The sequence below is a fragment of the Xanthomarina spongicola genome (assembly GCF_003148645.1).
GTDB lineage: Bacteria > Bacteroidota > Bacteroidia > Flavobacteriales > Flavobacteriaceae > Xanthomarina > Xanthomarina spongicola.
The window spans coordinates 230687-288357 of record NZ_QGGP01000001.1 but is presented as its reverse complement, the minus strand read 5'-3'; the positions used below and the strand labels follow the sequence as shown (position 1 = coordinate 288357).

The following is a 57671-nucleotide window of genomic DNA, read 5'->3' as shown; positions in this document are numbered from 1 at the left end:
TCTAATTTTAATTGTATGTCTGCAAATTTTGTCATGTAAATTATATGCATGTTGTCTTAACCAATAAAACTACAATATTATTTTTACTCTGAATTGTTTAGATTTGGTAAAACTTAGTTAATTTTCAGTGAAAGATTCCATTTTATGAAAGATTTGAAATATTTAGCTGCTTTATCTATTCCAATTATGGCATTTATTGGTGTCTATTTTAAAGGCTCTTTTGTGTTTTTAACTCCAGTTTATGCGTTTATAATCTTACCTACACTTGATTTGTTATTTCCGATGGATACTTCTAATCCAACTCCAGAAGAAGTTACCACAAAACTTAAAAACAAACTGTTCGATTGGTTATTGTACTTAAATCTTCCAGTAGTTTATGGGTTGGTTTTGTTTGCTTTAATAACAGTTTCTACAATTCATTTAGAATTGTTTGAATTTATTGGATTGATTTTTTCCGTTGGTATTGTTTTAGCCGTTAACGGAATCAATGTCGCTCATGAACTTGGCCACAGACAAACAACAAACGAACGCTTTTTAGGCAAAGCTTTACTGCTTCCATCATTTTATATGCACTTTTATATAGAGCATAATTTTGGTCATCACTTACATGCAGCAACTCCTGAAGATCCAGCTACAGCAAAATACAATCAAACAGTTTATTCTTTTTGGTTTACTTCCACATTTAGACAATATTTTAATTCTTGGAAGATTCAGAAAATGCTTTTAAAAAATAATAAGAAACCCTTCTTTTCTGTTAAAAACGACATGCTTTGGTATGGCATTTTTCAACTAAGTTATCTCATACTTATTTTTGTCTTTTTTGGAACAATCGGATTCTTATTTGCTCTTGCTTCTGGAATTGTTGGTTTTATTTTGTTAGAAACTGTTAATTATATTGAACATTATGGTTTATTGCGTTTAAAATTACCTTCAGGAAGATACGAACGTGTTCGTGAAATACATTCTTGGAATTCCAATCATGCTATAGGACGTATCGTACTTTATGAACTGACAAGACATAGCGATCATCATTATAAATCGTCTAAAAAATATCAAATTTTGGACAGTTATGAAGATAGCCCTCAAATGCCATATGGCTATCCAGCTTCAATGGTTATCTCGCTCTTTCCTCCTTTGTGGTTTAATATAATGAATAAGCGTGTTCCACGTGAAATGATTTCTTGACTTGTTTTCAGTTCTGGTTTGCCTTTTGAGAAACTTTAAACTTTAAACTTTGAACTTAAAACTTCAAAAATCTATCTTTGCAACTTCAAACGAAACAAAATGTCAAAACAAGTTAGAGTGCGTTTTGCACCAAGTCCAACAGGACCTTTACATATTGGAGGTGTTAGAACAGCCCTTTTCAACTACCTTTTTGCTAAAAAACACAACGGAACTTTTATCCTAAGAATTGAAGATACAGATCAAAATAGATATGTTGAAGGTGCTGAAAATTACATAGTAGAATCTTTAAATTGGTGTGGAATTTCTTTTGATGAAGGTCCAGGGAAAAATGAAAAATTTGGCCCTTACAGACAAAGCGAGCGTAAGCATATATATAAAGAATATGCTGATAAACTTATTGCTTCTGGAAATGCTTATTATGCTTTTGATACTTCTGAAGCTTTAGATTTTCATAGAAAAGATCATGAAGAAAAAGGTAAAACCTTTATCTATAATTGGCATAACCGTTTGAAGTTAGATAATTCTTTATCACTTTCAGCTGAGGAAACTCAAGAAAAACTTGATGCTGGCGAAGATTATGTGATTCGTTTTAAATCACCTCAAGACGAAACCTTGCATTTAACAGATATTATTCGTGGAAATATTACGATTGATACCAATGTATTAGACGATAAAGTTTTGTTTAAAAGCGATGGCATGCCAACATATCATTTAGCAAATATTGTGGACGACCATTTAATGGAAATCTCACATGTTATTCGTGGTGAAGAATGGTTGCCTTCTTTAGCTTTACATTATCAATTATATAAAGCATTTGGCTGGAAAGCTCCTGAATTTGCGCATTTACCACTTATATTAAAACCTACAGGTAAAGGAAAATTAAGCAAACGTGATGGCGATAAATTAGGTTTTCCTGTATTTCCATTAGCATATAAAGACCATAAAACAGACGAAGTGTCTCGTGGTTATAGAGAAGATGGTTATTTTCCTGAAGCTGTTGTAAACTTTTTAGCCTTTTTGGGATGGAATCCAGGAACTGAACAAGAAATTTTTAGCTTGGAGGAATTGATTCAAGCTTTCGATTTAAGTCGTGTTAACAAAGCTGGAGCACGTTTTGATCCAGATAAAATAAAATGGTTTAACCATCATTATATGCAAGAGCAAGACAACGTTGACCTTGCAGAACAATTTAAATCGCTTTTTACAGAATTAAAAGATATTGATGTTAACTACATTGCTATGGCTATCAATCTCATAAAAGAACGAGCTACTTTTGTAACCGATTTTTGGGATTTAGGTCATTTTTTCTTCGAAACACCTTCAGATTTAGATGAAAAAGCTGTTAAAAAAGCCTGGAAAGAAGATTCTTCAGAATTAATGAAAGAACTCATATCAGTTATTTCTAATGTTGAAGATTATTCTGTAGAAAGCCTTCAAACAGCGATTAAGGGCTGGATTGCTTCAAAAGAAATAGGTTTTGGAAAAGTCATGATGCCTTTGCGTTTAGCATTGGTTGGTGCCTTACAAGGACCAGATGTTTTCGATATTATGTATTTAATTGGGAAAAATGAAAGTATACGACGTATTGAGAATTTGATTCATACGTTATCATAAAAAAAAGCGACCTAATGGTCGCTTTTTTTCTCATATCTTTATTCTATTAAAACGTAATCATAGCTGTAAAAGCAAACATCGATTGGTTTCCTTTAATCTTTTTATCGTTTCCAGTGAGGTCTAAATTACTATCGTTTAATTTATTTAACATATTAGTAAACCCATAAATATATTGAGCTTTTAATCTAAAAAAAGCATATCCAGCCGAAACTCCTATAGCTCCATCCACATTAAAATTAGTAATGTCTTTAATGTCTTTAGCTAATAAGTTATCGTAAGAGTTAATAATATAATTCTCGTACGCTTTGTCTTTCATTTCCATGTCTCCGTTATATTGAATCATAGGTCCAACATCAATGGTTAAAAAGCTTTGTATCAATTTAACATGCATCAATAAAGCAATTTGAGCCGTAAATATTTTATAATCTACAAACTCTTCACTTAAACTAATTGGAAGTGGTCTTGCAGCTATGCCAACATGGTTTTCAGATAATTGAATGGTGTAACTTACATTGTACCATTTATGAGGAATATCAACCGTTGCTGAAGCTCCAGCTTGCCATCCATTGTCTTTCTTTGTGGTAAAATTGTCTGTAATAATATCATATTGTGTAATACCTCCATAGATTCCAAAACCGTTTTGAATTCTATATGTTTTATGTTGTCCAAACGAAACTGTAACAAAACCAATACATATTGCTACTAATAATATAAGTTGTCTTTTTTGCATAATTGTTTTTATGAGATTGTGACAAATATAACTTAAATTAGTAGTCAATTATTTTACAACCTTAAAAAATCCTATTATGTCCATTCTATCTATCCCTATTATAATCCTTTGTTTGTTTATTTTTATCTCTTTGTTTTTTATAGTAAAACAACAAACAGCAGTTATTGTAGAACGTTTTGGAAAATTTCAAAGCATTCGTCAATCTGGCTTACAATTAAAAATTCCTTTAGTTGATAGAATAGCTGGAAGATTGAGTTTAAAAATCCAACAATTAGATGTTATCATTGAAACAAAAACCTTAGATGATGTATTTGTTAGATTAAAAGTATCTGTGCAATATAAAGTTATTAAAGAAAAGGTATATGATGCTTTTTACAAGCTAGATTATCCACACGAACAAATAACCAGTTATGTATTTGATGTGGTTCGAGCTGAAGTTCCAAAAATGAAATTAGACGATGTATTTGTTAAAAAAGATGATATTGCTTTAGCCGTAAAAGCTGAACTAAACGATGCCATGTCTGATTATGGTTTCGATATTATAAAAACGCTTGTTACAGACATAGATCCAGATGCTCAGGTAAAACAAGCCATGAACCGAATTAACGCATCAGAACGTGAAAAAATTGCTGCGCAATTTGAAGGTGATGCTGCCAGAATATTAATTGTTGAAAAAGCAAAAGCTGAAGCTGAAAGTAAACGTTTACAAGGACAAGGAATTGCAGACCAACGACGTGAAATTGCTAGAGGTCTGGAAGAGTCTGTTGACGTCCTGAATCGTGTAGGAATTAATAGTCAAGAAGCATCTGCATTAATTGTGGTAACGCAACATTACGATACCTTACAAGCTATTGGAAGTGAAACAAACACGAATTTAATTTTATTACCAAATTCTCCTCAAGCTGGAAGCAATATGTTAAACGATATGGTTGCAAGTTTTACAGCAAGTAATCAAATTGGGGAAGCCATGAAGAATACCAATAAGAAAAAAGAAGACTAGTTTAATATTACAAACAATACAAAAAACCTCCAATTATAAAAGTTGGAGGTTTTTAATTTTTATTTTCTCTTTTAGCTATTAAATCTTTTAAAAGTGCTAAATATTTTTCCAACTCTACAGTAGATATGTTTGGGTTTTCTATATTAGGAATAGTAATCGGGTTTTCGTCTAAATATTTATAACTAACTGGATACTTCTTCTTAATATAAAGTAATAACTCTGATATTTCTGCTAGTAACTCTTTCACGTTTTTTATATTATTCTTATACTATAAGAACTTAAAAGATAGTGAAAATAGCTAATCTTTCAAAATTATAAGATTTTGAAAATGATGTATTTTAAAATTTAAATGGGTGTCGTTCTTCCCAGTTTTGTTTTGGGTTCATTAGTTTAAAAATATATTTTAATAGCGTATTCATAACCCAATTAGTATGTTTCATATAAATAAACATTTTTTTAGGATGTGCGCCAACCGAACTTTTAATCGCCATAGCTGTTCTTGCATAAACAATTGAAGAAAAATTGTTTTCAATACCAAAAGAAGCCATATCGTAAAGCATGTTAAGATATAACTGATTTGTATATTGATGTTCTTTGTGGTAACCTAAAAAATAGGTTTCTAATTCTGTCTTATTTAAAATTAAACTGTAAAAGCCAATCAGCTTATTATCTAAATAGTAAGCAAAAACTTTAAAATTCTCATCCAGATGTTTTTTATAGCTGTAAAAATGATTCTCTGGTAGTATAAACGTATTAATTTTTGCATTATCTGAAACGTTTTTATAAAGCTTGTGAAGCAATGGGGAATTTTCTTTGATGTCTTCTAAATCTAATTCTCTCTTTTCAATATTTTTAGCTTTTTTTCTGGCTGATTTAAATCTGTCTCGATACTTTTTATTTAAATCGGCTAAATAATCATCAAAATGGTTCCAATGGGTTTTAACTTCCATAATCATGTTGGGCTGAACAGTCACCTTATGAATTTGATTCTCACTAAATAAATCAAATTCTTGATGTACAGCATCATCGAAAAAAAAGTCTTTCAACATTATCATTCGAATTCGCTTTTTATCTTTAATTTTTATCTCTTTTTTAAGTTGAAGGATTGCTTGATAGATTTGAAATAAAAACTCTTTTTGTGAAATACTTTCAATATTAAAATACAAACCATGTTGTCCAGTATGAGTCAAATTACCAGCAACAAGCAAGTTTCCTTTTAAGAGTTTTGAAACCCCGTTTTTAAAATTTTCAACAAAAAAAGAATCTGTTTCATTTCTAAACATATCTTTTAAATATAATTCCACACGCTGAATAATAGCAATACCAACAAGAGTTTCGTCTTTAAAAACTCCAACATAATTCATAGATATATTTTTTGGAGAGGCCTGTTCTAAAGATTTAAAATAAGCCGTTTGTAGAAAAATATCTTCTATAACAAAACCATCCCATTCAAGAGGTAATTGCTTAGAAGAATTAAAGATTTTAAAGTTTATCAAAGTGAAAAATGAAAAAGACTGAAATAAAATCTTTCAGTCTTTAAATAAGTTAAATCATTACAAAATTAGACCCAGCCACAAACAATGCCACCCATAATTGCGAGTGTAACAATCCAATAGCCTGAATTAATAAAAATGTATTTTGCGCTTTTACGCTCAAATAGTGCGTTAGTTCCAATTATTGGTAGAGCAATAAATAAACCTGCAATTGTTCCATGTAACGCTCCATGTTTAAAAGTTCTAAAAGCAGTACCATAATCAGCCATAAAAGCGTTATAAGATGGAAGAGCTGTAGCTGGATCTCCTCCAATCATTCCTAAAGCACCAGTTTGATGAATAGTTAAAAATTGTAGCGAGAATGCTAAAAGAATTGCAAAAAATAAAGCTAAACCAAAAATTTTAGCCATATTTCCACCTTTAATTTTTTCTTCACTCATGCCTGCAGCTTGCATCCATGCGTTTCCAAACACTTTTGGGTTATACCAAATAAACCCAACAACTAAAGCTGAAATTGCAGCAGCAATAATTGCTAAAAAATTAATTTCCATAATTTGAGATTGTTAGTTAGTTTGCTAAAGATACTTAAAATAAACAAAAAAGCCTCAAAATCAATATCTTCAAGGCTTTAATTTGTTTTATATTTTACTTTTAAATCGCTTTAGCTTCAGCTACTAAAAGCTCATTTTTATCGTCTAAAGCTTTCTCAATAAACTCAACAACAGCAGAGTTTTTCTCTTGCCCATTTTTAATTAGAACACTTAAAGCTAACATAGCAGCAATACGTGTTCCAACCTTTTTAACGGCTGTATTAAACAAAGGCTCTAATTCTTCGTAACTAACTTTATTAGCAAGTTCTAATATTTCAGCTTTTACTTTTTGCTGTTTTGCTTCAGGTAGATTGGTGTATTTTTTTCCTAATTGCTGAATAACATCAATAGCTTTTCTCTGTGGAATATTTTGTTTTGGTTGCTGTTGGTTTTGATTCTTATTTTGGGCTGGTTGTTGCTTTGCCCAAGAATCTTTTAACCCAACTGTTTTATTGAAAATAAGTTTTTCTGATGTCGTATCATTATCTACATTAAAATAACCCAAACGTTGGAATTGGAACCTGTCTCCTACTTTGGCATCTGCTAAACTAGGTTCTACATAAGCCTCAACTATTTTTAAGGATTCAGGATTTATAAAGTCCATAAAATCTTTGTCTGGATGTGCATCTGGAGCTTCGTCTAAAAACAATCGATCATACTCTCTAACTTCAGCTTTTATAGCATGAGAAATAGAGACCCAATGCAAAGTACCTTTTACTTTTATGGAAGTATCTTCAGTATATGTACAATGAATTTCTGTAATATGTCCTTGATTATCTTTAACAACGCTTTCGCCTTTAATGATATATGCATTTTTTAAACGCACTTGTTTTCCTAGAGTTAGTCTAAAATATTTATTGCCAGCTTGTTCCTTAAAGTCGTCTTTTTCAATATAAATTTCACGAGAAAAAGGCACTTTTCTAAATCCAGCAGATTCATCTTCTTGATTATTTTCAGCTTCCAGCCATTCTACTTTGTTTTCAGGATAATTGGTGATTACTACCTTAACTGGATCTAAAACAGCCATCACTCTTGGAGCTGTTTTGTTTAAATCTTCGCGAATACAAAATTCTAATAATGCTACATCTATCACATTATCACGCTTTGCAACACCTACGGTTTCTACAAATTTTCTAATGGAATTTGGCGTATAACCTCGACGACGAAGTCCTGAAATAGTAGGCATTCTAGGATCGTCCCAACCTGATACAATCTTCTCCTCTACCAATTTAAGCAACTTACGTTTACTCATAATGGTATAACTTAAGTTTAAACGTGCAAACTCACGTTGTTTTGGAAGCATTGGAAGCGCTTCTGGTTGATATTTATATACTTGGTCCTTGAACCAGTCATAAAGCTCTCTGTGAGGCTTAAATTCAAGCGAACAAAGAGAATGAGAAATCTGTTCTATATAATCGCTTTCGCCATGTGTCCAGTCGTACATAGGATAAATACACCAATCGGTTCCAGTTCTATGATGCGCTTTCTTTAAAATTCTATACATCAAAGGATCACGCATCAACATGTTTGGATGTTGCATGTCTATTTTTGCACGAAGCACGTGAGTCCCTTCATTGAATTCGCCATCCTTCATACGTTGAAATAAATCTAAATTTTCTTCAATACTTCGGTTTCTATATGGACCATCAATTCCTGGTTGTGTAGGTGTTCCTTTTTGTTCAGCCATAGCTTCACTAGATTGCGAATCTACATAGGCTTTACCTTCTTTGATTAACAGAACTGCCCAATCGTATAACTGCTGAAAATAATCTGAAGAATACAGCTCATTAGCCCATTTATAGCCTAACCAAGAAATATCTTCTTTAATAGCATCTACATATTCCTGCTCTTCTTTTGCTGGATTGGTATCGTCGAAACGAAGGTTTACAGGAGCGTTATATTTTTCACCTAAACCAAAACTAATACCAATAGCTTTCGTGTGACCAATGTGTAAATACCCATTTGGTTCTGGTGGAAAACGAAAACGTAAGGCTTCTTTTTTTAAGCCATTAGCTAAATCTTCTTCTATAATATGCTCAATAAAATTGAGTGATTTTGATTCTTCAGACATAAATATTCTCTATTCGAAATATGAAGCACAAAATTAGGTAATTTTAGACTAATTGTAACATCTGAATGGTTTTTCATACCTATAATTAAAACTTAAATCATGCAACATAGAAATTACGAGTGTCCAAAATGCCATAATCGTACTTACGAAATGGATCAAATGCAAGCAACAGGAGGTCTTTTTACAAAACTTTTTAACATACAAAACAAAAAATTTACTTCTGTAACCTGTACAAAATGCACTTATACAGAATTTTTTAAAGCAAAAACAAGCAGCATAACTAATATTTTTGACTTTTTTACAAATTAATAACTTCTATATATTAATTTCTTTTAGAATTTATTTCGAAGTGACGTTCTGAATAGTATTTTTGTGATATGGGAATAATAAAAGTTGAAAATATACGCATTTTTGCACATCATGGCTGTTTAAAAGAGGAAACAGCAATTGGTAGTGATTATCGCGTAGATTTAGAAGTAAAAGCAAATTTACAAACTTCAGCAAAATCTGATAGCTTAAGTGATACAGTAGATTATGTTTTTTTAAATAAAATTGTAAGAGAAGAAATGCAAATTCCTTCTTATCTACTTGAAACAGTTGCTAAGCGTATTTTAGGAAGAATATTTATTGAAGATGGACATATTACCAAAGCCACTGTTAAAGTTAGTAAACTAAACCCTCCTATTGGTGGTGATGTTGAAATGGTTACAATAAAAATGACAGAAAAGCGTAAAAAGTAAGTTCTGAATAGTGTAAAAACTTTATTTTTTTTACATTTGCTGTCTTATTAGGTGTCGTGGCCGAGTGGCTAGGCAGTGGTCTGCAACACCATCTACAGCGGTTCGAATCCGCTCGACACCTCAAAAACCTTTAAACATTGTTTGGAGGTTTTTTTTATTTTAAATTTTTAAGAAAAATTAATTAAAATTTGCACACCATCTACAGCTTGTAAGAATGTTTATTAAAACGACACCTCAAGAAACCTTCAAATTAAGTTGGAGGTTTTTTTATATCTAATTTTTATAAAAATTTATTTAAAGTTAATACACCATCTAAAGCGTGTAAAATATTTTTCACTCGACACCTCAAGAAAGAGTTACTTAACAGTAGCTCTTTTTTTTATGCTAATTTTTAAAAAAATTAATTGAAGTTTATACACCAGCTATAGCGTTTAATAATATTTAAAATCGACACCAAAAAAACCTTCAAGATAAACTTAAAGGTTTTTTATTATAAGTTTTTAAGATAAATCAGTTGTACCAAACAGCGTAACGTTGTCTTCTTAATTCTAAAGCTAATTGTTCTTCCATTTTAAGGGCTTCTGCTCTGGAGCTCATTGGATCTATGTGATTGTAGAGGCTTGGTCTTAAATAGGAACCATATTTTTCAACAATATTCGAGGAAAGTTTGTATCCTTTTTTGTTTCTATATCCAGTTTTATGTTGTTCAAATCTTTCTTTTGGTGTTTTACTTGTAATGCCAACATATAAACATTCTAAAACACCATTAAATTGCGGATTGGCTTCTCTAAATTTTCGGTTTTCTGTAAAAACACGTTTAGATAGTTCTACAACATAAATATGATATTGGACTTTTGGCATTTTATAAAGTAAATAAAAGCTTAACTAATGTATGATAATACTATTTACTTTTTAATAGGATTAATTTGTTCTAGCTTATCTTTAATTAGTTCTTTCTCTTCAGGAAAAAATCCTTGTACTAGTAATAAAATACCAAATCCTAAAATAACTAATGAGACTATTTTTTTAGTTTTAAAAATACGTCTAGGAGTTAATTTGCTTTTAAGGGTTTTTGCAGCTATAATTTTAAGTAAATCTACTAAAAAATAAACTGCTAATATGGTTCCTAGAAATACCCAAAGTTCTTGATTAGTTTCTGTTAAAGAATTACCTATAACTATAAAACCTAGCCAGCCTAAAAGCACACCAACGTTAATAAAATTAAGTAGAAATCCTTTAATAAATAGTTTTCCAAATTTCTTTTTTATTTCGACAGTATGATATTCTCTAACAATATCTCGAAAAGATTTTGAGGTTTTTATAAAAGAAATAAACCCATACACAGCTAGTAGAACACCTCCAAAAATAAGAAAATTTGGGTCGTCTTTTATTTTATCTAAAAGTTTAGTAGTACTATAAAATGCAACAACTATAAAGAATATGTCTGCTATAATAACACCAAAATCGAATATTAAAGCACTTTTTAAACCTTTTGTTGCACTAGTTTCTAATAGCACAAAAAAAACAGGTCCAATAGTGAACGATAATAGTATACCGAAGGGAATTGCTTTAAGAATAGCATCTTGCATACATATGGTGTTTACACAAATTTAGGAAATCTCTATGGATTTAATCCATACGTTTTATATTTCCTCCCATAACTTTACTTTCATCTACAGATTTAGGGTTTCCATAAATATACACATTACCACCAGCTGTTACTTTAGCAGTTACTAAACCACTTGCATGTATACGTGCTTCGCCAGCAGCTGTAACAGTAACATCTGTTGTTTCCGTTTTAAGTTCTTTACCATTATAAACACCACCAGTTTTTATAGATATATTCTGGTTTTTTGAAACTCCAGAAGCTTTTATATTCCCTCCTGATATGGATTTAACATTAGTATATGATACATCTAAACTAACCTCAATAGTTCCACCTTCTTGAGCATTTAAATTTATTTCGAATTGTTTAATTGTATCATTAGAAGAAATAGACGCTCCTTCGTTAACATCTAAAATATCTACTCCAGTATAATGTAAAGTAACTGTTGTATCATCTCCATTATAAAGTGCATCAATACTCATCTTTATTTTTAAAACACCATTTTTATTAACAAAAACCACTTTATCTGTGTTTTTACCAGAAATAATAATTTTGTCTTCGTTTGATGGTACTAAATTAACATCTATTAAATCGTAAACTTTAAGTTCTTTAAATTTACCTACTGTTGTAGTAATTGGACTTTGTGCAAAAAATACAGTTGATACTAATATTAATGCAATTGTTACTATATTTTTCATGTGGATTAATTTTTTATAAAGGTAATATTTAATCTTCGTTTTTACCAATTAAGGTAAAGTCTAAATGCTTTTTAACTAAGTCTGTATCTTTCACTTTTACAATTACTTCGTCGCCAAGTTGATACATGGTTTTAGAATTTTTTCCTATTAAAGCATAATGGTCATCATCAAATACATAATGATCGTCTTTCATGTCTCGAACACTAACCATACCTTCGCATTTATTCTCAATAATTTCAACATAAATTCCCCAATCGGTAACACCTGAAATAACACCTACAAATTCTTCATCTTTATGATCTTGCATAAATCTAATTTGCATGTATTTAATAGAATCTCTTTCTGCTTTTGTAGCTAGATTTTCCATATTACTGGAATGGTTACATTTATCTTCGTAAACTTCTTCGTTAGCCGATTTTTGACCATCTAGATAATGTTGTAACAAACGATGTGCCATAACATCTGGATATCTTCTAATTGGAGAGGTAAAGTGACTGTAATAATCGAAAGCTAAACCATAATGCCCAATATTCTTAGTTGTATATTCAGCTTTACTCATAGTTCTAATAGTTAACGTATCAACTAAATTCTGTTCTTTTTTACCATTTACTTCACTTAATAAATTGTTTAAAGATGAAGCAATACTCTTTCTATCTTTAAAGTTTAATTTATATCCAAAACGACTTACAACATTTTGTAATGCTGCTAATTTACTATCGTCTGGTTCGTCGTGAACGCGATAAATAAAGGTTTTTTTAGGAGATTGTTTTCCTATAAATTCAGCCACTTTTCTATTAGCTAATAACATAAATTCTTCAATTAATTTATTAGCATCTTTACTTGTTTTAAAGAAAACACCAACTGGATTAGCTTGTGCGTCTAAATTGAATTTCACCTCTACTTTATCGAAAGAAATAGCTCCAGAATTCATACGTTTTCTTCGCATGATTTTTGCTAATTCGTCTAACTTAAGAGTAGCTTGTGCAATTTCTGGTGTGGTTTGATATTCTTTTCCTGTAAGAGAAACTTCAGCTGGAATTGTTCTATTTATTTGAGACATCTCGATTGCGCTCGATGTGAGATTTGGATTATTTTCTATAATAGCTTGCGCTTCTTCGTAAGCAAATCTGGCATCACTATAGGTAACGGTTCTTCCAAACCATTCATTTTTAACTTCGCCTTTATCATTCATTTGAAAAACAGCAGAAAAGGTGTATTTTTCTTCAAGTGGTCTTAAAGAACATGCATTGTTAGATAATACTTCTGGAAGCATTGGTACCACACGATCTACTAAATAAACTGAAGTAGCTCTCTCGTAAGCTTCATCGTCTAAAACCGTATCTGGTTGCACATAATGTGAGACATCTGCAATATGAATTCCTATTTCAAATAAGCCATTATCCATGATTTGAAACGATAAGGCATCGTCAAAATCTTTAGCATCTTTAGGATCTATTGTAAAAGTCAAAACATCTCGCATATCGCGACGTTTTGCTATTTCTTCTTTTGTAATTGAGGTATCTAATTTGTTTGCATAATCTTCTACTTCGTGAGGAAACTCGTAAGGCAAACCATATTCGGCTAAAATAGAATGGATTTCTGTATTATGCTCTCCAGGTTTTCCTAAAACTTTTAAAATACGACCATTTGGTGAATCGGAATTTTCAGGCCAATCGTCTAAAGAAACTAGAACTTTATCTCCATCTTCAGCTTTGTTAATTTTATTAATTGGTACAAAAATATCTTTGTACATTTTATTTGAATCAACAACTACAAAAGCGAAATTATTATTTTTACTGAATTGAATTACACCAACATACTCGCTTTTAGCACGCTTGATAATATTTGTAATTTCGCCTTCACGTCTACCACGTTTTAAGCGTTTGTAAGCATAAAACTCGACTTGATCTCCATGAAGCGCTTTGTTCATATTATTTGAAGATATATAAATATCATCTTCAAAATCGTCGCTAATAATATATCCAGTACCTTTTGAAGCCATATCCAGAATTCCTGTGTGATATTCGGTATTAACAATGGCTTTAAATTTACCCCGTTCTACTTCTTCAATTTCTTGTTTTGCTTTAAGTTGTTGAAGTTTTTTAATAATTTGATTGCGACTACTTGCGTCGTTTACACCAAGTTTAGCAGCAATTTGTTTATAGTTGAAGGATTGGTTTCTATCTTTTTTTAAAATACTTAGAATGGTATTTGTAAGGTTGGAAATCTGGTTATGTGAAGGTTTCCTTTTTTTCTTTTTTGTCATTTATTTTGTAATCATTTATTAATCTTAATGAAACTGAATTTTCTCTATTCGGACGAATGTTTTAATATAGGAAGTCTGTTTAATTTACTATGAATTCTTTTAAATCAATTCATTAAGAATACTGCAAAGCTACGTTTTTAATATTAAATACTTTTTTAACTTCAAAAATTTAATAATTAATTAATATTTAATCTTTAAAAACTAGTTATCCACATTTATATATACAATCATATTTTTTCTTTTAAAATTTAAAAAATAAATAATGATTATGATTGCTTGTTAATAAAGGTATAACTTTTTTAAGTTTTATTTTGATGTTATCTTGTTGACGTTCTATTAATATATAGTTAACAATTATTTTATATTTAAGAGCTTCATTTCCATACCTTTTATTAAAACTATTAACAGTTTTTAATAGTTGTTAATAAGTGGTTTTTAATAGTAAATATTCATAACTATTAAATAAATTACTGTTTATAAACTTAAAATTTTGTCTGAAAACTTATCTAAAAATAACAGAGTTATATTTAGGTTATTTCATCTCTATTTTTGATTGAAAAATTTATTGAATAAACAATATTTTAGTTTTAAATAATTATAAACAGTTATTAACAGGTTATGGGTTTTATAAGATGAAGCTATTAACAATTAGATAATCTTATTTACTAAAGGTATAAAAAAAGTAGAGCTATCTAACTACATTTTGTACCTTTACAATAACAAATACACAACTTAAAAAATGAAAATTTCTATTGGTAACGATCACGCTGGGACAGAATACAAATTTGCTATAATAAAACATTTAGAAGCTAAAGGCTATACTGTTATAAATTATGGAACAGACACAAATGATAGTGTGGATTTTCCAGATTTTGTTCATCCAGTAGCTAAGGATGTTAATGATAAAAAAGTAGATTATGGTATTTTAATTTGTGGAAGTGCAAATGGTGTTGCTATGACTGCAAATAAATATCAAAATGTAAGAGCTGGAATTTGTTGGATGAAAGAAATAACAGAACTAACTAGACAACATAATAATGCTAATATTATGTGTATTCCAGCAAGATATACTGCCATTCCACAAGTAATACAAATGGTTGATACCTTTTTAGAAACTTTATTTGAAGGTGGTAGACATCAAAACCGAGTAAATAAAATTCCAGCATCTTGTTAAATGCGTATTATTTAACAAAATAATCCATTTATAGTCTAATAAAGCCATGCTATTAATAGTTACGAAAACCTTTAATGAATTAAGCACACAAGAACTCTACGATGTACTTCAATTAAGAGCTGAAGTTTTTGTAGTAGAACAGGATTGTGTGTATCAAGATGTAGATGGTAAAGACCAGAAAGCTTGGCATGTTTTAGGATATAAAGACAATGTATTAGTAGCTTATACACGTATTTTTAAACCAGGTGATTATTTTAAAGAGTCAAGTATAGGTAGAGTTGTAGTTGCAGAAAAACAAAGACAATTTAAATATGGTTATGAAATTATGGAGGCTTCTATAAAAGCTATAAAAGAAGAGTTTAATGAAACTCTTATTAAAATTTCAGCCCAATGTTACTTAAAAAGGTTTTATAATAATTTAGGTTTTAAAGAAACTGGCGAAGAATACTTAGAAGATGGTATTCCACATATAGCAATGATAAGAAATTAATGTCTTTGATTTGTTTCGCCAACATAAGTAATTAATATTTCCACACGTCTATCGAATTTTGGTTCGCCACCAAGAGGGAATTTTCTACGCATTCCAACAAATTTCATTCGTTTTTTATCAACTCCTTTTTTTGCTAAATAATCGTAAATATATTTAGCTCGAGCCACAGATAAATTACGTTGTTTGGTTTTTCTATCTAAAGCATCTCTACTGTTTTGAGTACAACAAACATGACCTTGAATGGTAAAATAAATATCTTTTCTAGTTACTAAAACATTAGCAATATCTTCCAGAGTTTTTTTAGACTCAGGTAACAACACACTATAACCTGTTTTAAATAAAATATTTTCCAAAAGAATTTTATCTCCAGCTTTTAAATTTTCGTCAAGTATGGATTCTGTTGTATTTTTCTTTTCTGGCTTAACAGTAAGATCTCTTGGAGGATCATATGGTTGCACAATAATTTCAACCTTTCTATTTAATCCTCTTATTTTATTTAAGTCTTGTTCTTTAACAAGTTTTATTAAAATCTCTCCTTTACCATCGACATTTGTAATTATAGATTCGTCGAATTCGTTATTAGAAAAAATGGTTTTAATTGAATTAGCTCTTTCTTGAGATAAGACTAGATTATAAGAGTCGCTACCTCTATCGTCTGTAAATCCATAAATTGATATTTTTTGAATATCTAAACCTTCAATTTCTGAAAGAAACATTAATAATCTATTATGTTCTGTTGGAGGCACTTCAAACTTATCTGTCTCAAAATAAACTTCATGAGTTAATTGAGCTTGTACAGTTGTTAATAAACTGTAAAGAAAGAATGATATAAATAAAAGATGTTTCATAGTAGGTCACATGAAATTACAAGTAAATATAAGTATTTACAAACAATATTTTAAATGATACTAATTTATCTTAAATAACTATTATATTTTGAAGGATTTGAAAGAATTTCTGTGGCTTTTCTAATTTCTGGATTATGAATTTTATAATAATCATATAATCCTTCTCTATAAACATAACGCTTTACAATTTCGTCGGTTAATAAGTATAGAATTTGATCTTTATTTTCTGATATAGCCAATTCTTTCGAATTATTCAAATTAGTTAATAAGGTATTATAGTCTGTTTTTATGTTATCGTCTAGTTCCTCTTTTTTAGCATTTTCAAGTACTTTTTTTAAGGATTTTTCAGTTTCAGTTATAAAAGAAAAATTATTTGTTGATAGGTAATTATTAAAGTTTTTAAAATCTGTATTGGTTAATTCTAATTTATTAACATCTGTTACATTAGGGTTTTTATAGTAATAATCTGTTGCAAAATCAAAGATTAAAAAGTCTTCTATAATAGCATTTGTAATGGCAGAATTTTTAGAAATTTCCAATGATTCGTCTGGAAGAACACCTCCTCCATCGAAAACTGGACGACCATTTTTGGTTTTAAACTCATGGTATTTTTCGCTATCAATTCTAACAGCATTTCCTTTTTCGTCTCTATTCCAGTAATCTAGTGCTTGAATACAACGACCAGAAGGCGTGTAATATCTTGAGATAGTTATTTTTATTTGTGTGCCATAAGTTAGAGGTTTTGGACGTTGTACTAAGCCTTTACCAAAACTACGAGAACCTACAATTACAGCTCTATCTAAATCCTGTAATGAACCAGATACAATTTCGCTGGCAGATGCACTACTTCCATTAATTAAAACCACTAAAGGTATTTCTGTATCAATAGCATCTTTTTGTGTGTAATAGGTTCTGTTGTATTTTTTAACTTTAGATTTAGTTGTAACAACTAGCTGACCTTTTGGGACAAACAAATTAACCACATTTACAGCTTCGTGTAGTAAGCCTCCAAGATTATTTCTAAGATCTAAAATAATACTCTCTGCACCTTGAGCCTTTAAATCTTTAAGCGCATAACCAGTTTGAGTAGATGCTTTGCTATTAAAAGTACTTAAAACAATATAACCTGTTTTAGCATCTATCATAGAAAAATGAGGAACAGCATCAATTTCAACTTCAGTACGTGTAATGGTTGTAATGTTTTCTTTTCCCTGACGCACATATGTAACTTCTACAGCTGTATTTGGAGTCCCTTTAAGTAAGTCTCCTGCATCTTCTTCGTAAGAATCAATTACTATGTCTCCAATTTTAATTATTTCATCACCAGCCTTTAATCCAGCTTTATCTGCTGGATAGTCTTTATAAGGCTCTACTATAACAAGCCTGTCTTGTAAGGTTCTTACTTTAGCTCCAATTCCTGTGTAATCTCCAGTTCTTCTTATACGTTCTGCTTCAACATCTTGTTCGTTATAAAAATTTGTATAAGGATCTAGATCTTTTAACATGCTTTTTATAGCAGTATCCATTAAATCGGCAGGATTGGTTTCATCAACATAATTCATATTAATTTCTTTGAATAATGTTGTAAAAATTTCTATTTGTTTAGCTATTTCAAAGAAATCGTTCTGGAAAGCAGTTCCTGTAAAAAAGATGGTGACAGCTAATACAGGAATGATAATTATTTTTTTTAGTCTGTTTTTCATTCTAAATTATTCTTTTGTACTTTTTTCTATAAATTTTTGTAACAGTTGCTTCATTTTTATCTCCACCTCTGTGTAAGTTGGTTTTTCTTTCCCAATGTACAAAATCATAAACGCATATTGTGTTGTCATGTTGTTAAAAAAAGAGTCTTTTTCTAATCTATAAGCCTCACGCAATAAACGTTTAATTCGGTTTCTATCCACAGCTTTTTTAAAATTTCTTTTAGAAACTGAAACACCAGCTTTAATTTTTACAGCATCAGTAAAAGTGGTTTTTAAATAAACCATTCTTAAAGGATAAGCCGAAACAGATTTTCCTTCAAGAAATAATTGCGAAATAAGTTTTTCGCTTTTAAGTTTTTCTTTATGTGAATAGGTTGTACTCATAATTTACAGATAAAGCAAAAGTAACAATTACCAGCAATCTTCAAGCCATCCTTTTTCTATATGATATAAATCATATTTTATTTTATTGAATTGCAGTAATTTAATAGCTTATAATTAAACGGCTTTAAGTATGGGAAATTTAAATGTTACAAAACTTCAAAACAAAAAAGAACACGCTAATTATATTTATCATTTAATGAATGATATTGAGGCTTTAGATCTCATGCTTCAGCAGGATTTAATTGAAAAAGAACCTATAAGAATAGGAGCAGAGCAAGAGTTTTTTATTGTTAACGATTCCTTTTTTCCTAATAATAATGCGCTTGAAATTCTTGAAGACATTAACGATGATCATTTTACAACCGAAATAGGAAACTTTAATTTAGAGATTAATTTAGATCCTCAGGAACTTAAAACAGATTGTTTTTCTAAACTAGAAGAACAGTTAACAACTCTATTAGATAAAGCAAAGGAATCTGCTAATAAATACAATTCTAAGGTTATATTAACAGGTATGTTGCCAACTTTATCTTTAAAGCATATTACTATAGATAATATGACGCCTATTCAGCGTTATTATGTGCTAAACGAAGCTATTAAAGAATCTAGAAATCAAGATTTTAATATTCATATTAAAGGTGTAGACGAGCTTAATTTTCAACACGATTCTGTTATGCTAGAAGGCTGTAACACAAGTTTTCAAATGCATTTACAGATACATCCAGATAATTTTATAGACAGCTATAATTGGGCTCAGGCTATTTCTGGTCCTGTACTTAGTATTTGTACAAATTCTCCGTTATTATTTGGAAAAGAACTTTGGGCAGAATCTCGAATAGCTTTATTTACTCAAAGTGTAGATACTAGAGCTAATTCTATTATGCTAAATGAAAATCAATCTCGAGTTAGTTTTGGTAACAATTGGGAAACAGGAAGTGTTACAGATGTTTTTAGAGATAATATTTCTAGGTTTAGAAGCTTAGTAACCTCAGAATATATTACAGATAGTGTAGATATGATTGAAAGAGGTGAAATCCCTAAATTAAAGGCATTAAGCCTACATAGTGGAACAGTTTATAAATGGAATCGCGTATGTTATGGCGTTGGTGGAGGCAAACCACATTTAAGAATTGAAAACAGATACATAGCCTCAGGACCAACAGTTACAGATGAAATTGCCAATATGATGTTTTGGGTTGGACTTATGCATGGAAAACCTTCAAAATTTGATAATATTCATGAGAAATGGAATTTTAAAGATGTAAAATCAAACTTTTTTAGTGCAGCTAGATATGGCATGGCAACGCAATTTTTATGGGATGGAAAATACATTTCTAGTCATCAATTAATTTTAGACGAATTATTACCAATGGCATATAGAGGTCTGTATAGTGTTGGAGTAAATCCTGCTGATGTTGAAAAATATTTAACCATTATTGAAAATAGAGTTACATCTCATAATGGTTCGCAATGGCTTATTAAGAATTACAGACATTTAAATAAAGAAAGAACCAAATTTGAATCTGCTCAAGTTTTAACTTCTCAGTTATATGAAAAGCAAGAACTAAATTATCCAATTGGTTCTTGGAGTATGATTAATAAAAATGAGATTCCAGACAATAAAGAAAATCATGTTGTTAAACACGCCATGAGTACAGATATATTTTCGGTTTTTAAAGATGATAGTTTACAGCTTGTAGTAAACATTATGAAATGGAAAAAAATTAGACACATGCCAGTAATTGATGGAGATAAACATATTATTGGGCTCATTACCACTACAGATGTTAAAGGGCTTTCTAACCATTATATAGACAAAGGCGTATCAGTAGAAGATATTATGACCAAAGAGCTTATAACAATTGGTCAATACGAAACTTTAGAAACAGCCAAAATATTGATGATAACCAATCAAATAAATTGCTTACCAGTTATTGAAAAAGGCAAATTAATAGGCTTATTAACTTCAAAAGATTTTTTAGATTAATGGTAAAAGTTATTAGTAAAGCACTTAATAAACAGATTGAAGTAGAACGGATTATTACTAATTTTTCCAGCTCTTTAAATAGGCCAACTATAGTTTTTTTTGCAGGAATTCATGGAAATGAAACAGCTGGTGTTTTTGCTTTAAACGAATTTTTAAAAAGTGATGCACTAGAAAATTTAAAAGGAAATCTATATGCTATAGCAGGAAATTTAGAAGCACTTTCTGTTAATAAGAGATTTATAGAACAAGACTTAAACAGGCTTTGGACTCAAGATAATTTAGAAAATTTAATATCTAATAATAATTTAAAAGCCGAAAACTTAGAGCAACTAGATTTATACAATCTTTTAAAAGAAATAAAAGACAAGCATTCTGGACCTATCTACTTTATAGATTTGCACACCACATCTAGTAAAACATTGCCTTTTATAACTATTAACGATGCGCTTATTAATAGAAAATTTTCGCAACAATTTCCAGTACCTATTGTTTTAGGAATTGAAGAATATTTATCAGGCCCTTTATTAAGTTATATCAATCAATTAGGCTACGTCTCTCTTGGGTTTGAATCTGGTCAACATGACGATGTGGATGCTGTGTTAAATGGGTTGTCTTTTATATATTTAACATTGGTTTTTGCTGAAGTATTAAATAAAAACGATTTGGTAGATTTTGAAATTCATTATAATAGATTAAAACATCAATCTCAAAACAACAATCATGTATTTGAAGTAACTTATTTGCATAAAATTAAACAAAACGACAATTTTAAAATGGTTAATGGTTTTAATAGCTTTCAAAAAATTGCAAAAGGAAAACGATTAGCTATTAGTAACAATAAAGATATTTTTTCTGAATATAATGCAAGAATATTTATGCCATTATATCAATCACAAGGCGAAGAAGGCTTTTTTTTAATTAAAACAATAAAACCAATTTTTTTAAAAATGTCTGAGTTATTAAGAAGATATAAAGGAGATAATTTATTGGTGTTATTACCAGGAATTTCATGGCACGATAGAAAAAAAGGCATCTTATCTGTTAATTTAAAAGTCACCAAATACCTAGCCAAACAAATCTTTCATGTTTTTGGTTTTAGAAGTCAACAATTGGATAAAACACGCATGTTACTTTATAATAGAGAACGTGTTTCTAGAGTAGATTTATATAAAAATGAAACTTGGTTTAAATAGAAATAAAAAAACCACTTGATACCTTTTCAAGTGGTTTTTTTATTTGAATTAAGACTTTAGTCTTGTTTCTCAAATTTATTATTCTCTTTGTTAACATCTGCCATCCATTCTTTTGGGTCTATTTGAACCGATTTAATAGTTTTAGATGCTTCAAAAGTATAGGTTGGGTAAGCCCAAGCCCAATTAGATATGGTTGTAGCCGTTGTTGGCTTTTTTCCACGCATCATACGTAATGGAATGTAATAATCTTCAGTTGTTCCATCTGTATAAGTAACTGTTAAGTCTAAAGGCATTGGCATTAGTCCAATACGTTCTAACATAATAGTTTTATCGCTTACAGCTTTAACACCATAATCAATAGTATTTGTTGTTTGAGCAAAATCTATTAAATACCAATCTAATTCAAAATCTGTAATTTTTTCAGCAGTACGAATAAAATCATTCGGTGTTGGATGTTTAAAAGCAAAATCATTAAAATACTTTTTAATGGTTGCCTTTAAATTGTCTTCGCCAATAACATAGCCTAATTGTGCCATAAAAACTTCACCTTTACTATAAGCTGAAATACCATAGGCTTGATTGTACTCAAAACGGTCTGCTTGCGTTGTAAGTGGTTGTTCTTTTCCAGAAGTAGCTAAATAAAGATAACCTCTATAAGCATTAGTAGTAGGATTATCTTCGTTTGTTCCCATAACTGCATCCATGGCATAATCGCTAATATAACTTGTAAAACCTTCGTCCATCCAGTAGTGTTTAAGCTCGTTAGTTGCCAATAAAAACTGAAACCATGCATGAGCTAATTCGTGAGCTGTAACACCTATTAAACTACCTAATTTACGTTTTCCAGTAATTAAGGTGCACATAGCATATTCCATGCCTCCATCTCCTCCTTGAATTACAGAATATTGCTTGTAAGGATACATACCTATGTTTTCACTAAAATAGTTCATTAGCTCAACTGTTTTAGGCTGTAATTGTTTCCAGTTTTCTAAATACTCTGCTTCTAAATTCTTTTTATATAAAAAATGCAGCATTGGTCCATCTGGCACTTGCATTGTATCATGAATAAATTCTGGATCTGCAGCCCAAGTAAAGTCGTGTACTTTAGGTGCTAAAAAATGCCAAGAAAGCATGTCTCCTTTAGGTTGATTTACTTCTCCAGTTTCATAACCATGACCAATTTCATTTGGGTTTTGTAAATAACCAGAGCCTCCTATTGTATAGTTTTTATCGATGTTAATAGTAACGTCAAAATCTCCCCAAACACCATGAAACTCTCTTCCTATGTAAGGATCTGCATGCCAACCTTCAAAATCGTATTCTGCTAATTTTGGATACCATTGTGTCATAGATAACGCAACACCTTCAGCATTATTTCTACCAGAACGACGAATTTGTACAGGTACTTGCCCATTAAAAACCATATCGAAAGTTACTTTTTCTCCTGGTTGAATAGGTTCGTTTAGCTGTACTTCTAATACTGTTCCAACCACATCGTAATTTAAAATAATGCCATTTTGTTTTAGCGATGTAACTTTTAAATAACCAATTTCTTCTGGTGTTAATTTGCTAATTCTATCTCCAACACGACCATCTGGATCTGCTATATTTTGAGATCTAATATCCATTTCGCTTCCTGGTTGAAAGGCATTAAAGTATAAATGATAATACACACGATTTAACACATCTGGAGAGTTGTTTGTATAAACCAATTGTTGTGTTCCATTGTATCTGTAGTTATTTACATCCATGGTTATATCCATTTTGTAATCTACATGTTGTTGCCAATAACTAGAGTTACTGGTTGTTTTATTTGGCTCTATTTCTTTGGGATTGGCAGTAGAAATAAGAAAGCTTAAACTAAAAAGGAATAAAAAGAATTTTTTCATTTTAAATGAATTAAAAAACCCCATCGTTTTAATGATGAGGTTTTAGAGGTTAAATATATTTATTTAGACATTTGCTGCGCCATGATTAGCGCATTGTATGCATTCATTATTTTTCCAGATTTAGATAAGTCACCAATTGGTTGAATGTTTTCTGAATCTCCTCCAACAACAACTTTAGTAGATAAAGCTAAACCAGAGTCAAGTATTATTTGTTTTACTTGAGCAGCAGATAGTTTTGGATAGTAAGAACGTATTAATGCAACTACACCAGCTACTGCAGGAGCAGCCATTGAAGTACCACCTTTAGTGTCGTATTCATTTTCTGGAGTTGTCGAGTAAATTTTTGCTCCAGGAGCAAAAACATCTACGTTAATTTTTCCGTAGTTAGAAAAACCAGCAACCATATTAGAACCATATTTAGGCTCTAATGCACCAACAGTAATAAAAGTATCAGATACTTCAGGACCACTATTTACTTGATCGTTTGGATAACATTCTTTCTGGTCTAAATCTTGACCTTCGTTTCCTGCAGCATTTACGAATACCACATCGTTTTTACCAGCATAAGCTATAGCATCTCTTACCCAGTCGCTATGTGGTGAGTAGTATTTACCAAAACTTCCGTTAATAACTTTTGCACCATTATCTACAGCGTATCTAATAGCTAATGCAATATCTTTATCGTACTCATCGCCATTAGGAACTGCTCTTAAGCTCATAATTTTTACATTATTTGCTACACCATCTACACCTAATCCATTACCACGTTCTGCAGCAATAATTCCAGCTACGTGAGTTCCATGACTTTCGCCTTTTTCAGAAGGAAGCACGTTACCATTTCCATAACCTACATCAGTAAGGTCGTTTGGATCATCGCCAGTTGTTCTTCCATTGAAGTCTATGTTTATGTTTGCATTTAATTTATCTGTAAAATAATCTACTCCACCTTTTATTGATTTTAAAGCTGTCTCAGTAGAATCGAAACCATTTCCATACATAAAGTTCATAACTCCAACAGCTTTTGTTACTGCTTCATCATCAGATTCAATAGCGTTTACTTCATCTGCAGTATAATCGTCTTTACCTAGATATTCAGAAATCACTTCATTTGCATTTTTTACTTGCTCATAAATTTGATCGTATTGTGCTTTTCTAGCAACAGTTTCTTCATATTCTTTATCGTATTCTGCTTGAGCTCTAGCAAATTCAGGATTAGTTTTGTCTCCACTTGCAAGTATTCTAACATATTCTAATTGCTCGTCGTAGGCATCTCCTAAAAAGTTCCAACCATGAATATCGTCTACATAGCCGTTTTTATCATCGTCTATTCCATTACCTGCAATTTCGTCTTCATTTACCCAAACAACGTCATTTAAATCTTCGTGTTCGATATCGATACCAGAATCAATTACTGCAACAATAACAGTTTGCCCTTTTTTACTTTTTATAATTTCAGCATATGCTTTTTCAACACTCATTCCTGGAATTGTATCTTTTACAAGATCTAAATGTCCCCAAGTGTGTTTTTCATTTTCAGTTAATTCTGATACTTTTAAAGGAACAGAATCAATGTTTTCAACAGGAGTTGAAACAATATCAGCACCACCACCACAACTAGATAAAGCTGTAGCTACAAGAACTGAAAGGAAGAAAGGTTTAATTAATTTCATTTTAATATTAAGTATTATAGTTAAAAATATCATTACAAGTAAAAACATTATTTAGTCGCACGCCTTTTTCAGTATGCTTTACTGTAATAATCTCGTTATGTGCATCGTGCTCCAAAAATAAGTAATAATTATTATCTGCTGCTAAATTCAGGAATTTTTCTTTTTCGTCTAAAGTTAAAAGAGGCCTCGTATCATAGCCCATAACAAAAGGAATTGGTAAATGACCAGCAGTTGGTAATAAATCTGCCATAAAACAAATGGTTTTTCCTTTATAATTTATCATTGGAATCATTTGTTTATCTGTATGTCCATTTGCAAAGAAAATATCGAAACCTAATTCTGAATTTTTTAATAAATCAATTTCAGGAAGTGACGTGAAATTTAGCTGGCCACTTTCTTCCATTGGAAGAATGTTTTCTTTAAGAAAAGAAGCCTTTTCTCTTTTATTTGGCTGTGTTGCCCATTCCCAATGGGCTTGATTGCTCCAAAATTTAGCATTTTTAAAAGCAGGTTCGTAGCCTGTTCTATCTTTATTCCATTGAACACTTCCACCACAATGATCGAAGTGAAGATGTGTCATAAACACATCTGTTATATCATCTCGATGATAACCATATTGTTTTAAGGATTTATCTATGGTATGATTTCCCCAAAGGTAATAGTAGCCAAAAAACTTATCGTTTTGTTTATTACCCATTCCAGTATCTACTAGAATAAGTCTATTACCATCTTCAATAAGTAGGCATCTAGCAGCAATATCAATCATGTTGTTGCTGTCGGCAGGGTTTGTTTTTTGCCATAAAGATTTAGGAACAACACCAAACATGGCTCCTCCATCTAACTTAAAATTTCCAGATTCAATAGGATATAAATTCATAAGGAGTGCAAATTACTAAAACAGGTAATATAAGTGAAAATAATGAGGTATTATTAGATGTTTTTTAACATTTTATAAGCCAAAAAGAACAACTGGTTATGTTTAATCTTGTTTTAAACATGAATTCTAATTAAGAGATTACCAATTAAAGATTTCAATTATTAATTAACTACTTGTTTTAAGCGTTTACCAAAATCAAACAATACTTTAATTTCTTTGATGCTTGCTAATCGTTCTTTGCCAAATACAAGCATGGCATTACCATTAGATTCAACATGGAAATATGGATTGCTCTCAAAAAAATGAACGAGTTCTTCGTTAAAGAATTTTGTTATTGCTTCTTCGTCTTCTCCTAAAAGATAAAAGCGATTAGAGAAATCTACTTGATCTTGAATAGGTATATCTTTAAAACCAGCAAATGCATATATTTTTTCTAAGAAACCTTCTTGGTCTAAGGTAAATTCAGGAATTGTTTTATTTAATGAGATATGAAGCATAGTAGTTCTTACCACTTCCTTGGCAATGAATTCACCTTCAGAAAATTCAATATCAAAAATGGTTATGACATCATTTTTAGTAAATAATTGATTGTTTATATGATTAATTTTTTTTGTTCTGAAAAAGATAAAATTATTTAAGAAAAGTGTGTCTTTTTGTTTTTTATGAAGGTATTTTAAATTGTAATTTTCAGCTAGTTCTTCTATACTTGTTTGACGCCTTGTTAAATTATTTTTAATAATATTTGGTACTGGAAGCAATCGCCTTAATGCAAAAGGATGTTTAGAATCTGTATCATGCATGTCGAGTCCTATAACTTCAAAATGTCCACCTCGTTTTAAGAAAAGATCTCTGTAACTATTTAGGTTCTCCATAACAGTATGGTCAACAAATTCACATAAAGAGAAATCAACAATAACGTCTTGATTTTCTTGAACAGCATCTAATTTATTTTTTAGCTTATAATAATTTAAAAAACTACAAATGTGTTTTACGCTTATATAATAATTTCCATCAGTATCTGTTTCTTGATACATTAAAACATTTGGTTTAAGTATGTTTCTTGCAAATAAGCCAATGCTTTTATTTATAATTATATGGATTATAATAGTAATTAATACTCCAGATAAAATACCTGATATTAAACCTATTTTTAAAGTAACAAAGAGTGTTACAAGAAATATTATTATCTGCTCTTTTCCTATTGAAAATATTTTTTTAATGGATTCTGGTGATGCTAATTTATAACCAGTAAATACTAAAATTGCCATTAAAGCAGGTAATGGAATTCTAGTTAATTGCGAACTAAACAACACAATAAATATAATTAGAAAAATAGCATGGAAAAAATTTGCTGACCGATTACTCCCATTATTATTAACATTAACAGAGCTTCTTGCAATAACAGTTACCACATTTAAACCTCCTAAAAAACCACTACCAATAGTGGCTAGTCCTAATGCTTTAAGATCTCTATTTACGTTAGAACGTCTTTTTTCAGGATCTAATTTATCTACTGCTTTTATGCTCAATAAAGATTCTATACTAGCTATAAGTGTAAGTGCTAAAACACTTGACCAAAAGGAGAATTGTCCTATTTTACCAAAGTTAACAGTTGGTAATTGGGCTATAATTTCCTTAAATTCTGGTATTCCGGAAATCATATAATTTTTTGCAATAGGATTAGACTCATGTACAAATAGTTCAAAATAATAACTAAAAGCAATAGAGAGGATTACTATCCACATTGGAGCAGGAATTAGCTGTAAATACTTATTCCTTATTTTAGGATAAAATACCATAATCAAAAAACTAAAAAAACCTGCAAGGGCTGCTAAAATAAGTCCCTCTTTTTCATAATGAAGCGCATCGTTAATGGTAAATGGAATTTCTAATAAATAATCAATGGTATCTTCTCTTTCTATCCTATGCGCTAACATAATGTGAAATTGTTTACCTAAAATAATAAGACCAATAGCTGCCAACATACCTTGAATTGCAGAAGATGGAAAGAAATCGGATAATTTACCTAGTCTTAAAAATCCTAAAATGGCCACTAATACACCAGAAAAAATAATAGCTGCATAAGCACTTTCAATGCCTAGGGTTGTAATAGCTACTAACAAAACACCAACCAAACCATTTCCAGGACCAGTGATGGTTACATGACTTCCTCCTAAAACAGACACCATAAGCCCTCCAACTACAGCTGCAATAATACCTGCTATTGGAGGCGCATCGCTGGCCATAGCTAATCCTAATCCTAAAGGCAAAGCAATAAGGCTTACTACAAAACCAGAAAAAATATTCTTTGGTAATGTTTTAAGAAAATCGACTATTGTTGGTTTTTTTGGACTCATTGAATAATTAAAACATCTGTTGGGAGTTCTGCTAAAATATGCTCAATATCGTGTGGAAAAATACGATCCCAAATAGTTGTTTTTGAAGGCGCATTCATGACTAAAAGGTCAGCTCTAGATATTTGTGCATAATGTCCAATGGAATACCCTTTTTTTCCAAATATTGGTTGAGATTTAATAGTTACTAAATCAGTATGTTCTTTTGGAATATGCTCTACGATTGATTTAATCCTTGTGGTTTCACGTAGTTTTATACGTTCTTTTAAGATAGTTGCTTTTCTTAACGATTTATCATCTTCAACTTTTATAGCTACTTCATCTTGATTAATTTCTTCAACTATAGTTACCATTTTAGAGCCTAAACAATGAGATATATAAAAAGCAGATTCTATTGCTTGTTCTGTTTTAGGATCTTTTAATCCATTAACAACAATATTTTGACAAGCAATTCTTTCTATAGATGGATTAATTAATAACAGAATAGAACAATTTGATTTTCTTGTTATTTTTCTGGCAATTGATCCTAAATAATAATTTACTAACTTTTCTTTTTTTAGAGCACCTAATATTAGTAGATCAATGTTTTTATTTTGAGATACAGATAAAATAACATCAACAGGATTTCCTGACTTGAAAATAATATCTACTGATAGATTTTGATTTAAAAAAGGAGCTAAAATATTTGTAAACGTATCTTTTTTTTCTGCAGTTTCTTCTCCTACATGGATAAGTATAAGTTTAGAATTAAACATTAAAGAGAGTCTTGAAGCTTCATAAATATTAGCTTTAAGATTTGGTGAGAACGTAACACCTATACCAACAGATTTAAACGGTTTAAAAGACAAATTTTATTATCAAATTTTTAAGGATTTGAAAGATAGTATTTTTTTAAAAAATAATTGCACTAAAACAAAAATGTCTAAATTTAATAGTAGTTTTATCAAAAAATAACCCATGATAGAATTAGGAGGGATTATAATTTTAGGAATACTTGCTCAATGGGTAGCTTGGAAATTAAAAATTCCAGCCATTTTACCATTGATTCTTATAGGATTGTTTGTTGGGCCTATTGCAGCAGAGTTTTTAAGCGAAGATGGTACAAAATGGATTGAACCTAGATGGAATGGTGAAGAAGGACTATTTCCAGGTGGTAGCCTGTTTTACTTTGTGTCTTTAGCTATTAGTATTATTTTATTCGAAGGAGGTTTAACCCTTAAAAAAGGAGAGATAAAAAATGTTGGACCAGTAATTACAAAATTAATTACATTAGGTTCCATAGTTACCTTTTTTGGCGCTGCAATAGCAGCACATTATGTTTTTTATTTAAGCTGGGAAATTTCATTTTTATTTTCAGCTTTAATTATTGTTACTGGGCCAACAGTAATTACGCCTATCTTAAGGAATATTCCACTTAAAAAAGATATTTCTGCTGTATTAAAATGGGAAGGTATTCTTATCGATCCAATTGGAGCTCTTGTTGCTGTTTTGGTATTTGAATTTATTAGTGTGGATGCTGGAGGAGAGTATACAAAAACAGTTTTTATTGAGTTTGGAAAGATTGTTTTATTTGGGACAACTTTTGGATTTACTTTTGCACACGGACTTAATTTAATTATTAATAAAAAATGGGTACCACATTATTTAATGAATGTGTTTGCATTAGCAGCTGTCTTAGGTGTTTTTATTTTAGCTGATGAGTTTGCCCATGAATCTGGTTTATTAGCAGTAGTGGTTATGGGAATGGTTTTAGGCAACTCTAAATCTCCTTATTTAAAAGAATTACTTTATTTTAAAGAGTCTTTAAGTGTTTTGTTAATATCCATACTTTTTATTCTTCTTGCAGCAGATATTAACTTTGAAGATTTACTTTTAATTTACAATTGGAATACAGTTATTCTCTTTGCAGCAGTTGTTTTTGTTATTCGGCCTATAGGTGTGTTTTTAAGTACTCAAGGGTCTAATTTGAAGTTAAAAGAAAAACTTTTTATTAGTTGGGTAGGACCACGAGGTATTGTGGCTGCTGGTATTGCTTCATTATTTGGATTGAAATTAGCTGAAGATGGCGTTCCTGGAGCCGAATACATTACTCCTTTAGTGTTTATGATTGTTTTAGGCACTGTTATCCTTAATGCTACTACAGCCAGAATGTTTGCAAAAATAGTTGGTGTGTTTTTAACCGAGTCTAGAGGAATTTTAATTGTAGGTGCTTCTAAGCTTCCAAGATTATTGGCGCATTATTTAGAAGAAAATGGCAGACATGTCGTTTTAATAGACAGTAACCAAAATAATATAACTAAAGCTAACGAACTTGGCTTAGAAGCAATGAATACTAATATTTATTCTGATAAATTATTAGATAATATCGAGCTTAATGATATGGGTTTTTTAATGGCACTAACAGGTAATACAGATATTAATAAGTATGCCATTAAGCAATTTGGTGATAAGTTTGGCGAAAACGGTTCTTACAGACTGTTAACAGCTACCGAAGTGCTTGAAAATACAGATATTCCAACAGAAGGTATTTTTTCATATTCAGACGATTTTAATTCTTTAACAAACGTAATTAATAAATATCCTTCCATTCAAGAGATTGAATTAAAAAGCAAAGAACATTATTACGATTTAATTGATATTACAAGTAAAGACCAAGACATTATCCCACTATTCATTAAAGATAATGAAGACGACTTGTTTGTTGTAAAAGCTGATAAAGAAGAAACTCTTGAAAACATAGAACCTGGCTGGAAACTGGTTTATATTGGTAAACCTTTTGATGTTGAGAATGTTAAAATAGAAACCAATGGCGCTTAAACAGTTCTAATGTCTAGGCTGTAATATATAATAGAAAAGTTTTAATCGTTCAACTTTAATACAGCCATAAATGCTTGTTGAGGTATCTCAACATTACCAACTTGTCGCATACGTTTTTTACCTTTTTTCTGTTTTTCAAGAAGTTTACGTTTTCTAGAAATATCTCCACCATAACATTTAGCAGTTACATCTTTACGAAGTGCTTTTATGGTTTCACGTGAAATAATTTTTGCTCCAATGGCTGCCTGAATAGGAATATCGAATTGTTGTCTTGGAATTAATTCTTTTAGTTTTTCACACATTTTTTTACCAATATTATGTGCGTTATCTGCATGAATTAATGCCGAAAGCGCATCAACTGGTTGAGAGTTTAAAAGAATATCTACACGTACCAATTTTGATGTTTTCATGCCAATAGGATGATAATCAAAAGAAGCATACCCTTTTGAAACGGTCTTTAATCGATCATAAAAATCAAATACAATTTCTGCAAGTGGCATATCGAAAGTCATTTCAACTCGCTCAGTAGTTAAATACGTTTGATTAGTAATCATGCCTCGTTTTTCAATACATAAAGACATAACATTTCCAACAAAATCGGCTTTTGTTATAATAGTAGCTTTAATATATGGTTCTTCAACACGATCTAAACCAGAAGGATCTGGTAAATCGGTTGGATTGTTTACAATTACTGGAACTTCTGGATGTTTTCTTGTAAAAGCATGGTAACTAACGTTTGGAACTGTTGTAATAACAGTCATATCAAACTCACGTTCTAAACGTTCTTGGATAATTTCCATATGAAGCATTCCAAGAAATCCACAACGGAAACCAAAACCTAAAGCAGCAGAACTCTCAGGTGTAAATACCAAAGAAGCATCATTAAGTTGTAATTTTTCCATAGAGTTTCTTAACTCTTCGTAATCTTCTGTGTCAACTGGATAAATACCAGCAAAAACCATTGGTTTTACATCTTCAAAACCTTCAATGACGTTTGTTGTTGGATTTTTAGCATCAGTTAAGGTGTCTCCTACTTTAACTTCTTTAGCCTCTTTTATTCCAGTAATAACATAACCAACATCTCCAGCTTTAATTTCTTGTCTTGGAAATTGTTTGAGTTTTAAGGTGCCAATTTCATCGGCAAAATAAGTTTTACCAGTTGCAATAAACTTTATGTTTTGTCCTTTTTTTATAGTACCATTAAGAACTCTAAAATAAGTTTCTACACCACGAAATGGGTTGTAAACAGAATCGAAAATTAAAGCCTGTAAAGGTTCATCTGGATTGCCTTTTGGAGCAGGAACTTTTTCTATAATGGCTGCTAATATATTATCTACACCAAAACCAGTTTTGCCACTTGCATGAATAACATCTTCAGGCTTACAACCTAACAAATCAACAATATCGTCGGTTACTTCTTCTGGATTTGCACTAGGCAAATCTACTTTATTAAGTACAGGTATAATTTCTAAATCGTTTTCTAAAGCTAAGTAAAGATTAGATATTGTTTGTGCTTGTATACTTTGAGCAGCGTCAACAATTAACAATGCGCCTTCGCATGCAGCAATAGACCGAGACACTTCGTAACTGAAATCTACGTGACCTGGAGTATCTATTAAATTTAATACATAGTGTTCTCCTTTATACGTATATTCCATTTGTATTGCGTGCGATTTGATAGTAATCCCTCTTTCACGTTCCAAATCCATACTGTCTAGAAGTTGCTCTTTTTTTTCTCGCTCTGTTACTGTACCAGTATAATCCAATAATCTATCTGCCAAGGTGCTTTTACCATGGTCTATATGTGCTATAATACAAAAGTTTCTAATGTGCTTCATAAAATCTAAATCCTAGCTAAAAAACTAATTTGCAAATATAATTGTTTTAAAATAGCTTTAAATGTTAATAACTAACTAAATGAAAATATTTTATTTACGGTAAAACCGTAAAAATAAGTTCAAAACTATTTTTATATTGTAACCCCAAACTGAAAGATGAATTTTAAACAGAATATCTTACATTTATTTTTATTCTTACTACTACCTTTTACAGTATTAAGTCAGGATATATCTATAACTGGAACCGTTAAAGATAAAGATAACAATCCAATTTATTTTGCCAATACTGTTTTGTTGTCTGCAAAAGATTCTACAGCAATTAAAGGAACCTCCACAAACGATAACGGATTTTTTGAAATAAAGAACATTAAGGAAGGTAGTTACAATATAAAAGTAAGTTTTATTGGTTATTCAGATTATTATAAATCTATAGTTACTTCATCTACAGATATAAATCTTGGAGAAATAATTTTAAATGAAAATAACGAAGCTTTAGACGAAGTAAGTATTGTTGTTAATAAACCTATAGTAAAGAAAGAAGCAGACAAATTAGTTTTTGGAGTTGAGAACACGGCTCTTTCTGAAGGAAGCCTATTACAAGTTGTAAAAAGCACTCCAGGTGTTTTGGTTTTAGATGGACAAATAATGGTAAAAGGTTCGTCGCCTTCTGTTTATATAAATAATAGAAAAGTACAATTATCTACTGAAGAATTATTGCAACTCTTAGAAAGCTCTCCTGCAAATGCTATTAAATCTGTTGAGGTTATTACTAACCCTTCGGCTAGTTATGATGCTGAAAGTGGCATTGTTTTAAATATTATTATGACCAAAAACTTGGTAACAGGATACAGAGGAAGTGTTTCTGGAAACTATACTCAAGGCGTTTTTCCTAGATACAACCTTGGAATGATTAATTATTTTAAAACAGATAAAATCAACTTATTTGCTAATTATAGCTATACAAGCGATAAAATAAATAGAGATAACGACGATGGTGTTTATTACTTCGATACTAATAATCAAATTGATGAAGTATGGAAATCTTCAACTAATAGAAATACATGGACCAAGTCTCATAGCTTGAATTTTAACCTCGATTTTCTATTAAACGAGAACAATACATTAAGTGTGTCTTCAAACTTGTTGTGGACACCTTATTTTAAGTATAAACTTGATAATAACACCAATATATATGATGCTAATAATGAATTTCAATCTCGATTTGAAGCAGATAATTTAACTAACGACGATAAATACAATTTAGGATTCGATTTAGATTATCTTCATCAATTTACAAAAAGCAGCTTGGCTTTTAATAGTCATTTTACTATATACGATTACAACAGGTTTCAAGAATCTTCAAGCAACTATTACGACCAGAATAATAATTATATTGGACCTACAGCATTTAATACAGATGCCAATCAAAAAACACAAATAGTTACTGCTCAATTAGATTATAAACTTCCAATTAACGATACATCGAATTTTGATGCTGGATCAAAATATTCAAGCATTCAATCTGAAAGCGATATAACTCGTTATGATTATGATTTTAATACTAATGAAGAGGTTTTAAATACTGCAAATTCAAGTGCTTTTAAATATAACGAAAATATCTTTGCATTATATTCTAACTATGATAAAACTTTCGGGAAGTGGGGCTTAAATGCAGGCTTGCGCATGGAACAAACAGACATAAAAGGCACCTCAATTACTTATAACCAAACCAACAAACAAAGTTATTTAGATTGGTTTCCTACAGCGAGTATTAAATACCAAACAGAAAATGCACTTAGTTTTTACACAACTTATAAACGAAGTATTGTAAGACCAAACTATAGAGATTTAAATCCATTTACCTTTTTCTTAAACGATAATACGTTGGTTGTTGGTAATCCAAATTTAAAACCAACTTATAAAGACCATTATGTAATAGGTTCTTCTGTAACTTATTTTTTAACCTTAGAGGCATATTATATTAATGAAAAGGATTACTTTATCGAACTTCCTCTTCAAGACAATTTATCTAACCAGATAGTTTATGCTCCAGTTAATATAGATAAATCCATAGAGTATGGTTTTGATATTATTTCTTATTTTAATGTTACAGACTCTTGGTTTGTGTATGCTGTAACGTCTTTTTATAACGCACTAGAAGAAAAAAACACAGATAATGGTTTTATAGAAGCAGATAAATGGTCTAACTATAGTGTGCTTAGCAACGACTTCTCGTTTTTAGAAGATAGAAGCCTATCTGTAAACTTAACGTTTATCTACCAATCGGAAGCCTTACAAGGTTTTAGAGATGTTGGAGCAAGATTAGAATCTGAGTTATCTATCTCAAAAACCATCTTAAAGGATAAAGCTGTAATATCATTAAGTGCAGCAGATTTATTCAATTTAGGAGATTTTGAAACAACTACAGAATATTTAAACCAACGAAGTTATAACCACACAGATTTAGATAACAGATTCGTTAAATTTGGATTTAGGTACAAGTTTGGTAATACCATATTACAAACTAACGAACGCCAAAAAGAAGTTAAAGAAAGAGATCGTATTAAAGAAAGAGATTAATTCTTTAATCCTGCCACTCAGCAATAAACAAATTCGTATCGTGTCCGCCACCATTATTTCTGTTGGAAGAGAAAATCAATTTCTTACCATCGTTAGAAAACACTGGAAACGCATCAAATGTATCGCTATGTGTTACTCGCTCTAAGTTTTTACCATCCAAATCAATCATGTATAAATTAAACGGAAAACCACGTTCAGATTCGAAATTCGAAGAGAATAAAATCTTTTCACCAGAAGGATGAAAAAACGGACTCCAATTAGCATTTCCTAAATCTGTTAATTGACGTAAATCGCTACCATCGGCATTACAAATATATAATTCCATTTCTGTTGGTTGCACTAATCCTTCAGCTAACAAATCTTTATATTCTTTAATTTCTTCTTCGGTTTTAGGTCTGGAAGAACGGAAGATAATTTTTGTGCCATCTGGCGAAAAGAATGCACCACCATCATAACCTAATTCAAACGTAATTTGTTTTACATCGCTACCATCTAGATTCATCGTGTACAATTCAATATCTCCACTTCTATCTGAAGTAAATACAATTTTATCTCCTTTTGGCGAAACAGTTGGTTCAGCATCGTATCCAGGCTCATTAGTAAGCTGATTTACAATATTGCCTTTTAAATCTGCCACAAAAATGTCGTACGTATCATAAATTGGCCAAATGTATTTTCCGTTTTTACGTAAAGGTGTTTCAGGACATTCTTCACCACCTAAATGTGTAGAAGCGTAAATAATATGTTTGTTATCGGGTAAGAAATAAGCACAAGTGGTTCTACCTTTTCCAGTACTAACCATTGGAGGCATATTGTCTTTAAATGTTTCATCAACATTCATTAAAAACATTTGGTCGCAACCTACATTCCATTCCTTATTGTTAGATTGAAATACTAATTGTTTGTCATCGAAACTCCAATAAGCTTCTGCATTATCGCCACCAAAGGTGATTTGTTTTAAAGATTTAAAATGAACTTCATCTGAATATATTAAAGTATCCACCCATTTTGTCGCACCAGATTTTGCGTCAGCAGATTGGGTTTTATCGTTTTTACAAGAAAATATTAATGTTACTAATAATAAGCTATAAAAAAATCTTAAATACATAGACATAGATTAAAGTTTAAATAAATGGCATTTATTCCATAATTTTGCCAAAAATAAGATTAATAATATGAAGAAAATATCGTTACTAGTTCTTTTTATATCGTTTTTAGGGTGTAAACAAGAATATAAACATGAAAATAGAATAAAAGAAGATGTTACATTTCTTGCAGACGATAAACTAGAAGGTAGAGAAACAGGAACTAAAGGAGAGCAGGAAGCTGCAGCCTATCTAGTAGAACGTTTTAATGAAATGGGACTACAACCAAAAGGTACAAATGGTTTTTACCAAACTTTTAGCTTTAAGCCTAAAACCGAACCACATGCTGAAGTTAAATATGTAACTATTGCTGAAGATTCTACTATTACAGGAACAAACGTTCTGGCATATATAGATAATCAAGCCGAAAACACCATTATTATAGGAGCACATTACGATCATTTAGGTTTTGGAAGTGATGGTTCGTTACATAGAGGTGAAAAAGAGATTCATAATGGAGCAGACGATAACGCAAGTGGAGTAGCAGTGATGTTAGATTTAGCTGGAAAACTAAAATATGCTAACACGTCTAATAACTATTTGTTTATGGCTTTTTCTGGTGAAGAAATGGGCTTATTAGGTTCTAATTATTTTACTAAAAATGCTACTTTAGATTTAAGTAAAGCCAATTACATGATTAATATGGACATGGTTGGACGTTTAAAGCAAGATAGCACTTTAGCTGTTTATGGCGTTGGAACATCACCACGTTGGAAACAAACACTATCTGCTACAAATCCTGGTTTTAAATTGGTAGAACAAGAATCAGGTGTTGGACCAAGTGACCACACGTCTTTTTATTTACAAGACATTCCTGTGTTACACTTTTTTACTGGTCAACATGATGATTACCACAAACCTGGAGACGATACAGAAAAGCTGAATTATGAAGGTATGGATGCTATTTCAAACTATATTTTTGATATCATAACAGAACTAGATAAAAGTGGAAAGCTAGCTTTTAGAAAAACGAAGAATGAAAGCGAAGAAACACCACGTTTTAAGGTTGGTTTAGGTGTTGTTCCAGATTATTTATTTGATGGTGAAGGTATGCGAGTTGATGGCATAAGCGAAGACAAACCAGCGCAAAAAGCAGGTTTGCAAAAAGGAGATATTGTTGTTAAACTTGGAGATAGTACAATTGTTGACATGATGAGTTATATGAGAGCATTATCTGTTTTCAAGGCTGGAGATTCTACTCAAGTTGTGGTTAAAAGAAACGGAAAAGATATTCAAGCAAACATCAACTTTTAAGATTTGGTAAAAATAGGTAACATAGAACTTCCAGATTTTCCATTGCTTTTAGCTCCAATGGAAGATGTTAGCGATCCTCCTTTTCGCGCTTTGTGCAAGGAACAAGGTGCAGATGTGGTTTACACAGAATTTATTTCTAGTGAAGGCTTGATTCGTGATGCTGCAAAAAGCGTCATGAAACTGGATATCTATGAAAAAGAACGTCCAGTTGGAATTCAAATTTTTGGAGCTAATTTAGAAAGCATGCTTCAAACCATTGATATTGTTGAAAAGTCGAATCCAGACATTATCGATATCAATTTTGGGTGTCCAGTAAAAAAGGTAGTTAGTAAAGGAGCAGGAGCAGGTATTTTAAAAGATGTTTGCTTAATGGAGCAACTAACTGCAGAAATGGTAAAACGCACCAATTTGCCAGTTACAGTAAAAACCCGTTTAGGCTGGGATCACGATTCTATTAGAATTGTTGAGGTAGCCGAAAGACTTCAAGATGTTGGTTGTGCTGCAATTTCAATCCATGGGAGAACTCGAGCACAAATGTATAAAGGTGAAGCCGATTGGAAACCTATTGCAGAAGTAAAAAATAACCCAAGAATGCATATTCCTGTGTTTGGAAATGGAGACGTAGATTCTCCAGAACGTGCTATGGAAATGAGAGACGTATATGGTCTAGATGGCTGTATGATTGGTCGTGCAACTATTGGAAATCCTTGGTTTTTTAAGCAAGTAAAACACTTTTTTAAAACAGGAGAACACTTAAAACCTGTAACGTTAGAAGAACGTGTGGATGCTGCTAGACGTCATCTACAAATGGCAATCGATTGGAAAGGGGAAACCCTTGGTGTGTTTGAAACCAGAAGACATTACACAAATTATTTTAAAGGCATTCCAAACTTTAAGGAATATAGAATGAAAATGGTAACAAGCGACGAATCTAAAGATGTATTTGCAGCCTTTGATGAGGTTTTAGATGTTTTTTCAGATTATGAGTTTGTTTAATTTTCTACTAGATTTTTAGAAATCCTTACCGAAGCTATTTTTGAAGCGATAATACCTAAAACAGAAATAGTAACAAACACAATTATTAGGTTTTCGGCTTTTAAAGTCACAGGATATGGTAGAGATTGTGTAATCATAATCAAAGAAAACGTTTTTTGTAACCAAACGATTAGGCAACCCAAAACCAAACCAATCAACCCTCCAACAATAGACATTAAACTCCCTTGAAGAAAGAAAATTTTCCGAATATTTTGTATGGTTGCTCCAAGGTTGAAAAGCGTTTTTAAGGTATTTTTTTTATCCAGAATCATCATAATAATGGAGCCAATTACATTAAACAAAGCTATAATTAATACAAGTGTAAAGATTAAATAGACAGCTAAATTTTCTGTGTTGAGCATTTTGTAAAGTGCATCGTTTAATTGAGCACTATTTTTCAAAGTTATTTTTTCTCCTAGAACAGACGTAATTTCTTTTCTGGCTTGTTCTTCCGTAGCGTTTTCTTTCAGCTTAAATTCAATAGCAGAGACTTCATTTTCTTTGTAGTTTAGAAGTGCTCTTGCCATATCAAAAGGAGCATAAATGTACTTATCGTTTAAGTTTTCATTCACATCAAAAACACCAACATTAACAGCATCAAAAGTGTTGAAAGCTTGTTTTACTGACGTTATTTGCCCTTTTCCTGGTTTAGGCACATAAATATTTACACGCTTTCCATAATCTAAAACACCAAAAGAAAGCGTATTTGCAATTCCCCATCCGGAAACTATCTGGTTTGTTTTTTGAGTAATCCAGCTTCCCAAAACAACTACAGAATCTATAGCATTTACAATTTCAAAATTCTCGTCAACACCTTTAATATAGCCATTTGGATAGCTTTTGTCTTCAAATGTAATAAAGACACGTTCTTCAATTATTTTAGAATAGAATGCGACAGTTTCCAAATTATTCAATTTAGAAAACTCATCTTCAGAAATTAAAAAAGATTTACCCACTGATGCTTCAGCTTTTAAATCTGGATCTATAATAGAAGTAAATTGAAGTGTAAAATCTTTTAAACCCGCAAAACCTGAAAGCACTATAAATAGTGATGCTGAACCTAAAACAACTCCAATTGCAGCAATAATGGTAATAAAATTAATAGCGTTGTTAGAGCTTTTAGAAAGCAAATAACGTTTAGCTATGTAGAGCGAAAAATTCAATTACGATTTTTTACGTTTTCCTAAGAGATCTGGATCGTTAATAGGATTGTCTTCGCCTTTTAAAGACTTGTCAATTTTATCGATATATTCTAGAGAATCATCAATAAAAAACTGAAGTGCAGGCATACGTCTCAATTGATGTTTGGTGCGTTGCGCCAATTCATGTTTAATTAAAGGCGCATTGGATTTGATACCTTCAATAAGTTCTTTTCCTTTACCATTTGGGAAAATGCTCAAATAAACCTTTGCAACAGACAGATCCACAGTTACTTTTACTTTAGAAACCGAAATAAGAATACCTTTCATACCACCTTGCGTTGCAGCACCTTGAAGCACTTCAACCAAATCTCTTTGTAAAACTGAACCTATTTTTTTTTGTCTTTGACTTTCCTCTTCCACGATCTTAACTTTTATTATAAAAAACCATTATGGGTTTTCATGATGCAAAAATAACGATATTTAAAGATTATATTACTTTTGATGTCAAAATTCGTAACTTACTATTAAAGAATTAATAAATGAATAAAATAGAACATATAGGAATTGCAGTAAAAAACCTTGAAGAATCTAACAAATTGTTTTCGAAGTTATTTGGCAAACCACACTATAAAACAGAAGAAGTAGATAGCGAAGGTGTAAACACCTCGTTTTTTAAAGTAGGAGAAAATAAAGTTGAATTATTGGAAGCCACAAAACCAGATAGTCCAATTGCAAAGTTTATTGAGAAAAAAGGCGAAGGGATTCATCATATAGCATTTGATGTTACAGATATTGAAGCAGAAATAACCAGATTAAAAGATGAAGGGTTTATTATTTTAAACGAAACACCAAAAAAAGGAGCAGATAATAAACTGGTAGCTTTTTTGCATCCAAAATCTACAAATGGCGTTCTAATTGAATTATGCCAAGAGATAAAGGAATAAAATGCTTGTAGAGTTTTAAAAATAATATTAGCTTTGCACCCAATTTTGGTCCCATAGCTCAGTTGGTTAGAGCACCTGACTCATAATCAGGTGGTCCTTGGTTCGAGCCCAAGTGGGACCACTAGTAAAATCAAGCCTTACAGAGACGTAAGGCTTTTTTATTTTGTTTGGGTCGAACATAGGTTGAACAATTTTATTTATGTCAAGAAATATATAGTTGTGTCTTTACCGTTCTATTAGAGCCTTAAATAAGCTTTTTTTTCATATTTGATTGATAAAAGGCCACTACAGAGGGTTTACAATATAATCTAATACATTAAGTTACAATTTAATAAAACAAAAATGTTTTATTTATTATAAAAAAGTATATATTTGAATTATTAAAATTATGTTAACACAATCCTTTTGTGCATTTCAACGATGTTTTTTGCACTTAAAGGATATTTTTTGTCTAAATTATTTTGATAAGTCGCTTTTTTTTATACATTTACAGCCGAATGAAGATACAAAACAAAAAAATGGTTGCCTCAGTCTTATTAGTATTAATAAGTTTTGTATGTGTTGCTCAATCTACACCACCACCACCGATGCCACCACCACCACCAGGACTTCCAATTGATGGAGGAATAATTGCTGGGATATTTATTGGTATTGTTATAGGTGTAAAAAAATTATTAAAGCGTTAATTTAAACTCATTAAGCGAGTTACATATTTTCCAATAACATCAAATTCTAAGTTTACTTCAGTTCCTTTTTTAAAGTCTTTAAAGTTAGTATGTAAGTAGGTATAAGGAATTATAGCTACACTAAATTGGTCTTTTTTAGAATCTACAACTGTTAAACTAACACCATTAACAGTAACAGACCCTTTTTCAATGGTTATATTATTTAAGCTTGAATCGTATTGAAAAGTAAATTTCCAACTACCCTGTTCGTTAACAATGTTTGTGCATATAGCAGTTTGATCGACATGCCCTTGAACAATATGTCCATCTAAACGATCTCCAAGCTTCATGGCTCGTTCAAGATTTATTGAATCATTTATTTTTAAAAGGCTTAGGTTGGTTTTACCAAGGGTTTCTTCAATTGCAGTTACAGTATATTTATCTCCTTTAATATCTATAACTGTTAAACAAACACCATTATGAGCAATGCTTTGGTCAATTTTTAGTTCATTTGTAAAATTACTTTCAATAGTAATATGAAGGTTATTTTGTTCTTTTTTTAAATCTTTTACTACACCAACACTTTCAATGATTCCTGTAAACATATTATGTCGAATATTTGGTTAAATTTGCAAGTGTAAAATTACAAACAAAAGTTATCTTATTTAATGAAGAACGAAGAAAATATAATAGTTGGAATATCTATAGGAGACTTAAATGGTATTGGTGGAGAAGTGGTTTTAAAAACTTTCGAGGACATTAGAATGCTTGAATTTTGCACGCCAGTCATATTTGCATCTGTTAAAACCATAAGTTTTTTAAATAAACATTTTGATTTTAATTTGAATTTTAATGGAATAAACAATTTCAATCAACTTATACATGGTAAGATAAATGTATTTAATGTTTGGAACGACAAATTCAATATTGAATTTGGAAAAGAAGATCTAATAATTGGCGAATATGCTATTAAATCACTTCAAGCAGCAACAAAAGCTTTGAAAGAAAATAATATTGATGTATTGGTAACAGCTCCAATTAATAAACACAACATACAATCTGAAGCATTTAATTTTCCAGGACACACAGATTATTTAGCAAAAGAGCTTGAAGGAAAAAGTTTAATGTTTATGGTGTCTGATGATTTAAGAATTGGTTTACTTACGGATCATGTTCCAGTTAAAGACATTTCAAGCCATATTACCAATAATTTAATTAAAGAGAAATTAGACATAATTTACCAATCTCTTGAAAAAGATTTTAAAATAAGAAAGCCCAAAGTGGCAGTTTTAGGAATCAATCCTCATACAGGAGATAATGGTGTTATTGGAAAAGAAGACGACGAAGTTTTAAGACCAACATTAAGCGAGATTAGAGATAAAGGCAGATTAGTATATGGTCCTTACGCAGCAGATAGTTTTTTTGGTTCTAAAAATTATAAAAATTTCGATGCTGTTATTGCAGCTTATCATGATCAAGGATTAATACCTTTTAAAACACTTGCCTTTGGGAAAGGTGTTAATTTTACGGCTGGATTAAACAGAGTTAGAACCTCTCCAGATCATGGCACAGCCTTTGAAATTGCTGGCAAAGGCGAAGCAGATGAAAGCTCTTTTAAGGAAGCCGTGTTCACTGCTATTCAGATATTTAAAAACAGAAATGAGTATGAAAATCTGAATCAAAATCCACTAAAAACAAGACCTAAAAAGATATAAACAAAAAATGTTTATAAGTTGTATTATCTAAATAATATTTTACTATATTTGCATGCTCAAATTAGATGTGATGATGAAGCACTTGAAAGAGTTTACAATTCCATTTGTAGGGCTAAAATTAGGAAAGCATCATTTTAAGTATCAAATTGATAAAACGTTCTTTGAACATTTTGAGTATGAGGAGTTTAATGATACTTCGATTAATGTGGGTCTTTCATTAAATAAAAAGACAACTTTACTTGAATTAGATTTCGACATTTCTGGAACAGTAAATATCAATTGCGACTTAACAAATGAGGCTTACAATCAGGAAATTTCAAACCAATTTAATTTAGTTGTAAATTTTGGTGAAGAATTTAATGATGAAGAAATTGATTTATTAATTATTCCACATGGAGAATATGAAATAAATATTCAACAATATATTTACGAATTAATTGTTCTTGCTGTCCCAACAAAAAGAATTCATCCTGGAGTAAAAGACGGAACATTAAATTCAGACATACTTAAAAAATTAGAAGAATTAAGCCCAAAGCTTAAAGAAAATAAAGAAACTGAAGAGGAAACAGATCCTCGTTGGAATACATTAAAGAAACTATTAACGGATAAATAAAAATAGAAAATGGCACATCCTAAAAGAAAAATCTCTAAACAAAGAAGAGACAAAAGAAGAACACACTATAAAGCAACAGCTCCACAAATTGCTACGTGTCCTACAACAGGAGAAGCACACTTATACCACAGAGCTCATTGGCACGAAGGTAAGTTATATTATAGAGGACAAGTTCTTATAGATAACTCAGAAGTAGAAGAAAACTTAGCATAAGTATTATGCATGCATATAATAAAACGCTCACTTGTGAGCGTTTTTTTTGTTTTAAATTTTTATAGAAGTCAAAAACGACTTAATTTGCATTAAATTAGACCAAAATGAATTGTTTTTTATACATTTCATGATTATTTGATTGAATTTGCAATATTTTTAGGTCAAATTAACTTTATAGATTATGAGTAAAATCTCAGCAGCAATTACAGCTGTAGGTGGTTATGTGCCAGAATATGTATTAACTAATAAAATGTTAGAAGACATGGTTGATACAAATGATGAATGGATTACTACACGAACAGGAATTAAAGAAAGAAGAATTCTTAAAGAAGAAGGCAAAGGCACATCTTATTTAGCAATTAAAGCTGCTCAAAACCTCATTGATAAAAGTGGTATCGACCCTTTAGAAATTGAGTTGGTTATTGTTGCTACAGCTACACCAGACATGAAGGCAGCACCAACATCTGCCTATACAGCTACACAAATTGGAGCTAAAAATGCTTTTTCATTCGATTTAGAAGCTGCATGCTCAAGTTTTTTATATGGCATGTCTGTTGCTTCTAAATATATTGAATCAGGAAAGTATAAGAAAGTCCTGTTAATTGGAGCTGACAAAAACTCGTCAATGATTAATTATGAAGACAGAGCAACTTGTATCATATTTGGAGATGGAGGAGGAGCTGTACTTTTCGAACCAAACCAAGAAGGATTAGGTCTACAAGATGAGTTTTTAAGAAGTGATGGTATAGGAAGAGACTTTTTACAAGCAAAATATGGTGGATCTTCTTATCCTTCGACACCTGAAGCTATAAAAAATCATGAACATCAAGTGTTTCAAGATGGTAAAACGGTATTTAAAAATGCCGTATTTAACATGGCAGATGTAGCAGTAAAAATATTAGAAAGAAACAAACTAACAGTAAATGATGTTTCTTGGTTAGTTGCTCACCAAGCAAACAAACGAATTATTGACGCAACAGCGAATAGAATAGAATTAGAGGAAGAAAAAGTAATGATGAATATTCAAAAATATGGAAATACCACATCAGCAACACTTCCTTTATTATTATGCGATTACGAATCTAAACTTAAAAAAGGCGATAATTTAATTTTTGCGGCTTTTGGAGGTGGATTTACTTGGGGCTCTATTTATTTAAAATGGGCTTATAACTCCTAACTAACTACTAAATAAAATTTTAATATCTAAAATTATGGATTTAAAGGACATTCAAAACTTAATTAAATTTGTTGCTAAATCTGGCGCAAGTGAGGTTAAATTAGAAACAGAAGATGTAAAAATCACCATCAAAACAGGAACTGGAGATAAACCAGAAACTACAACTTATGTGCAACAAATTCCTGTTAATGCACCAATGACTCAAGCTCCTGCCCAAACAGCACAGCCAGTAGCCGAAGCGCCTGCAGCAGCAAGTGCAGATGAAGATTCTAAGTATATTACAATAAAATCTCCAATTATAGGAACATTATATCGTAAGCCATCTCCAGACAAGCCAGTTTTTGTTGAAGTTGGTCAATCTATAAAAGAAGGAGATGTATTATGTATTATTGAAGCAATGAAACTATTTAACGAAATAGAATCTGAAGTTTCTGGAAAAATAGTAAAAGTTTTAGTTGACGATTCTTCACCTGTAGAATTCGATCAACCATTATTTTTAGTTGATCCGTCATAACAATTTAAAAATTCCAATACGCAAATCTCAAATTCCAATATTTGGAAATTTGCCTGCCAGTTGGCAGAAAGGGAGTTTGGAATTTGAAATTTTTAAAACTTAAAGTTATGTTTAAAAAAATACTAGTTGCCAATAGAGGAGAAATAGCACTTCGTGTTATTAGAACCTGTAAAGAAATGGGCATAAAAACGGTAGCCATTTATTCAACAGCAGATGCAGAAAGCTTACATGTTAAGTTTGCAGACGAAGCTGTTTGTATTGGACCACCACCAAGTAACTTGTCTTATTTGAAAATGTCGAATGTTATTGCAGCAGCCGAAATTACAAATGCAGATGCCATTCATCCAGGTTACGGATTCTTATCTGAAAACGCTAAATTTTCAAAAATTTGCGAAGAACATAAAATTAAATTCATTGGAGCTTCAGCCGAAATGATTAATCGAATGGGAGATAAAGCTTCAGCTAAAGCGACTATGAAAGCAGCTGGAGTACCTTGTGTTCCAGGAAGCGAGGGCATTATTGAAAGCTTTGAAGAATGCGAAAAAATAGCTAAAGAAACCGGTTATCCTGTGATGCTTAAAGCAACTGCAGGAGGTGGTGGAAAAGGAATGAGAGCTGTTTGGAAACCAGAAAAACTAAAAGATGCTTGGGATTCTGCTAGACAAGAATCTAAGGCTGCTTTTGGTAACGACGATATGTATATGGAAAAACTTATTGAAGAGCCTAGACATATCGAAATTCAAATTGTAGGTGATTCTAATGGAAAGGCTTGTCATCTCTCAGAAAGAGACTGTTCTGTTCAAAGAAGACACCAAAAATTAACCGAAGAAGTACCATCTCCATTCATGACAACTGCTTTGCGTAAAAAAATGGGAGACGCTGCAGTAAAAGCAGCCGAATTTATTAAATACGAAGGTGCTGGAACTGTAGAATTTCTTGTGGATAAACACAGAAATTTCTACTTTATGGAAATGAATACACGTATTCAGGTAGAGCACCCAATTACTGAACAAGTAATCGATTTCGATTTAATACGTGAACAAATTCTTGTAGCTGCTGGAGTACCAATCTCTGGAAAAAATTACACACCGAATTTACATTCTATTGAGTGTCGAATTAATGCTGAAGATCCGTTTAACGATTTTCGTCCATCTCCTGGAAAAATAACAACGCTTCATGCGCCTGGAGGACATGGAGTACGTTTAGACACACATGTGTATGCAGGATATACTATTCCACCAAATTACGATTCTATGATAGCGAAGCTAATAACCACAGCTCAAACTCGTATAGAAGCTATCAATAAAATGAAACGAGCATTAGATGAATTCGTGATTGAAGGTATTAAAACAACCATCCCTTTTCATAGACAATTAATGGATCATCCAGATTATTTAGCTGGAAACTATACCACGAAATTTATGGAAGATTTTGTAATACAAAAACCAACAGAAGATTAAATTTAAAACTCCGAAATTGTTTTCGGAGTTTTTTATAGAGTTTCTTGAAACATAGTTATTATCTGTGGAATTTCATTTACTTTAAAGTTTAACTTATATGTTTTGGCGCCTTTATTATTAGTTGAGATTTTAAGTGAGCCTTCTTTTACAAGATAATAACCAGTTGCACCTCTACAAAAACAAAGTCTACCAAATAACACTTTAGCTTCACTAAGGGTTTCGTCTTTCAGGATAATTTCATTTATGTTAGATTCTATTTCAGCATAAATAATTTCAGAATAACTACTATCTGCTGTATTAGGAATTTCATTTCGTTTGTATTCAAACTTAATGACCGTTTTTTTTCCATCTGAAAGCTCAGGATACAATTCACCAAAACCATCTTTTTTAATAGTTAAAACTTTATTTTGAAGTACTTTAAATGTACAAATGCCATCTTCAGGGCAATTTGTAGAAGCAATAGTTTTATCTTGTATATTGGATGATGCTGTTTTATTTGAATGACAAGCTAAAACAACTAAAGAGACAAAAATTACAAATAAATACTTCATAATAAATGGTTTATAAACAAATGTATTATAATTAAAATCATTTATCATATTGTTGTAAATATTAAATATATCGTCATAACTTTAGAGTTATTAATTAAAAACTTTCCTAATGAAAAAAAACTATTCTAAAAACGCATTTATTTTGTGCGTAGTTTTATTGATTTCAGCTGTTGGATTTTCACAAAACAAAAGTTCATTTTGGAGCCAAGATGACTCTAAAAAAGTAATGAAAAAAGACGTTGTATTTGTAAAATCATTACCTCAAAAATCAACTATTTTAAATTTAGATTTAGAAGGCTTAACAAATGCTTTAATAAACACTCCAAAAAGAGAAAACTTTAACCGACAATCTGATATTGTTGTTAGTTTTCCTAATGCTGAAGGTGTCTTTGAATCTTTCAGAATTAAAGAGGCTTCAGTTATGACACCAGAATTGCAAGAACAATTTCCAAACATTAGGTCTTATGTAGGACAAGGAATAGACAATCCAACATCTATTGTAAGATTTAGTATATCTCCTGAAAAAGGATTGAGCAGTATGGTTCTTTCAGACAAGAAAACGGTTTTTATTGAACCTTATTCTGCAGATTTAAAAACATATATTTCATTTGTAAATTCAGAATCTGATTCACGGAGGGATGATTTTGTATGTGAAACAGAATATATAAAACAAGAATATAATATTTCTGATGAAGAATTTAAAACCCTTAGAAATGCAGATGATGGACAATTAAGAACTTACCGATTAGCATTGGCATGTACAGTCGAGTATGCACTATTTCATGGTGGTACATTATCTGGAGTTATGGGAGCTATGAATGCAAGTATGACTCGTGTAAATGGTGTTTACGAAAGAGATTTATCTCTTACTATGGTAATGGTGCCTAATTCTAGTATTATTTTCTTAGGACCAGATGTGAATTCAGACCCATATACTAATAATAGTGGAGGAACAATGTTAGGTGAAAACCAAACGACATGTGATAATAATATTGGTTCAGCCAATTACGATATTGGTCATGTATTTAGCACTGGAGGTGGAGGAGTTGCATACTTAAACTCTCCTTGTACAACTTTTAAAGCAGGAGGCGTTACAGGTTCTGGATCACCAGTTGGAGATACATTTGATATTGATTATGTGGCACACGAAATGGGACACCAATTTGGAGGGAACCATACCCAAAATAATAGTTGTAATAGATCGTCTGTTTCAGTAGAACCTGGAAGTGCTTCAACTATTATGGGTTATGCTGGAATTTGCGCGCCGAATGTTCAAAACAATAGTGATGCTTATTTTAACGGAGATAATATAAAAGAAATGTGGTTAAACATTTCAGTTGGAAACAGTAGTACTTGCGATGTTCCAACACCATCTGGAAACATAGCTCCTACAGCTGATGCAGGACCAGATTATTCTATTCCAAAATCGACTGCTTTTGTTTTAAAAGGAACTGCAACAGACAATAATCCAGCAGATGTATTAACATATTGCTGGGAACAAAGCGACGAAGCTCCTGCAACTATGCCTCCAGTTTCAACATCTACTGTTGGACCAGCTTTTAGATCGTTAACGCCAACTACTTCGCCAGACAGATACATGCCTGCATTTAATACAGTGCTTTCAGGTTCTTTAGCTTCTACTTGGGAAGTTGTACCCTCAGTTGGGAGAACTATGGATTTTTTATTAACGGTTAGAGATAATTATGCTGGAGGAGGAAACTCAGCATCAGATAATGTAATTGTTACTGTTATGGATGTGACACCTTTTACAGTTTCTACACCTCCAACTTGGGGACAAAATACAACTCAAACAGTTAATTGGGCTCTTGGTCAATCTAATGTAGTACCAATTAACTGCCAAACCGTAAATATCTTGTTTGCAGCAAATGGAGTTGATTTTGATACCACTCTAGCTTCAGGAGTTCCAAATACAGGTTCAGCAAGTATTACAGTTCCAAATATTGCAAATTCAACTTCTGCAAAAATTTTGGTGGAAGCTGCAGATAATATTTTTTATGCTGTTTCTAATGCATTTAGTATAAATAGTAGTGCAGATTTTAGTATTAGTAATACATCTGGAGATCAATCAGCATGTAATATAAATTCAGTGATGTATGAATTTAATTATGTTACTTCTAACGGTTTTTCTGAAACAACTACTTTTTCTGCAACAGGAGATCCAGCAGGTGCAAATGTTACTTTTACACCTACTGAATTAAGCGACGATGGTACTTTTACAATGACTGTTGACAATTTATTAGCTGCAGCAACCGGAGATTATGTTATAACAGTTACTGGGTCAGCAACTTCATTTGACAGAACAACTACAGTTAATTTGACTATTACAGATGGTGTTTGTGTTTCTGTTGCCAATACAGATTGGGATACAAGCACAGAAGGCGTAATAATTAATGATGGAACATCAGATGTTTTAAGTAATACAAACACTGGAAAACCATCTGGATATAGTGATTATACAAGTATGGTTACAGATGTAAATAGAAATGAAGATTATTCTCTAACTATTAATACAAATACTGATGGGCCTTATACTTGTACAACTGTTGTATGGGTAGACTGGAATCAGAATTGTAGTTTTAATGATCCAGGTGAAGTATACGAATTAGGTACTACTTTTAATGTTACAAATGGTCCAACTGCAAACTCACCATTAAGTATAACTATTCCAGTTGATGCTGCTTTAGGAAATACAACCATGCGTGTTACTACAAAATATTTAAATGATGGTGTTCCAACATCTTGTGAGAATGGCCATGATGCTGAAGTAGAAGATTATACTTTAAATGTATTGGCAGAACTTGGAGTAGGTGAATATTCATTAGATAACTTAAGTGTTTTCCCGAATCCTAACCAAGGAGAATTTACTATTAAATATAACGCAAACGATAGTGAAAATATAAGCATTCAAGTGTTTGATATTAGAGGACGTACTATTTTAACTAAAACTTATAAGAACACTGGAGAGTTTAATCAAACCATAAAGATGAATAATGCTCAAGCTGGTATGTATTTATTAAATATAAATGATGGCTCTAAAACGGTAATCAAAAAGATTATTGTAGAATAACTATTTAAAATATTGATTATAAAAAAAGGCTTCCTATTTAGGAAGCCTTTTTAATTTAAAATGGGTGATTATATATCTATAGTTAAAACAAAAGCATTAATTTAGATTTATGAATTTATCTTATTGGGAAATAAAATCGTGGCTAACCAATATAGACTATACCATTGTTGGCAGTGGTATTGTAGGGCTTAATTGTGCATTACAACTAAAACAGAAATTTCCGAAAGCAACCATACTTATTTTAGAAAAAGGGATGTTGCCACAAGGCGCAAGTACTAAAAATGCAGGATTTGCCTGTTTTGGAAGTTTAAGCGAAATTCTAGACGATTTAAAATCGCATTCAGAAGAAGACGTTGTTAATTTAATCAAAAAACGATTGGATGGGTTGTTACTTTTAAGACAAACCTTAACAGATCAAGCCATTTATTATCAACAATTGGGAGGTTACGAATTATTCACGAAAGAAGACACTCAATTTTTTGAAGCTTGTTTAGAAAAGAGAGAGGCTATAAACAGTCTTATAAAACCAATTTTTAATGATGATGTATTTCAGTTAAAAAAGAATGGTTTTGGTTTTAAAAATATACAAGATACTTATGTGTTTAATCCGTTTGAAGGACAAATAGACACAGGTAAAATGATGGAAACCTTGCTTCAAAAAGTACAATTCCTAGGTATAAAAATCTTAAATAATATAACGGTTGAAAGTTTTGAGGACACTTCAAAAGGTGTGCATGTAAAAACCAATCAGGTAGAGTTTGAATCCCAAAATCTCATTTTTACAACCAATGGTTTTGCATCCCAACATATTTCTGAAAAAGTAAAACCTGCAAGAGCTCAGGTTCTTATAACGAAACCCATTAAAAACCTTCATATTAAAGGCACGTTTCACTTAGATAAAGGCTATTATTATTTTAGGAATATTGACAATCGTATTTTGTTTGGAGGAGGTAGAAATTTAGATTTTAAAGCAGAAGAAACTACCCAATTAGAACAAACAGAACTCATTCAAAACAAACTAAAAGAACTTTTAAAAACGGTTATTTTGCCAGAAACTAATTTCGAAATTGATTATAGTTGGTCAGGTATCATGGGAGTTGGATCTAGTAAAAAACCCATTGTAAAACAATTGTCAGATCATATATATTGTGGCGTGAGACTTGGAGGAATGGGAGTTGCTATTGGAAGTTTGGTAGGTAAAGAAATAGTAGACCTAATCGAGTAAAATGATTAAAAAATTCTTCAAATTTATTTTTAAACTTATTGTTGGATTATTTATCCTTTCCATAGCGATGGTGTTTTTGTATAAATGGGTTCCAGTTCCTGCAACGCCATTAATGCTAATTAGAAGTGTAGAGAATTTTCAAGACAATAAATCCATGATTTGGAGACATGATTGGGTTTCTATCGATAAGATTTCAAAAAATTTACAATTAGCAGTTATTTGTAGTGAAGACCAGAATTTTTTAATACACAAGGGGTTCGATGTTAAAGCTATAGAGAAAGCTTATCAAGACAATAAAAAAGGAAAAGGCATAAAAGGCGCAAGTACCATTAGTCAGCAAACAGCAAAAAACGTGTTTTTATGGCCACAACGCAGTTGGTTTCGAAAAGGGTTGGAAGTGTATTTTACCTTTTTGATAGAAACAATTTGGAGTAAAGAACGCATCATGGAAGTCTATTTAAATAGCATAGAAATGGGGAATGGTATTTATGGAGCCGAAGCTGCAGCCTATTATTGGTATAAAAAGCCCGCTTCAAAATTATCACAATATGAAGCAGCTTCTATTGCAGCCATTTTACCAAATCCATTAAAATTTAAAGCAAAGCCTGCTTCAAATTACATTGAACGTAGAAAAATCTGGATTGTTAAACAAATGGGTTATTTTGGTAAGTTGGATTATAACAAAGTAAATAAAAAGTAAAATGGAACTCAAGCAAAAATTATACATGCAATGTGTTCAGTTTTGTAATAACAGACTTGATACAATAAGGACATCTATTGAAGAAATTCAAGAATCTTTAACATCTGAAACTAAGAGTTCTGCTGGAGATAAACATGAAACAGGAAGAGCCATGCTTCAATTAGAGCGTGAAAAAGCAGGCAATCAATTAGCTGAGACAGAAAAACTACAAGAATTGCTTTCTAAAATAGATGTTTCCAAAACCTCTAAAACAGTTTGTTTAGGAAGTCTTGTTTTTACAACTCAAGCAAATTATTTTATAGCTATAAGCTCTGGAGAAATAGTTGTAGAAAAGGAAAAATATTTTGCTATTTCGCCCAACACAGCTATTGGAAAATTGCTAATTGGTAAGGAGGCTGGAGATGTAATGACTTTTAGAGAAAATGAATTTAAGATAATTGAGATTTTATAAATAAGTAAATCTCTCTATTATTTTCAATAAACATTTTGTTTTCGATAAAAATTGTAGCACCATTTAAGTTGGCTTCAACCAAATAATAATGTCCTTTAAAGTAAGATTTTTTAACCGTAGCTTTTAAATTGGAATCTTCTACAATCTGTAATTGATGAGCATAAACAATCTTTCCATTTATCACATTAAAATCTCCAAAAAATGAAGCGATTAAAGGTGTTTTTGGATGGTTGAATAAATATTCTGGTGTGTTGTTTGCTACTATTTTATGGTTATGTAAAACTATCATCTTATCTGAATAAGGCAAAACATCTTCCTTATCATGAGAAGCAACAATACAGGTAATGTTTTTGGTTTTTAAGTAATTGAATAAATTACGCCTTAAACTTTGTTTTTTAAAATTATCAATATGACTAAAAGGTTCGTCCAGCAACAATATTTCTGGTTCATTAGCCAAAGCTCTTGCCAAAGCTACACGTTGTTTTTGCCCACCACTTAAGAGCTTCACTTTGGTGTTCGAAAAGGGAGTGAGTTCAACAACCTCCAAAAGTTCTTTTATACGAGTTTGTTTCTCTTCAGGAAAGAAATTTGAGAGATGCTTTCCAATATTTTCGGCTACAGAAATAAATGGCATTAAGTCGAATTCTTGAGCCACGTATTTCATAAAATCATAACCAACAACTAGGTTGTACTTAGGCCCAAGAATTTCAGAGTTTTTCCAAAATATTTGACCTTTGTTTGCGTCTAATTCACCATAAAGTAATTTTAGTAAGGTGCTTTTACCAGAACCACTTTCGCCAATTATAGATAGGTGTTCTCCAGCTTCAACAGAAAAACTAATGTCTTTTAAGACTGAAGTTTTTTTATAAGTAAATTCGATGTTTTTTACTTGAAGCATATCTGTTAAATTAGAATAAAAAATCCGTTTCAATTCCAGCGATTTGGAAGAAACGGATTTTTTTAAATGATTATAATTTATCTATTAAAGATCAAATTTAATTCCTTGCGCTAAAGGCAACTCATCTGAATAATTTATAGTATTTGTTTGTCTTCTCATATAAACTTTCCATGCATCAGATCCAGACTCACGCCCTCCACCTGTTTCTTTTTCACCACCAAATGCGCCACCAATTTCAGCACCAGAAGTACCAATATTTACGTTAGCTATACCACAATCAGAACCAGCAAATGATAAGAATTTTTCTGCTTCCTTCAAATCATTCGTCATAATGGATGAAGATAATCCTTGAGCAACACCATTTTGTTTTTCAATAGCATTTTCAACTTCTCCAGAATATTTCATTAAATATAAAATTGGAGCAAATGTTTCGTGTTGTACAATTTCAAAATGATTTTCAGCTTCAATAATTGCTGGTTTTACGTAGCATCCACTTTCATATCCTTCACCTTCTAAAACACCACCTTCAACTAAAACGTTTCCACCTTCAGCTTTTGCTTTTTCAATGGCAGCTAAATACGTGTTTACAGAATCTTTATCGATTAATGGCCCAATATGATTTCTTTCATCTAAAGGATTTCCAATAGTTAATTGTCCATAAGCACCAACAATAGCATCTCTTACTTTATCATAAACAGATTCGTGAATAATCAATCTTCTTGTAGACGTACAACGTTGTCCACAAGTTCCAACAGCTCCAAATACAGCACCAGGAACAACCACTTTTAAATCGGCAGTTGGTGTAATAATAATGGCGTTGTTACCACCTAATTCTAATAAAGATTTACCAAAACGTTCTGCAACTGTTTTCCCAACAATACGTCCCATTCTTGTAGATCCTGTAGCAGAAACTAAAGCAACTCTTGAATCGGTTGTCATCATTTCACCTACTTTGTAATCTCCATTAATGATACAAGAAATTCCTTCTGGTAAATTGTTTTCTTTTAGAATCTCTGCAATAATATTTTGACAAGCAATAGTGCACAGAGGTGCTTTTTCAGAACCTTTCCAAACACAAACATCACCACAAATCCAAGCTAAAGCTGTGTTCCAAGCCCAAACAGCCACAGGAAAGTTGAATGCCGAAATAATTCCAACAACACCTATTGGATGCCACTGTTCTCTCATGACATGTCCTGGACGTTCAGAAGGAATTGTTTGTCCGTTTAATTGTCTAGATAATCCAACTGCAAAATCACAGATGTCAATCATTTCTTGTACTTCTCCATATCCTTCTTGTAAAGATTTCCCCATTTCATAAGAAACCAATTTTCCTAGAGGTTCTTTTAAGTCTCTTAATTTGTTACCAAACTGACGTACAATTTCTCCACGTTGAGGTGCTGGCATGGTTCTCCAAGATAAGAATGCTGATGTTGCAGCATCCATTACTTTGTCGTAATCTGCTCTTGTTGTTGTCTTTACTTTTCCAATTAATTTCCCATCTACTGGAGAATAACTCTCTATAATGTCTCCATTAGAAAAGCTATTTGAACCTGTAGAAGTTCCTTCATTTATATCTTTAACTCCTAATTGTTTTAATGCTTTTTCTATTCCGAAATCGGTAGCTATGGCTTCCATATATGTTTGTTTTTTTACTAATTATTAAATTTAGTTGCAAAGATAGGAATAAAAAGTCGTTTTTTCTTGAGGCTTTATTTCTAAAAAACTAACTTTAAACCTCTCATTTTAATATGTTATATGATGAAAAAAGGAATTTATTTTTTGTGTTTATGCTTTATAATATTTAGTTGCAAAAATAAGGAAGAACTCAAATCCTTAACAAATGGTAGACAAGCCTCTAAAGACTCACTAGTTGTTTCAAAAGACAATCTAGATATTAAAACCAATCAATTTGCAATTGTTATTCATGGTGGAGCAGGTAATATTTCACGTGAATATATGTCTGCTGAAGCTGAAGCAGCTTATAAATTAAAATTGGAAGAAGCCATTCGTGTTGGATATAACATTTTAAAAAATGGAGGAAGCAGTCTAGATGCTGTTCAAGAAACCATTAATATTATGGAGGACTCGCCTTTGTTTAATGCTGGAAAAGGAGCTGTTTTTACAAATGCAGAAACGAATGAGTTAGATGCTTCTATTATGGATGGTAAAACTCTAAATGCTGGAGCTTCTGCAGGAACACGAACCGTAAAAAATCCAATTGATTTAGCGAGAGCTGTCATGGAAAACTCACCACATGTGATGTTGACTGGACATGGAGCAGATGTTTTTGCCAAAGAACAAGGTATCGAAATTGTTGATACAACTTATTTTTATACTGAAAAGAGTATGAATTCTTTGGAACGTGTTAAAGAATATGAAGAACAGAAAAAAGCAGATAATAAAACAGCATTTTATGATGTTGCTATAAAAAACTCCAAGTTTGGAACCGTTGGTTGTGCAGCATTAGATAAAGATGGAAACCTTGCAGCAGGAACTTCTACAGGAGGCATGACAAACAAACGTTGGGGACGTGTTGGTGATGCACCAATAATAGGAGCAGGAACTTATGCGAACAACAATACATGTGCTGTTTCAAGTACTGGTTGGGGAGAATATTTTATACGTGCTATGGTAGCTCACGATATTTCTGCTTTAATGGAATATAAAGGATTAACATTAGCCGAAGCAGCCAAAGAAGTTATTCAGAAAAAAGTACCTGAACTTGGTGGAGATGGAGGTATTGTTGCAGTAGATAAAAACGGAAATATGGTTATGGAATTTAATACATCTGGCATGTTTCGAGCTACTATGAATGATAAAGGCGAACTTAATATTGGCATTTATAATGACTAAAACAACACCTTATTATGCAGTTATTTTCACTTCAACTCAAAATGAAGATATAACTGGTTATCAAGACATGGCTGAAAAAATGGAAACTCTTGCCAAACAACAAAAAGGGTTTATAGGAATTGAATCAGCTAGGAATCAAGTAGGAATTACTGTAAGTTACTGGGAAAGCCTTGAAGCAATAAAAAACTGGAAACAGAATTCCGAACATCTTTTAGCACAACAAAAAGG

General features: G+C 31.3%; 53 protein-coding genes and 2 tRNA genes (2 of these 55 running past the window's edge). 29 read left to right on the top strand and 26 right to left on the bottom strand.

Annotated features, from left to right (window positions below):
• Nucleotides 1-35 carry the start of a DUF4175 family protein gene (locus LX78_RS01260; RefSeq protein WP_109680821.1) on the bottom strand. The gene continues 3385 nt to the left of window position 1, outside the view, so 35 of the gene's 3420 nt are visible here — the first part of the coding sequence; its start codon is at nt 33-35; its stop codon lies beyond the left edge, outside the window.
• 109 nt (nt 36-144) lie between these two features.
• Here LX78_RS01260 and LX78_RS01255 point away from each other — a divergent pair, with 109 nt between their 5' ends.
• Both LX78_RS01255 and gltX read left to right on the top strand, forming a co-directional pair.
• A complete protein-coding gene (locus LX78_RS01255; protein WP_109680820.1) occupies nt 145-1185 on the top strand; it encodes an alkane 1-monooxygenase in 1041 nt (346 codons plus the stop codon).
• A 99-nt stretch (nt 1186-1284) separates the two neighbouring features.
• Nucleotides 1285-2799 (top strand): glutamate--tRNA ligase, encoded by a 1515-nt coding sequence (gene gltX, locus LX78_RS01250; RefSeq protein WP_109680819.1) that lies wholly within the window; start codon nt 1285-1287, stop codon nt 2797-2799.
• Nucleotides 2800-2845: 46 nt separating this feature from the next.
• On the opposite strand, the gene LX78_RS01245 is transcribed toward gltX, so the two are convergent.
• Nucleotides 2846-3529 carry a hypothetical protein gene (locus LX78_RS01245; protein WP_109680818.1) on the bottom strand — a complete coding sequence of 228 codons (684 nt, stop codon included), beginning with the start codon at nt 3527-3529 and terminating at the stop codon, nt 2846-2848.
• A gap of 76 nt (nt 3530-3605) precedes the next feature.
• Between LX78_RS01245 and LX78_RS01240 the strand changes: the two genes are divergently transcribed.
• Nucleotides 3606-4529: an SPFH domain-containing protein gene (locus LX78_RS01240; RefSeq protein WP_109680817.1), complete on the top strand. Its 924-nt coding sequence runs from the start codon at nt 3606-3608 to the stop codon at nt 4527-4529.
• 52 nt (nt 4530-4581) lie between these two features.
• On the opposite strand, the gene LX78_RS01235 is transcribed toward LX78_RS01240, so the two are convergent.
• From LX78_RS01235 to LX78_RS01220, 4 genes are all read right to left on the bottom strand, one after another.
• Nucleotides 4582-4776: a hypothetical protein gene (locus LX78_RS01235; protein WP_109680816.1), complete on the bottom strand. Its 195-nt coding sequence runs from the start codon at nt 4774-4776 to the stop codon at nt 4582-4584.
• Between the two features lie 91 nt (nt 4777-4867).
• The gene (locus LX78_RS01230) at nt 4868-6025 is read right to left on the bottom strand and encodes a peptidogalycan biosysnthesis protein (protein ID WP_109680815.1); all 1158 of its coding nucleotides are present in this window, start codon (nt 6023-6025) and stop codon (nt 4868-4870) included.
• 65 nt (nt 6026-6090) lie between these two features.
• Entirely contained in the window at nt 6091-6573 is a 483-nt protein-coding gene (locus tag LX78_RS01225) for a DUF1761 domain-containing protein (RefSeq protein ID WP_109680814.1), read from the bottom strand.
• A 100-nt stretch (nt 6574-6673) separates the two neighbouring features.
• The gene (locus tag LX78_RS01220) at nt 6674-8683 is read right to left on the bottom strand and encodes a glutamine--tRNA ligase/YqeY domain fusion protein (RefSeq protein WP_109680813.1); all 2010 of its coding nucleotides are present in this window, start codon (nt 8681-8683) and stop codon (nt 6674-6676) included.
• Nucleotides 8684-8782: 99 nt separating this feature from the next.
• Between LX78_RS01220 and LX78_RS01215 the strand changes: the two genes are divergently transcribed.
• The 3 genes from LX78_RS01215 (at nt 8783) to LX78_RS01205 (ending at nt 9544) form a co-directional block, all read left to right on the top strand.
• Complete coding sequence (locus tag LX78_RS01215; protein WP_109680812.1) at nt 8783-8992, top strand: zinc ribbon domain-containing protein; 210 nt, start codon at nt 8783-8785, stop codon at nt 8990-8992.
• Nucleotides 8993-9060: 68 nt separating this feature from the next.
• Entirely contained in the window at nt 9061-9423 is a 363-nt protein-coding gene (gene folB, locus LX78_RS01210) for a dihydroneopterin aldolase (protein WP_109680811.1), read from the top strand.
• 50 nt (nt 9424-9473) lie between these two features.
• Nucleotides 9474-9544, top strand: a tRNA-Cys gene (locus tag LX78_RS01205).
• A gap of 389 nt (nt 9545-9933) precedes the next feature.
• Here the strand turns inward: LX78_RS01205 and LX78_RS01200 are convergent.
• From LX78_RS01200 to rnr, 4 genes are read right to left on the bottom strand one after another with little or no spacing between them, the layout of a single operon-like run.
• Nucleotides 9934-10284 (bottom strand): ribose-5-phosphate isomerase, encoded by a 351-nt coding sequence (locus tag LX78_RS01200; RefSeq protein WP_109680810.1) that lies wholly within the window; start codon nt 10282-10284, stop codon nt 9934-9936.
• Nucleotides 10285-10328: 44 nt separating this feature from the next.
• Nucleotides 10329-11012 carry a LysE family translocator gene (locus tag LX78_RS01195; RefSeq protein WP_109680809.1) on the bottom strand — a complete coding sequence of 228 codons (684 nt, stop codon included), beginning with the start codon at nt 11010-11012 and terminating at the stop codon, nt 10329-10331.
• Nucleotides 11013-11052: 40 nt separating this feature from the next.
• A complete protein-coding gene (locus LX78_RS01190; protein WP_109680808.1) occupies nt 11053-11727 on the bottom strand; it encodes a head GIN domain-containing protein in 675 nt (224 codons plus the stop codon).
• A 28-nt stretch (nt 11728-11755) separates the two neighbouring features.
• Nucleotides 11756-13993 (bottom strand): ribonuclease R, encoded by a 2238-nt coding sequence (gene rnr, locus LX78_RS01185; RefSeq protein ID WP_109680807.1) that lies wholly within the window; start codon nt 13991-13993, stop codon nt 11756-11758.
• A 739-nt stretch (nt 13994-14732) separates the two neighbouring features.
• Here rnr and rpiB point away from each other — a divergent pair.
• Both rpiB and LX78_RS01175 read left to right on the top strand, forming a co-directional pair.
• On the top strand, nt 14733-15167 hold the full coding sequence (gene rpiB / locus LX78_RS01180; protein ID WP_109680806.1) for a ribose 5-phosphate isomerase B: 435 nt from the start codon (nt 14733-14735) through the stop codon (nt 15165-15167).
• Between the two features lie 46 nt (nt 15168-15213).
• Nucleotides 15214-15657 (top strand): GNAT family N-acetyltransferase, encoded by a 444-nt coding sequence (locus tag LX78_RS01175; RefSeq protein WP_109680805.1) that lies wholly within the window; start codon nt 15214-15216, stop codon nt 15655-15657.
• Here LX78_RS01175 and LX78_RS01170 read toward each other — a convergent pair.
• From LX78_RS01170 to rnpA, 3 genes are all read right to left on the bottom strand, one after another.
• A complete protein-coding gene (locus LX78_RS01170) occupies nt 15654-16505 on the bottom strand; it encodes an OmpA family protein (protein ID WP_109680804.1) in 852 nt (283 codons plus the stop codon). The two genes, LX78_RS01175 and LX78_RS01170, sit on opposite strands and share 4 nt — an antisense overlap.
• Before the next feature lie 65 nt (nt 16506-16570).
• The gene (locus LX78_RS01165; RefSeq protein WP_109680803.1) at nt 16571-18208 is read right to left on the bottom strand and encodes a S41 family peptidase; all 1638 of its coding nucleotides are present in this window, start codon (nt 18206-18208) and stop codon (nt 16571-16573) included.
• A 6-nt stretch (nt 18209-18214) separates the two neighbouring features.
• Complete coding sequence (gene rnpA / locus LX78_RS01160) at nt 18215-18592, bottom strand: ribonuclease P protein component (RefSeq protein ID WP_109680802.1); 378 nt, start codon at nt 18590-18592, stop codon at nt 18215-18217.
• Nucleotides 18593-18722: 130 nt separating this feature from the next.
• On the opposite strand from rnpA, the gene LX78_RS01155 reads away from it, so the two are divergent.
• Entirely contained in the window at nt 18723-20579 is a 1857-nt protein-coding gene (locus LX78_RS01155) for a CBS domain-containing protein (RefSeq protein WP_109680801.1), read from the top strand.
• A complete protein-coding gene (locus LX78_RS01150; protein ID WP_109680800.1) occupies nt 20579-21772 on the top strand; it encodes a succinylglutamate desuccinylase/aspartoacylase domain-containing protein in 1194 nt (397 codons plus the stop codon). Before LX78_RS01155 ends, LX78_RS01150 begins: the two co-directional genes overlap by 1 nt.
• 56 nt (nt 21773-21828) lie before the next feature.
• Here LX78_RS01150 and LX78_RS01145 read toward each other — a convergent pair whose 3' ends face one another.
• The 5 genes from LX78_RS01145 to LX78_RS01125 form a co-directional block, all read right to left on the bottom strand.
• The gene (locus LX78_RS01145; RefSeq protein WP_109681347.1) at nt 21829-23661 is read right to left on the bottom strand and encodes a M1 family metallopeptidase; all 1833 of its coding nucleotides are present in this window, start codon (nt 23659-23661) and stop codon (nt 21829-21831) included.
• Nucleotides 23662-23720: 59 nt separating this feature from the next.
• Nucleotides 23721-25331: a S8 family peptidase gene (locus tag LX78_RS01140; protein ID WP_109681346.1), complete on the bottom strand. Its 1611-nt coding sequence runs from the start codon at nt 25329-25331 to the stop codon at nt 23721-23723.
• Between the two features lie 7 nt (nt 25332-25338).
• A complete protein-coding gene (locus LX78_RS01135) occupies nt 25339-26208 on the bottom strand; it encodes an MBL fold metallo-hydrolase (RefSeq protein ID WP_109680799.1) in 870 nt (289 codons plus the stop codon).
• Nucleotides 26209-26369: 161 nt separating this feature from the next.
• Nucleotides 26370-28565, bottom strand: coding sequence for a SulP family inorganic anion transporter (locus LX78_RS01130; RefSeq protein WP_109680798.1), 2196 nt, complete (start codon nt 28563-28565; stop codon nt 26370-26372).
• A complete protein-coding gene (locus LX78_RS01125) occupies nt 28562-29410 on the bottom strand; it encodes a universal stress protein (protein ID WP_109680797.1) in 849 nt (282 codons plus the stop codon). Before LX78_RS01125 ends, LX78_RS01130 begins: the two co-directional genes overlap by 4 nt.
• 109 nt (nt 29411-29519) lie before the next feature.
• Between LX78_RS01125 and LX78_RS01120 the strand changes: the two genes are divergently transcribed.
• Nucleotides 29520-31379: a cation:proton antiporter gene (locus tag LX78_RS01120; RefSeq protein WP_109680796.1), complete on the top strand. Its 1860-nt coding sequence runs from the start codon at nt 29520-29522 to the stop codon at nt 31377-31379.
• Nucleotides 31380-31420: 41 nt separating this feature from the next.
• Here LX78_RS01120 and lepA read toward each other — a convergent pair whose 3' ends face one another.
• Nucleotides 31421-33217: a translation elongation factor 4 gene (gene lepA / locus LX78_RS01115; protein WP_109680795.1), complete on the bottom strand. Its 1797-nt coding sequence runs from the start codon at nt 33215-33217 to the stop codon at nt 31421-31423.
• Between the two features lie 156 nt (nt 33218-33373).
• Between lepA and LX78_RS01110 the strand changes: the two genes are divergently transcribed.
• Nucleotides 33374-35797: a TonB-dependent receptor domain-containing protein gene (locus LX78_RS01110; protein ID WP_109680794.1), complete on the top strand. Its 2424-nt coding sequence runs from the start codon at nt 33374-33376 to the stop codon at nt 35795-35797.
• A 4-nt stretch (nt 35798-35801) separates the two neighbouring features.
• On the opposite strand, the gene LX78_RS01105 is transcribed toward LX78_RS01110, so the two are convergent.
• Complete coding sequence (locus tag LX78_RS01105) at nt 35802-36911, bottom strand: PD40 domain-containing protein (protein ID WP_109680793.1); 1110 nt, start codon at nt 36909-36911, stop codon at nt 35802-35804.
• Between the two features lie 61 nt (nt 36912-36972).
• Here LX78_RS01105 and LX78_RS01100 point away from each other — a divergent pair, with 61 nt between their 5' ends.
• Both LX78_RS01100 and dusB read left to right on the top strand, forming a co-directional pair.
• Nucleotides 36973-38196 carry a M28 family peptidase gene (locus LX78_RS01100; protein ID WP_109680792.1) on the top strand — a complete coding sequence of 408 codons (1224 nt, stop codon included), beginning with the start codon at nt 36973-36975 and terminating at the stop codon, nt 38194-38196.
• Nucleotides 38197-38199: 3 nt separating this feature from the next.
• Nucleotides 38200-39192 carry a tRNA dihydrouridine synthase DusB gene (dusB, locus tag LX78_RS01095; RefSeq protein ID WP_109680791.1) on the top strand — a complete coding sequence of 331 codons (993 nt, stop codon included), beginning with the start codon at nt 38200-38202 and terminating at the stop codon, nt 39190-39192.
• Here the strand turns inward: dusB and LX78_RS01090 are convergent.
• Both LX78_RS01090 and rbfA read right to left on the bottom strand, forming a co-directional pair.
• Nucleotides 39189-40394: an ABC transporter permease gene (locus LX78_RS01090; RefSeq protein ID WP_109680790.1), complete on the bottom strand. Its 1206-nt coding sequence runs from the start codon at nt 40392-40394 to the stop codon at nt 39189-39191. The two genes, dusB and LX78_RS01090, sit on opposite strands and share 4 nt — an antisense overlap.
• Nucleotides 40395-40796 (bottom strand): 30S ribosome-binding factor RbfA, encoded by a 402-nt coding sequence (gene rbfA, locus LX78_RS01085; protein WP_109680789.1) that lies wholly within the window; start codon nt 40794-40796, stop codon nt 40395-40397.
• A 116-nt stretch (nt 40797-40912) separates the two neighbouring features.
• Here rbfA and mce point away from each other — a divergent pair, with 116 nt between their 5' ends.
• From mce to LX78_RS01070, 3 genes are all read left to right on the top strand, one after another.
• The gene (gene mce, locus LX78_RS01080) at nt 40913-41317 is read left to right on the top strand and encodes a methylmalonyl-CoA epimerase (protein WP_109680788.1); all 405 of its coding nucleotides are present in this window, start codon (nt 40913-40915) and stop codon (nt 41315-41317) included.
• A 47-nt stretch (nt 41318-41364) separates the two neighbouring features.
• Nucleotides 41365-41438, top strand: a tRNA-Ile gene (locus LX78_RS01075).
• A gap of 376 nt (nt 41439-41814) precedes the next feature.
• Nucleotides 41815-42003: a hypothetical protein gene (locus LX78_RS01070; protein ID WP_109680787.1), complete on the top strand. Its 189-nt coding sequence runs from the start codon at nt 41815-41817 to the stop codon at nt 42001-42003.
• Here LX78_RS01070 and LX78_RS01065 read toward each other — a convergent pair.
• A complete protein-coding gene (locus LX78_RS01065) occupies nt 42000-42587 on the bottom strand; it encodes a riboflavin synthase (RefSeq protein WP_109680786.1) in 588 nt (195 codons plus the stop codon). The two genes, LX78_RS01070 and LX78_RS01065, sit on opposite strands and share 4 nt — an antisense overlap.
• A 63-nt stretch (nt 42588-42650) precedes the next feature.
• Here LX78_RS01065 and pdxA point away from each other — a divergent pair, with 63 nt between their 5' ends.
• The 6 genes from pdxA to accC all read left to right on the top strand — a co-directional run bounded on the left by pdxA (nt 42651) and on the right by accC (nt 47674).
• Nucleotides 42651-43697: a 4-hydroxythreonine-4-phosphate dehydrogenase PdxA gene (pdxA, locus tag LX78_RS01060; protein WP_109680785.1), complete on the top strand. Its 1047-nt coding sequence runs from the start codon at nt 42651-42653 to the stop codon at nt 43695-43697.
• A gap of 73 nt (nt 43698-43770) precedes the next feature.
• Nucleotides 43771-44310 carry a YceD family protein gene (locus tag LX78_RS01055; RefSeq protein ID WP_109681345.1) on the top strand — a complete coding sequence of 180 codons (540 nt, stop codon included), beginning with the start codon at nt 43771-43773 and terminating at the stop codon, nt 44308-44310.
• A 9-nt stretch (nt 44311-44319) separates the two neighbouring features.
• Nucleotides 44320-44523 carry a 50S ribosomal protein L32 gene (gene rpmF / locus LX78_RS01050; protein WP_109308168.1) on the top strand — a complete coding sequence of 68 codons (204 nt, stop codon included), beginning with the start codon at nt 44320-44322 and terminating at the stop codon, nt 44521-44523.
• 181 nt (nt 44524-44704) lie between these two features.
• The gene (locus LX78_RS01045) at nt 44705-45700 is read left to right on the top strand and encodes a beta-ketoacyl-ACP synthase III (RefSeq protein ID WP_109680784.1); all 996 of its coding nucleotides are present in this window, start codon (nt 44705-44707) and stop codon (nt 45698-45700) included.
• A 34-nt stretch (nt 45701-45734) separates the two neighbouring features.
• The gene (gene accB / locus LX78_RS01040; RefSeq protein WP_109680783.1) at nt 45735-46214 is read left to right on the top strand and encodes an acetyl-CoA carboxylase biotin carboxyl carrier protein; all 480 of its coding nucleotides are present in this window, start codon (nt 45735-45737) and stop codon (nt 46212-46214) included.
• A 107-nt stretch (nt 46215-46321) separates the two neighbouring features.
• Nucleotides 46322-47674: an acetyl-CoA carboxylase biotin carboxylase subunit gene (gene accC / locus LX78_RS01035; RefSeq protein WP_109681344.1), complete on the top strand. Its 1353-nt coding sequence runs from the start codon at nt 46322-46324 to the stop codon at nt 47672-47674.
• A gap of 32 nt (nt 47675-47706) precedes the next feature.
• On the opposite strand, the gene LX78_RS01030 is transcribed toward accC, so the two are convergent.
• On the bottom strand, nt 47707-48225 hold the full coding sequence (locus tag LX78_RS01030) for a hypothetical protein (protein ID WP_146192533.1): 519 nt from the start codon (nt 48223-48225) through the stop codon (nt 47707-47709).
• A gap of 109 nt (nt 48226-48334) precedes the next feature.
• Here LX78_RS01030 and LX78_RS01025 point away from each other — a divergent pair, with 109 nt between their 5' ends.
• The 4 genes from LX78_RS01025 (at nt 48335) to LX78_RS01010 (ending at nt 53689) form a co-directional block, all read left to right on the top strand.
• Complete coding sequence (locus LX78_RS01025; protein ID WP_109680781.1) at nt 48335-51313, top strand: zinc-dependent metalloprotease; 2979 nt, start codon at nt 48335-48337, stop codon at nt 51311-51313.
• Between the two features lie 109 nt (nt 51314-51422).
• A complete protein-coding gene (locus LX78_RS01020) occupies nt 51423-52538 on the top strand; it encodes an NAD(P)/FAD-dependent oxidoreductase (RefSeq protein ID WP_109680780.1) in 1116 nt (371 codons plus the stop codon).
• A 1-nt stretch (nt 52539) separates the two neighbouring features.
• Complete coding sequence (mtgA, locus tag LX78_RS01015) at nt 52540-53238, top strand: monofunctional biosynthetic peptidoglycan transglycosylase (protein WP_109680779.1); 699 nt, start codon at nt 52540-52542, stop codon at nt 53236-53238.
• 1 nt (nt 53239) lies between these two features.
• A complete protein-coding gene (locus LX78_RS01010) occupies nt 53240-53689 on the top strand; it encodes a GreA/GreB family elongation factor (RefSeq protein ID WP_109680778.1) in 450 nt (149 codons plus the stop codon).
• Here the strand turns inward: LX78_RS01010 and LX78_RS01005 are convergent.
• Both LX78_RS01005 and amaB read right to left on the bottom strand, forming a co-directional pair.
• On the bottom strand, nt 53667-54587 hold the full coding sequence (locus LX78_RS01005; RefSeq protein ID WP_109680777.1) for an ABC transporter ATP-binding protein: 921 nt from the start codon (nt 54585-54587) through the stop codon (nt 53667-53669). The two genes, LX78_RS01010 and LX78_RS01005, sit on opposite strands and share 23 nt — an antisense overlap.
• An 84-nt stretch (nt 54588-54671) precedes the next feature.
• On the bottom strand, nt 54672-56225 hold the full coding sequence (gene amaB, locus LX78_RS01000; protein WP_109680776.1) for an L-piperidine-6-carboxylate dehydrogenase: 1554 nt from the start codon (nt 56223-56225) through the stop codon (nt 54672-54674).
• Nucleotides 56226-56348: 123 nt separating this feature from the next.
• Here amaB and LX78_RS00995 point away from each other — a divergent pair, with 123 nt between their 5' ends.
• Both LX78_RS00995 and LX78_RS00990 read left to right on the top strand, forming a co-directional pair.
• On the top strand, nt 56349-57443 hold the full coding sequence (locus tag LX78_RS00995) for an isoaspartyl peptidase/L-asparaginase family protein (RefSeq protein WP_109680775.1): 1095 nt from the start codon (nt 56349-56351) through the stop codon (nt 57441-57443).
• On the top strand, nt 57436-57671 hold the 5' portion of the coding sequence (locus tag LX78_RS00990) for an antibiotic biosynthesis monooxygenase family protein (RefSeq protein ID WP_109680774.1). 76 nt of this gene lie beyond the right edge of the window; only the first 236 of its 312 coding nucleotides appear in the window; it begins with the start codon at nt 57436-57438; its stop codon lies off the right edge, out of view. Before LX78_RS00995 ends, LX78_RS00990 begins: the two co-directional genes overlap by 8 nt.

What these genes read in the sequence shown, in the direction of transcription:
- LX78_RS01255 (WP_109680820.1), top strand. Translation starts at nt 145, where the DNA reads ATGAAAGATTTGAAATATTTAGCTGCTTTATCTATTCCAATTATGGCA.
- gltX (WP_109680819.1), top strand. Translation starts at nt 1,285, where the DNA reads ATGTCAAAACAAGTTAGAGTGCGTTTTGCACCAAGTCCAACAGGACCT.
- LX78_RS01245 (WP_109680818.1), bottom strand. Translation starts at nt 3,529, where the DNA reads ATGCAAAAAAGACAACTTATATTATTAGTAGCAATATGTATTGGTTTT.
- LX78_RS01240 (WP_109680817.1), top strand. Translation starts at nt 3,606, where the DNA reads ATGTCCATTCTATCTATCCCTATTATAATCCTTTGTTTGTTTATTTTT.
- LX78_RS01225 (WP_109680814.1), bottom strand. Translation starts at nt 6,573, where the DNA reads ATGGAAATTAATTTTTTAGCAATTATTGCTGCTGCAATTTCAGCTTTA.
- LX78_RS01220 (WP_109680813.1), bottom strand. Translation starts at nt 8,683, where the DNA reads ATGTCTGAAGAATCAAAATCACTCAATTTTATTGAGCATATTATAGAA.
- LX78_RS01215 (WP_109680812.1), top strand. Translation starts at nt 8,783, where the DNA reads ATGCAACATAGAAATTACGAGTGTCCAAAATGCCATAATCGTACTTAC.
- folB (WP_109680811.1), top strand. Translation starts at nt 9,061, where the DNA reads ATGGGAATAATAAAAGTTGAAAATATACGCATTTTTGCACATCATGGC.
- LX78_RS01200 (WP_109680810.1), bottom strand. Translation starts at nt 10,284, where the DNA reads ATGCCAAAAGTCCAATATCATATTTATGTTGTAGAACTATCTAAACGT.
- LX78_RS01195 (WP_109680809.1), bottom strand. Translation starts at nt 11,012, where the DNA reads ATGCAAGATGCTATTCTTAAAGCAATTCCCTTCGGTATACTATTATCG.
- LX78_RS01190 (WP_109680808.1), bottom strand. Translation starts at nt 11,727, where the DNA reads ATGAAAAATATAGTAACAATTGCATTAATATTAGTATCAACTGTATTT.
- rnr (WP_109680807.1), bottom strand. Translation starts at nt 13,993, where the DNA reads ATGACAAAAAAGAAAAAAAGGAAACCTTCACATAACCAGATTTCCAAC.
- rpiB (WP_109680806.1), top strand. Translation starts at nt 14,733, where the DNA reads ATGAAAATTTCTATTGGTAACGATCACGCTGGGACAGAATACAAATTT.
- LX78_RS01175 (WP_109680805.1), top strand. Translation starts at nt 15,214, where the DNA reads ATGCTATTAATAGTTACGAAAACCTTTAATGAATTAAGCACACAAGAA.
- LX78_RS01170 (WP_109680804.1), bottom strand. Translation starts at nt 16,505, where the DNA reads ATGAAACATCTTTTATTTATATCATTCTTTCTTTACAGTTTATTAACA.
- LX78_RS01165 (WP_109680803.1), bottom strand. Translation starts at nt 18,208, where the DNA reads ATGAAAAACAGACTAAAAAAAATAATTATCATTCCTGTATTAGCTGTC.
- rnpA (WP_109680802.1), bottom strand. Translation starts at nt 18,592, where the DNA reads ATGAGTACAACCTATTCACATAAAGAAAAACTTAAAAGCGAAAAACTT.
- LX78_RS01155 (WP_109680801.1), top strand. Translation starts at nt 18,723, where the DNA reads ATGGGAAATTTAAATGTTACAAAACTTCAAAACAAAAAAGAACACGCT.
- LX78_RS01150 (WP_109680800.1), top strand. Translation starts at nt 20,579, where the DNA reads ATGGTAAAAGTTATTAGTAAAGCACTTAATAAACAGATTGAAGTAGAA.
- LX78_RS01145 (WP_109681347.1), bottom strand. Translation starts at nt 23,661, where the DNA reads ATGAAAAAATTCTTTTTATTCCTTTTTAGTTTAAGCTTTCTTATTTCT.
- LX78_RS01140 (WP_109681346.1), bottom strand. Translation starts at nt 25,331, where the DNA reads ATGAAATTAATTAAACCTTTCTTCCTTTCAGTTCTTGTAGCTACAGCT.
- LX78_RS01135 (WP_109680799.1), bottom strand. Translation starts at nt 26,208, where the DNA reads ATGAATTTATATCCTATTGAATCTGGAAATTTTAAGTTAGATGGAGGA.
- LX78_RS01130 (WP_109680798.1), bottom strand. Translation starts at nt 28,565, where the DNA reads ATGAGTCCAAAAAAACCAACAATAGTCGATTTTCTTAAAACATTACCA.
- LX78_RS01120 (WP_109680796.1), top strand. Translation starts at nt 29,520, where the DNA reads ATGATAGAATTAGGAGGGATTATAATTTTAGGAATACTTGCTCAATGG.
- lepA (WP_109680795.1), bottom strand. Translation starts at nt 33,217, where the DNA reads ATGAAGCACATTAGAAACTTTTGTATTATAGCACATATAGACCATGGT.
- LX78_RS01110 (WP_109680794.1), top strand. Translation starts at nt 33,374, where the DNA reads ATGAATTTTAAACAGAATATCTTACATTTATTTTTATTCTTACTACTA.
- LX78_RS01105 (WP_109680793.1), bottom strand. Translation starts at nt 36,911, where the DNA reads ATGTCTATGTATTTAAGATTTTTTTATAGCTTATTATTAGTAACATTA.
- LX78_RS01100 (WP_109680792.1), top strand. Translation starts at nt 36,973, where the DNA reads ATGAAGAAAATATCGTTACTAGTTCTTTTTATATCGTTTTTAGGGTGT.
- mce (WP_109680788.1), top strand. Translation starts at nt 40,913, where the DNA reads ATGAATAAAATAGAACATATAGGAATTGCAGTAAAAAACCTTGAAGAA.
- LX78_RS01070 (WP_109680787.1), top strand. Translation starts at nt 41,815, where the DNA reads ATGAAGATACAAAACAAAAAAATGGTTGCCTCAGTCTTATTAGTATTA.
- LX78_RS01065 (WP_109680786.1), bottom strand. Translation starts at nt 42,587, where the DNA reads ATGTTTACAGGAATCATTGAAAGTGTTGGTGTAGTAAAAGATTTAAAA.
- pdxA (WP_109680785.1), top strand. Translation starts at nt 42,651, where the DNA reads ATGAAGAACGAAGAAAATATAATAGTTGGAATATCTATAGGAGACTTA.
- LX78_RS01055 (WP_109681345.1), top strand. Translation starts at nt 43,771, where the DNA reads ATGAAGCACTTGAAAGAGTTTACAATTCCATTTGTAGGGCTAAAATTA.
- rpmF (WP_109308168.1), top strand. Translation starts at nt 44,320, where the DNA reads ATGGCACATCCTAAAAGAAAAATCTCTAAACAAAGAAGAGACAAAAGA.
- LX78_RS01045 (WP_109680784.1), top strand. Translation starts at nt 44,705, where the DNA reads ATGAGTAAAATCTCAGCAGCAATTACAGCTGTAGGTGGTTATGTGCCA.
- accB (WP_109680783.1), top strand. Translation starts at nt 45,735, where the DNA reads ATGGATTTAAAGGACATTCAAAACTTAATTAAATTTGTTGCTAAATCT.
- accC (WP_109681344.1), top strand. Translation starts at nt 46,322, where the DNA reads ATGTTTAAAAAAATACTAGTTGCCAATAGAGGAGAAATAGCACTTCGT.
- LX78_RS01030 (WP_146192533.1), bottom strand. Translation starts at nt 48,225, where the DNA reads ATGAAGTATTTATTTGTAATTTTTGTCTCTTTAGTTGTTTTAGCTTGT.
- LX78_RS01025 (WP_109680781.1), top strand. Translation starts at nt 48,335, where the DNA reads ATGAAAAAAAACTATTCTAAAAACGCATTTATTTTGTGCGTAGTTTTA.
- LX78_RS01020 (WP_109680780.1), top strand. Translation starts at nt 51,423, where the DNA reads ATGAATTTATCTTATTGGGAAATAAAATCGTGGCTAACCAATATAGAC.
- mtgA (WP_109680779.1), top strand. Translation starts at nt 52,540, where the DNA reads ATGATTAAAAAATTCTTCAAATTTATTTTTAAACTTATTGTTGGATTA.
- LX78_RS01010 (WP_109680778.1), top strand. Translation starts at nt 53,240, where the DNA reads ATGGAACTCAAGCAAAAATTATACATGCAATGTGTTCAGTTTTGTAAT.
- LX78_RS01005 (WP_109680777.1), bottom strand. Translation starts at nt 54,587, where the DNA reads ATGCTTCAAGTAAAAAACATCGAATTTACTTATAAAAAAACTTCAGTC.
- amaB (WP_109680776.1), bottom strand. Translation starts at nt 56,225, where the DNA reads ATGGAAGCCATAGCTACCGATTTCGGAATAGAAAAAGCATTAAAACAA.
- LX78_RS00995 (WP_109680775.1), top strand. Translation starts at nt 56,349, where the DNA reads ATGAAAAAAGGAATTTATTTTTTGTGTTTATGCTTTATAATATTTAGT.